Origin of the sequence: Bifidobacterium sp. wkB338 (assembly GCF_003688325.1) — a bacterium.
Classification (GTDB): Bacteria; Actinomycetota; Actinomycetes; order Actinomycetales; family Bifidobacteriaceae; genus Bombiscardovia; species Bombiscardovia polysaccharolytica.
The window spans coordinates 1-57,671 of sequence record NZ_NPOR01000022.1; the positions used below are offsets into that span (position 1 = coordinate 1).

Annotated in this window: 41 protein-coding genes, 2 tRNA genes and 2 pseudogenes (1 of these 45 running past the window's edge); 14 read left to right on the plus strand and 31 right to left on the minus strand. The window is 59.8% G+C overall.

Going from position 1 to position 57,671, the window contains the following annotated elements; all coding sequences use genetic code 11:
• Together CI603_RS04675 and CI603_RS04680 are read left to right on the plus strand one after the other, a co-directional pair.
• Nucleotides 1-551, plus strand: a 551-nt coding sequence (locus CI603_RS04675; protein WP_147438283.1) for a carbohydrate ABC transporter permease, incomplete at its 5' end; no start/stop codon positions are given.
• 53 nt (nt 552-604) lie between these two features.
• Nucleotides 605-2,149 (plus strand): sucrose-6-phosphate hydrolase, encoded by a 1,545-nt coding sequence (locus CI603_RS04680; protein WP_121913238.1) that lies wholly within the window; start codon nt 605-607, stop codon nt 2,147-2,149.
• 357 nt (nt 2,150-2,506) lie between these two features.
• Here CI603_RS04680 and CI603_RS04685 read toward each other — a convergent pair whose 3' ends face one another.
• The 9 genes from CI603_RS04685 to CI603_RS04725 form a co-directional block, all read right to left on the minus strand.
• Nucleotides 2,507-3,703: an MFS transporter gene (locus CI603_RS04685; RefSeq protein WP_121913239.1), complete on the minus strand. Its 1,197-nt coding sequence runs from the start codon at nt 3,701-3,703 to the stop codon at nt 2,507-2,509.
• Nucleotides 3,704-3,791: 88 nt separating this feature from the next.
• Complete coding sequence (locus tag CI603_RS04690) at nt 3,792-5,222, minus strand: amidohydrolase (RefSeq protein ID WP_121913281.1); 1,431 nt, start codon at nt 5,220-5,222, stop codon at nt 3,792-3,794.
• 165 nt (nt 5,223-5,387) lie between these two features.
• Nucleotides 5,388-6,182, minus strand: a complete 795-nt coding sequence (locus CI603_RS04695; RefSeq protein ID WP_110412563.1) for an isoprenyl transferase — start codon at nt 6,180-6,182, stop codon at nt 5,388-5,390.
• Between the two features lie 3 nt (nt 6,183-6,185).
• Nucleotides 6,186-6,908, minus strand: a complete 723-nt coding sequence (gene recO, locus CI603_RS04700) for a DNA repair protein RecO (protein ID WP_121913240.1) — start codon at nt 6,906-6,908, stop codon at nt 6,186-6,188.
• 15 nt (nt 6,909-6,923) lie between these two features.
• Nucleotides 6,924-8,576, minus strand: coding sequence for an alpha/beta hydrolase (locus CI603_RS04705; RefSeq protein ID WP_121913241.1), 1,653 nt, complete (start codon nt 8,574-8,576; stop codon nt 6,924-6,926).
• Between the two features lie 101 nt (nt 8,577-8,677).
• Nucleotides 8,678-9,907 (minus strand): flavodoxin-dependent (E)-4-hydroxy-3-methylbut-2-enyl-diphosphate synthase, encoded by a 1,230-nt coding sequence (gene ispG, locus CI603_RS04710; RefSeq protein WP_176694635.1) that lies wholly within the window; start codon nt 9,905-9,907, stop codon nt 8,678-8,680.
• A complete protein-coding gene (gene dxr, locus CI603_RS04715) occupies nt 9,904-11,178 on the minus strand; it encodes a 1-deoxy-D-xylulose-5-phosphate reductoisomerase (protein WP_259465474.1) in 1,275 nt (424 codons plus the stop codon). The genes ispG and dxr overlap by 4 nt, the downstream gene beginning before the upstream one ends.
• Nucleotides 11,175-12,947 (minus strand): DivIVA domain-containing protein, encoded by a 1,773-nt coding sequence (locus CI603_RS04720; RefSeq protein WP_121913242.1) that lies wholly within the window; start codon nt 12,945-12,947, stop codon nt 11,175-11,177. The genes dxr and CI603_RS04720 overlap by 4 nt, the downstream gene beginning before the upstream one ends.
• Nucleotides 12,948-13,047: 100 nt before the next feature.
• Nucleotides 13,048-13,121, minus strand: a tRNA-Val gene (locus CI603_RS04725).
• A gap of 84 nt (nt 13,122-13,205) precedes the next feature.
• Between CI603_RS04725 and CI603_RS04730 the strand changes: the two genes are divergently transcribed.
• Complete coding sequence (locus CI603_RS04730) at nt 13,206-14,795, plus strand: MDR family MFS transporter (protein ID WP_259465475.1); 1,590 nt, start codon at nt 13,206-13,208, stop codon at nt 14,793-14,795.
• A 148-nt stretch (nt 14,796-14,943) separates the two neighbouring features.
• On the opposite strand, the gene CI603_RS04735 is transcribed toward CI603_RS04730, so the two are convergent.
• Nucleotides 14,944-15,360, minus strand: a complete 417-nt coding sequence (locus tag CI603_RS04735; RefSeq protein WP_024627263.1) for a DUF3052 domain-containing protein — start codon at nt 15,358-15,360, stop codon at nt 14,944-14,946.
• Between the two features lie 51 nt (nt 15,361-15,411).
• The gene (locus tag CI603_RS04740; RefSeq protein WP_121913243.1) at nt 15,412-16,278 is read right to left on the minus strand and encodes a S16 family serine protease; all 867 of its coding nucleotides are present in this window, start codon (nt 16,276-16,278) and stop codon (nt 15,412-15,414) included.
• A 94-nt stretch (nt 16,279-16,372) separates the two neighbouring features.
• Between CI603_RS04740 and CI603_RS04745 the strand changes: the two genes are divergently transcribed.
• Nucleotides 16,373-18,010 (plus strand): zinc-dependent metalloprotease, encoded by a 1,638-nt coding sequence (locus tag CI603_RS04745; protein ID WP_121913244.1) that lies wholly within the window; start codon nt 16,373-16,375, stop codon nt 18,008-18,010.
• A 25-nt stretch (nt 18,011-18,035) separates the two neighbouring features.
• On the opposite strand, the gene CI603_RS04750 is transcribed toward CI603_RS04745, so the two are convergent.
• Nucleotides 18,036-19,526, minus strand: a complete 1,491-nt coding sequence (locus tag CI603_RS04750) for an ATP-dependent helicase (RefSeq protein ID WP_183122246.1) — start codon at nt 19,524-19,526, stop codon at nt 18,036-18,038.
• 104 nt (nt 19,527-19,630) lie between these two features.
• Between CI603_RS04750 and CI603_RS04755 the strand changes: the two genes are divergently transcribed.
• Nucleotides 19,631-21,271, plus strand: coding sequence for a phosphotransferase family protein (locus tag CI603_RS04755; protein ID WP_121913245.1), 1,641 nt, complete (start codon nt 19,631-19,633; stop codon nt 21,269-21,271).
• 89 nt (nt 21,272-21,360) lie between these two features.
• Complete coding sequence (locus CI603_RS04760) at nt 21,361-21,600, plus strand: DUF3107 domain-containing protein (RefSeq protein ID WP_121913246.1); 240 nt, start codon at nt 21,361-21,363, stop codon at nt 21,598-21,600.
• A gap of 64 nt (nt 21,601-21,664) precedes the next feature.
• Here CI603_RS04760 and CI603_RS04765 read toward each other — a convergent pair whose 3' ends face one another.
• Nucleotides 21,665-22,552, minus strand: a complete 888-nt coding sequence (locus CI603_RS04765) for a PHP domain-containing protein (protein WP_121913247.1) — start codon at nt 22,550-22,552, stop codon at nt 21,665-21,667.
• Between the two features lie 71 nt (nt 22,553-22,623).
• On the opposite strand from CI603_RS04765, the gene CI603_RS04770 reads away from it, so the two are divergent.
• Nucleotides 22,624-23,256, plus strand: coding sequence for a vitamin K epoxide reductase family protein (locus CI603_RS04770; RefSeq protein WP_121913285.1), 633 nt, complete (start codon nt 22,624-22,626; stop codon nt 23,254-23,256).
• On the opposite strand, the gene dapF is transcribed toward CI603_RS04770, so the two are convergent.
• Nucleotides 23,257-24,222, minus strand: coding sequence for a diaminopimelate epimerase (gene dapF, locus CI603_RS04775; RefSeq protein ID WP_121913248.1), 966 nt, complete (start codon nt 24,220-24,222; stop codon nt 23,257-23,259).
• A gap of 67 nt (nt 24,223-24,289) precedes the next feature.
• Between dapF and murI the strand changes: the two genes are divergently transcribed.
• Together murI and CI603_RS04785 are read left to right on the plus strand one after the other, a co-directional pair.
• Nucleotides 24,290-25,075 carry a glutamate racemase gene (murI, locus tag CI603_RS04780; RefSeq protein WP_121913249.1) on the plus strand — a complete coding sequence of 262 codons (786 nt, stop codon included), beginning with the start codon at nt 24,290-24,292 and terminating at the stop codon, nt 25,073-25,075.
• 68 nt (nt 25,076-25,143) lie between these two features.
• Nucleotides 25,144-25,995, plus strand: coding sequence for a patatin family protein (locus CI603_RS04785; RefSeq protein ID WP_121913250.1), 852 nt, complete (start codon nt 25,144-25,146; stop codon nt 25,993-25,995).
• A gap of 71 nt (nt 25,996-26,066) precedes the next feature.
• Here the strand turns inward: CI603_RS04785 and CI603_RS04790 are convergent, their stop codons facing one another.
• Complete coding sequence (locus CI603_RS04790) at nt 26,067-27,035, minus strand: SPFH domain-containing protein (RefSeq protein WP_121913251.1); 969 nt, start codon at nt 27,033-27,035, stop codon at nt 26,067-26,069.
• Between the two features lie 167 nt (nt 27,036-27,202).
• On the opposite strand from CI603_RS04790, the gene CI603_RS04795 reads away from it, so the two are divergent.
• Nucleotides 27,203-28,150 (plus strand): aldo/keto reductase, encoded by a 948-nt coding sequence (locus CI603_RS04795; protein WP_121913252.1) that lies wholly within the window; start codon nt 27,203-27,205, stop codon nt 28,148-28,150.
• Nucleotides 28,151-28,272: 122 nt separating this feature from the next.
• On the opposite strand, the gene ileS is transcribed toward CI603_RS04795, so the two are convergent.
• The 9 genes from ileS to CI603_RS04840 form a co-directional block, all read right to left on the minus strand.
• Nucleotides 28,273-31,617 (minus strand): mupirocin-resistant isoleucine--tRNA ligase, encoded by a 3,345-nt coding sequence (gene ileS / locus CI603_RS04800; protein WP_121913253.1) that lies wholly within the window; start codon nt 31,615-31,617, stop codon nt 28,273-28,275.
• Nucleotides 31,618-31,931: 314 nt separating this feature from the next.
• Nucleotides 31,932-32,642: a TetR/AcrR family transcriptional regulator gene (locus CI603_RS04805; protein WP_121913286.1), complete on the minus strand. Its 711-nt coding sequence runs from the start codon at nt 32,640-32,642 to the stop codon at nt 31,932-31,934.
• Between the two features lie 19 nt (nt 32,643-32,661).
• Nucleotides 32,662-33,423 carry a DUF624 domain-containing protein gene (locus CI603_RS04810; RefSeq protein ID WP_121913254.1) on the minus strand — a complete coding sequence of 254 codons (762 nt, stop codon included), beginning with the start codon at nt 33,421-33,423 and terminating at the stop codon, nt 32,662-32,664.
• Nucleotides 33,420-34,460, minus strand: coding sequence for a hypothetical protein (locus CI603_RS04815; RefSeq protein WP_121913255.1), 1,041 nt, complete (start codon nt 34,458-34,460; stop codon nt 33,420-33,422). Before CI603_RS04815 ends, CI603_RS04810 begins: the two co-directional genes overlap by 4 nt.
• Before the next feature lie 4 nt (nt 34,461-34,464).
• A complete protein-coding gene (locus CI603_RS04820) occupies nt 34,465-36,120 on the minus strand; it encodes a sugar ABC transporter substrate-binding protein (RefSeq protein WP_220702259.1) in 1,656 nt (551 codons plus the stop codon).
• Between the two features lie 37 nt (nt 36,121-36,157).
• Nucleotides 36,158-37,069 carry a carbohydrate ABC transporter permease gene (locus CI603_RS04825; RefSeq protein ID WP_121913256.1) on the minus strand — a complete coding sequence of 304 codons (912 nt, stop codon included), beginning with the start codon at nt 37,067-37,069 and terminating at the stop codon, nt 36,158-36,160.
• Nucleotides 37,070-37,078: 9 nt separating this feature from the next.
• Complete coding sequence (locus CI603_RS04830; protein ID WP_110425597.1) at nt 37,079-37,939, minus strand: sugar ABC transporter permease; 861 nt, start codon at nt 37,937-37,939, stop codon at nt 37,079-37,081.
• A 389-nt stretch (nt 37,940-38,328) separates the two neighbouring features.
• The gene (locus CI603_RS04835) at nt 38,329-40,665 is read right to left on the minus strand and encodes a glycoside hydrolase family 3 N-terminal domain-containing protein (protein WP_121913288.1); all 2,337 of its coding nucleotides are present in this window, start codon (nt 40,663-40,665) and stop codon (nt 38,329-38,331) included.
• Nucleotides 40,666-40,813: 148 nt separating this feature from the next.
• Nucleotides 40,814-43,066 carry an exo-alpha-(1->6)-L-arabinopyranosidase gene (locus CI603_RS04840; RefSeq protein WP_121913257.1) on the minus strand — a complete coding sequence of 751 codons (2,253 nt, stop codon included), beginning with the start codon at nt 43,064-43,066 and terminating at the stop codon, nt 40,814-40,816.
• 323 nt (nt 43,067-43,389) lie between these two features.
• On the opposite strand from CI603_RS04840, the gene CI603_RS04850 reads away from it, so the two are divergent.
• On the plus strand, nt 43,390-44,013 hold the full coding sequence (locus CI603_RS04850; protein WP_121913259.1) for a TetR/AcrR family transcriptional regulator: 624 nt from the start codon (nt 43,390-43,392) through the stop codon (nt 44,011-44,013).
• Nucleotides 44,014-44,083: 70 nt separating this feature from the next.
• On the opposite strand, the gene CI603_RS04855 is transcribed toward CI603_RS04850, so the two are convergent.
• From CI603_RS04855 to CI603_RS04875, 5 genes and pseudogenes are all read right to left on the minus strand, one after another.
• Nucleotides 44,084-45,355 carry a glutamate-cysteine ligase family protein gene (locus CI603_RS04855; protein ID WP_121913289.1) on the minus strand — a complete coding sequence of 424 codons (1,272 nt, stop codon included), beginning with the start codon at nt 45,353-45,355 and terminating at the stop codon, nt 44,084-44,086.
• A 102-nt stretch (nt 45,356-45,457) separates the two neighbouring features.
• A pseudogene (locus tag CI603_RS09100) lies at nt 45,458-45,565 on the minus strand (hypothetical protein); the annotation flags it as partial.
• A gap of 252 nt (nt 45,566-45,817) precedes the next feature.
• Nucleotides 45,818-47,173, minus strand: coding sequence for a glycoside hydrolase family 30 beta sandwich domain-containing protein (locus CI603_RS04865; RefSeq protein ID WP_395947970.1), 1,356 nt, complete (start codon nt 47,171-47,173; stop codon nt 45,818-45,820).
• 328 nt (nt 47,174-47,501) lie between these two features.
• The gene (locus CI603_RS04870; protein ID WP_121913261.1) at nt 47,502-48,146 is read right to left on the minus strand and encodes a sugar O-acetyltransferase; all 645 of its coding nucleotides are present in this window, start codon (nt 48,144-48,146) and stop codon (nt 47,502-47,504) included.
• Nucleotides 48,147-50,098: 1,952 nt separating this feature from the next.
• Nucleotides 50,099-53,755, minus strand: a pseudogene (locus CI603_RS04875) (acyl-CoA dehydratase activase-related protein); the annotation flags it as partial.
• Between the two features lie 495 nt (nt 53,756-54,250).
• Here CI603_RS04875 and xseA point away from each other — a divergent pair.
• Nucleotides 54,251-55,537 (plus strand): exodeoxyribonuclease VII large subunit, encoded by a 1,287-nt coding sequence (gene xseA / locus CI603_RS04880; protein WP_395947971.1) that lies wholly within the window; start codon nt 54,251-54,253, stop codon nt 55,535-55,537.
• A 96-nt stretch (nt 55,538-55,633) separates the two neighbouring features.
• Complete coding sequence (locus tag CI603_RS04885; protein ID WP_046322615.1) at nt 55,634-55,957, plus strand: exodeoxyribonuclease VII small subunit; 324 nt, start codon at nt 55,634-55,636, stop codon at nt 55,955-55,957.
• Nucleotides 55,958-55,963: 6 nt separating this feature from the next.
• Here the strand turns inward: CI603_RS04885 and CI603_RS04890 are convergent, their stop codons facing one another.
• Nucleotides 55,964-56,989, minus strand: a complete 1,026-nt coding sequence (locus CI603_RS04890; RefSeq protein WP_183122247.1) for an endonuclease/exonuclease/phosphatase family protein — start codon at nt 56,987-56,989, stop codon at nt 55,964-55,966.
• 195 nt (nt 56,990-57,184) lie between these two features.
• Here CI603_RS04890 and CI603_RS04895 point away from each other — a divergent pair.
• A tRNA-Arg gene (locus tag CI603_RS04895) sits at nt 57,185-57,257 on the plus strand.
• 299 nt (nt 57,258-57,556) lie between these two features.
• Here CI603_RS04895 and CI603_RS04900 read toward each other — a convergent pair.
• A protein-coding gene (locus tag CI603_RS04900; protein WP_259465478.1) for a Fic family protein crosses the window boundary here: on the minus strand, nt 57,557-57,671 show its 3' end. Its footprint extends 605 nt past the window's final position; 115 of the gene's 720 nt are visible here — the last part of the coding sequence; its start codon lies beyond the right edge, outside the window; it ends in the stop codon at nt 57,557-57,559.

A 57,671-nucleotide genomic window follows, 5' to 3' on the forward strand; every position in this document is an offset into this window, starting at 1 on the left:
TTATTTTTACTTTTATACTGGCTACCTTGATGGTCCCCTTCGAGACTTACGCTATTCCCCTACTATGGTGGATCAACCAGTTGCCGAGGCCAGCAATCGACCAGTTTGGGTTGTACTTCACAAGAGGATGGATGGATACACTGACCATTCAAATCATCCCGTTCATTGCCAACGCTTTCTCAGTGTATCTTTACATCCAATACTTCGAGACTATTCCCAAGGATTTGGATGAGGCCGCCAAGGTGGACGGCGCTGGGTGGTTCCGTATCTACTCTCGAATAGTCATGCCCCTATCAGGTCCAGCAACGGCTACTGTCGTCATCCTCAGCTTCCTGCCTATGTGGAACCAGTATCTATGGCCACTTATGGTAGTCCAGTCTGAAAATAACCGTCCAGTTATGATTGGCGTGCAGTATTTTCAACAAATGACCACTTCTTGGGGACAAATAATGGCCTACAGTTCACTGATTACACTCCCAATCATTGCTGTCTTCGTCATATTCCAACGGCAATTTGTCTCCTCGATCGCAGCTACAGGCGTCAAGGGGTGATATTCGCCTAAAACCCGCTCAGTTCAGAAAGAATCAAACTAGGAGAAAGAAATATGAAGACAGACAGCCTCGACCGCACCTGCCCAGATGATTCCGAAAAAGCTATAAACAGAGCAGAGCAACATCTGAGAAGGGGTAGGGTCAGTCGCCGTGACCGATGGTACCCCCTTTTCCACATCGCTTCCCAGAGCGGCTGGATTAACGATCCCAACGGACTGAGCTACTATCATGGTCGCTGGCACGTCTACTATCAGCTCAATCCATACGAACCTGTCTGGGGACCTATGTACTGGGGTCATGTCTCCTCTTCTGACATGGTGACTTGGCGAAGAGAACGTGTGGCCCTTGCCCCAGGTGAGGGTGATGACAGAGATGGAGTCTTTTCCGGTTCGGCTGTTGTGGATGATAACGGTAATCTCTGCGTCTACTACACCGGTCAACGGTGGTTGGATCCAAATAACAGCCGAGCTGGGCAGACTCAAGTGCAAATGATGGCCCGAGCTCTGGATTCAAATGCTGTACACTTTGAAAAACTGGGACGGATTATTGCCCCACCTCAAAACCAACGAATGGATGATTTTCGCGACCCCAAAGTCTGGAAACAAGACGGGATCTGGTATATGATCCACGGTGTCGGAACAGCTCAGCAGAAGGGGCAGATATGGCTCTACTCCTCCAGAGACATGATTTCATGGACTTTCCTCAAAGTCATCTTTGAAGATAAGAATCCTGATGTCTTCATGGTGGAATGTCCAGATCTCTTTCCTCTGAAGAATGCAAAAGGTGATACCGTCTGGGTGCTCTGCTTATCGGAGATGAGGCGTGATCCACAAGACCCCGATGCAGAAACCAATGTGGTCGCTGGCTACATGGTAGGTGACTTCAGTCCTGAAACCGGATTCCAATCCAAGACAAGCCTAAGAAAGTGGGATCACGGACACAATTTTTACGCCCCCCAGTCCTTTATGGCTCCGGATGGACGGCGAATTATGTACGGGTGGATGAAACCTGATTCTTCCTCCATGCCAACGATTGAAGATGGATGGAACGGACAATTAACCATCCCACGGGAGGTCAGACTAGATTCAAAAGGTAATGTATGCACTCTGCCTGTGTCCGAAATGGCAGAACTTCGAGAGAATGAACTCCAAGCAGGCTCACTGTTGGTACAGCCTGAACCGGAAATCACACTCTGCGAAGACTTAAAAGCAGGTGAGATCATCATGGAAATAGATCTCGAAACCTCTAATTTCGAACAAGCAGGCCTGAAGATCCATGCGACTGCCGATGGGTCTTATGTTTTACTGACCTACGATAAAGAAACTCATCAGCTTATCCTTGACAGGTCTAGGGGGGGTAATGGCGACAGGAGTAGCAGGATTGTCGAACTCGATGCAGTGGAAAATGAGCTGAGCCTTCGTGTCTATGTGGACAGAGGCTCCATTGAGGTTTATGCCAATCAAGGCGAGGCAGTCTTGTCCTCTTACAGCTTCCCCAACGAAGGTCCAAGAAGTCTAATTTTGACCAGCTCGGGGGGCAACATGGTTATAAACCAGTGCCAGGTTTTTACACTCCGCGACAATGGTCTAGATGGTTAATGAAAGGTGGTTCAGCCTTACAGAGACGCCGATTTCAATCTCAATGATTCTCCATGGACTGGCAAGGTCTCATACGACGATAGCTGGCAATGATCTAGAAATAGGAATGACAAGGATGGAGTTGGCAGTCCAGGAGTTGTGTAGTTATCTGAAGGGCATCCATCCTGACACTTCATAACCAACTCTTGACACGGCCAATCTGCTGGCTAGCCGCCTGAACTAACAGTGACATGGGTTGGCTCCATTTCACTTTCAACGAGACAGAAATGAAGTCAACCCGTGCACATCTTGTTAAACCAATGCCTTGCAGAAACGGTTTCCTTTTGAATACCGTTTTCAGTCTAGTCGGCTTCGGCTTTATTTGCCGACCTTAACCAGCAGAGCCATCAGCCCCGAGACGATGGCTGCCGCACCCATGAAGAGGAAGGCTCCAACGAAGGAGCCGCCGGCTGCCTTGACCAAGTAGCCGATGATCATGGGAGCCAGGAATCCACCCAAGGTGCCGCCGGTGTTGATGATGCCTATGGCAGAGCCGATGATGTGCGGGTCCATGATCTTGTGGGGCCAAGTGAAGATGCCGGTGAAGGCCACCACAGAAACGCAGGAGACCAGGATCAGCAGCAGGAGGGAGAGCCAGATGTTACGCGAGAAGACAAAGCAGACAACCAGGACGGCACTGATTACCCCGGCGCCCAGGATGGCCACCTTCTCCCTGCCCAGGAAGAGCTTCGAGAGCAACTGACCGGCATAGATGGTGGCGACGGTCGTGAATACCGCATTGACCGCCAGCAGGATGCCCGCCTGACCGATCGAGAGTCCAAAGGTGTTTTTGATGAAGGTGGGCATCCAGGAGATATTGCCGTACAGGAGGATGTTCAGCAGCAGCATGGCCACGAAGAGGACCAGCACGTTCCGATTCTTCAAGACCTCGAGGAACCCTGCCCCCTTGGCTCCCGGCTTCTGGTCGACTTCGGGCTGGCGAGGCTGGGAGGGCACGAAGATCAGGATGCAGACAAAGGCCAGCAGATAGAGGGTGCCCAGCACGGCGTAGGCCAGATGCCAGTTGATCGCAACTAGATTAGCGCCCAGAACGAAGGCCAGAATGCCGCCGATGCCCGAGGTCGACAGGATCAGCGACTGGACGAAGGTGCGCCGTTCCTGGGGGAAGTTCTCCGCAATCGACTTGGAGCAGGAGGGCGGATAGCCACCATGGCCCATGCCAGCGAAGAACCGGACGATGATGAAGAAGACCAGACCATTGGCCAGGCCAAACAGGTAGCTGAACAGGCCGATGATGATCATGGAGGCCATCAGCACACGCTTGGCCCCAAGCCGGTCGGCCAGCCAACCGCTGGGAATCTGCATGAGCGAGTAGCCCAGGAAGAAGGCCGACATGATGATGCCTGTCTGCCCCGAGTCAAGGTGGAACTGCTCGGAGATGGGGATGATGGCGGTCGAGATCATGTTCTTGTCCATGTACACGATCGAGTAACCGGCCATCAGGGAGAAGATCAGCGTTCCGCTCGCCGTTTTTGAGGATTGCTTGATTGCCATTGGTCTGTCATCCTTCAGTCGAAGCCGACAGCCGCCGGGCGATGTAATCCACAGGGATCACAGGGCACGGCGACAGCTGAATAGTAGGTCAGTGGGGCATCACATCGTCAGGGATGACGACCTTGTACTCCTGGCCGGCGAATGTCTTGTCGAAGTCCTCCTTGGCAGCCTTGACCAGGTCCGGGTTGGTAAATGCATCATAAGCAGTCAGAGCCAGGGTCTTACCTGCCGCAAGCAGACCCTTGTGGGCCACCGAGGACTTGCCGTTGGCCGCCCACTGCCAGGAATGAGCTGAGGTACCCTGAGGCTCGAAGCCGCCGCTGAACTGGGCGGTGGGTGTCTGCCAGCTGACATCGCCGACGTCTGTGGACCCCGATGCCGTATCGGTGAAGGCCAGTGGATACTTCTTCAAGGCCATAGTGGACTCGGCCATCTTCCTGACTTCCTCATCCGGAAGATCAGGGAAGGCGGCCTTGGTGCGGCTGAGCACCCGCTGCTTGCCGGCCTCAGGGACCGTGTCGGTGTAGCGGCGCTCATAGTCCAGCTCCTGCTGGTCCAGAGGCAGGGGGCCAACGATGTCCAGGTTCCTGTCTATAGCCTCGGTCAGCGGATGGTTGGGGATGAAGTTGTAGCAGGCCGCGTCGAACTCTTCCTTGACCTGGGTCTCGGTCATCAGGGCTGCACCCTGGGCGATCTTCTCCACACGCTTGAACAGATCCTGAGCCTGATCCATCCTGGGAGCGCGCACGAAATAGTAGAGCCGCGCATGGGACTGCACCACATTGGCTGACTCGCCGCCTGCGTCGATAAAGGCGTAGTGCACACGGGCCTCATCGATCATGTGCTCACGCAGGAACTGCACTCCCACGTTCATCAGCTCCGCGGCATCCAAGGCGCTCCGGCCCAGCTCAGGGGCCGCAGCCGCGTGCGCCGGCACACCGGTGAAGTCGAAGTAGGCCTGCAGGACCGCCAGGCTGGAGGAGCCCCAGGCCTGGGTCACATCCGAGGGGTGCCAGGACAGAGCCAGATCCAGCCCGTCGAAGACCCCGTCCCTGGCCATGAAAGCCTTGCCGTAGCCCGACTCCTCAGCAGGGCAGCCGAAGACCTTGATGGTCCCCTTGAGCCCCTTCTCCTCCATGAAGGTCTTGATCCCGACTCCGGCCGCGACTGCTGCCATACCCAGAATGTTGTGGCCGCAGCCTTGCCCGTTGCCGCCTTCGACCAAGGGCTTGTGCTCGCCCAAATCAGCCACCTGGCTGAGACCCCCCAGGGCGTCGTATTCGCCGGTGATGCCTATCACCGGACGGCCCGAGCCCCAGGTCGCCACGTAGGCATAGTCCATATGGCCCACGCCCTTCTCGATGTCAAAGCCCTCCTGCTCCAAAACCTTGTAGTGCTGCTGGACCGACTCCTTCACGGCAAACCTTGTCTCGGGGGTACCCCAAATATGGTCGGCGGCCTCGATGAACTCCTGTGACTTATCTTCGATGATCTGCATGATGCGTTGCTTGTCGTCCACGCCTGTCACTCCCTTGCTTCGTTTGCTGCCCTGATTTCCACAGCGGATATGGATTGCTCCGCTGCGATAAGACACAGACTACCTTTCAAGGGCATTGCAAGAGTGTTCAGACATGTAAATTTGGACGACTATGGTTAACTTCACAAATTGTGAGGCCTTGTTTTCTCAGGCATTCTCTACGCCACCGAAGCGCCTGTCCCTGTGGATGTAATCGTCAATGGCCCGCCAGAGCACCTCCCGCCCGCAGTCGGGGAAGAGCTCAGGCACGAAATCCAACTCCGCGTATGCAGCCTGCCAGGGCAGGAAGTTGGAGGTGCGCTGCTCCCCCGAGGTGCGCAGAACCAGGTCACAGTCCGGTATGTCGGGGTTGTAGAGGTGCTGGGCGATCATCTTTTCGGTCACCTTGGAACCTTTGATCTGCCCGGCCGCCACCTCCCGGGCGATGTCGGTGGCTGCATCGGCCAGCTCAGCCCTGCCACCGTAGTTGATGCAGAAGATCACATCGATCCTGGTGTTGTGCCGGGTGCGCTCCATGGCCGCCTCCAGCTCGTCAATGACCGACTTCCAGAGCCGGGGCCGACGGCCCGCCCAGCGCACGCGCACTCCCCAATCATCCATCTGGGCCACCCGACGGTGGATGATGTCTCGGGAGAAGCCCATCAGGAAGCGGACTTCGGCCGGCGAGCGCTTCCAGTTTTCTGTAGAGAAGGTGTACAGGCTCAGGTATCGAACCCCAGCCTCAATGGCCCCGGCTATGGTATCAAAGACCACCGGCTCGGCGGCCCGATGACCCTGGGTGCGCTCCATGCCCCTCTGCTTGGCCCAGCGGCCATTCCCGTCCATGATCACACCCAGATGACGCGGGACTGAACCCTCGGGAAATTGTGGGATTCGTCCTGGGTCGGAGAAGGGGGCTGCAGGTACATCCAGGGAGGTGTAGTCGACAGGGTCAAAGCTCATGTTTTAAGAATCTAATAGCCGCAAGGACCTGATGGGCCGCTCCAGGTAATATTCGCCCCATTTCTCGACAAGACCATCGCAGAGGGGGGTTGAGCCCTTGCCGTCCAGCTTGGACCAATCCCCGCTGCTCAGTGCCCGGAAGCGGGCCAGGGTGGCGGGATCCACCGCCACGGCGTCAGTAGGCCTGTCCCGACTGCAGACCACCCCGCCGCCGGGCACAGAAAAGTGGGTCAGCTGGTCTGTCCGTCCGCAGACGATGCAGGAATCCAGCCGGGGACGCCAGCCCGCCAACGCCAGGGAGCGCAGCAGGTAGGAGGCGCCGATGTCACGGGGGTCATGTCGATGACCTGCCAGGCTGGCCAAGGCGGAGACCAGCAGACGGTATTGCTCCGGGGCCGGCTCGTGCTCACCCACCACGATCTTGTCGGCGGTCTCAAGCATGACGCCCCCGTTGGCGTAGAGGTCGTAGTCGGCGCATATGGCATCCGCATAAGGGGCTATGCAGACCGCCTGTGAGACGATGTCCAGGTTGCGGCCACGGGAGATGAGCAGATCGTCACGCATGAAGGGCTCCAGCCGCGCACCAAAGCGGGACTTGGTCCGTCGCACCCCCTTGGCCACGGCCCTGACCTTGCCGTGCCCCCTGGTCAGAATGGTGACGATGCGGTCGGCCTCGCCCAGTTTGACCGTTCTGAGGACCAGGCCCTCGTCACGATAGATGGCCACGACGGTCCCGTCCTTTCATTGGTAGATGAACAGGCCCCAAAAAGCGAAGATCAGCAGGACTCCGAACATGGCCAGGGTGGTGACGATGAAGAGGGCAACGCCGAAGCGGGTGGAAGCCAAAACAGGCCTGGGATCCATGTTGCGCATCTGCTGGCGCAAAGTGGGGCCGCCGGCCTTGCTTGTGCGGACCTGGTCGGGCAGCCGGTTCAGTCCCCTCAGGGAGGCTACTTCAACCATGCGGGCGAAGGTGCGCGACCAGGCCCAGATGACCAGTGCGCAGACCACCTGGATGACCGGCCAGCTCCAGTAGCTGACCCCCGCCTGGTCGGGCACGCCACCCCAGCCCAGGCGTACCACGGCCATGATGACCTGACCCAGACCAGCTCCGAAAAGGACCAGGGTAGCCAGGGTGGTGCCAGTTATAGTGACCAAGGTGCCGCCGAAACCATGGCTGAAGCCCAGCACCGGGTCCTTGCGTCGGCGCAGACGGAACAATTTCATCAGACCTGCCACCGCTGCCATGATCAGGGACGCCAGCAAAAGAACCAGGGTCAGCATATGCAGGACCAGCATATAGATGGTCAGCGAGCGCCGCCCCCGCAGGTCAGTAGGCACGGCAATGGACTGGTGGATGGTGGCCCCACCCACACTGGGACTGGTCTGATGCAGGCCATGGACCTGACCAACCGCCCAGTCAATCATGTCCTGCTGGTAGTGGTCGGCCAGGGGCGTGCCGGTCTGGGCCTCATCCCCCAGCCGCAGCACATGGTTGGAGACGGGGTAGGACCGCACAGTTACGTTCTCATTGCCGGAGGCGTGGGCCTGGGAGAGCACGCGTTGCACCCCTTCCACCTGGGCAGTCATGACATCCTTGGCCCCGTAGGCCAGCAGGGTGGGAATGGCATAGGTGTAGCGGTCGGTAGGGTCAATGTCCAGATTGTTCAGGCCCAAGAGGGTGGCATCAGTGCTGAAGAGCCGACGGACCACCGACTGATAGCCCTGGTTAGCTCCGGCAATGGCGAAGTCCTGGGCCACGAAGAAGCCCATGGCATGCCGTGGTGAATAGACCATGGGACTCAGCAGGATCTGGAAGGCGATCCTGTGGTCCATGGTCAGCAACATGGCGGCAATCCAGGTGCTCTCGCTGGTGGCATAAATGCCTATCTTGGATGCATCCACATCATCCCGGTCGCGCAGCAGATTGGCAACCCGCTCGTAGGCGCTGGCTGAGGCTGGATAATCCCGGTCAGCATCCGTGGTGGACCAGACCGGCTTGTCCAGCACGGCAGTGACGAAGCCAGCAGAGGCCAGGGTCCGGGCTACGTCTCCGAAGGAATTGTCGCAGGTGCCGTAACCGGCGCCGTGCATGAAAACTACAGCCGGCCTATGGCCTGAAGCCCCTTGAGGAGTGCGAATCAGTATTCGGATACGTTGGTGCTCACCTGTGGCGGGCCTCTCCACGCTCAGTTCCTGGTGGCGGGATTCGACCTGGTACTGCCCAACGGTATCCCTGGCAACCCCGGCAGGCCAGTCGAAGGTGACCGCAGTGTCCGGCGTCAGCGTGGGAAAATTCTGATCCACTGGTTCGTATTTCCAGGGGACGGCAGTCAGATGGGAAACAGAGGCCAGCAGACCCATGAGGATGACGAAGACAGGCAGACTGGTCATCAGCCGCCTGACCCTGCTCCACCGGCTCGCGGGGAGGGAACGCTCAACCTCTTGGGACACGACGGCCATTGTAACCGGTGGCGAGGATGGTGCTTACGCGCTCAGCTGGCACGGCCGGTGACCGGAACCACCATGGGACCTACCTCCGGCAGGGTTTCACCCTGGACCGCCGCCTTGGCATCCATCTGGGCAGCGATTTCCTTGGCCCGTTCCAGCAGGGTGGGGACGATCTGATCCTCAGGCACTGTCTGAACCACCTTGCCCTTGATGATGATCTGGCCCTTGCCGTTGCCCGAAGCCACCCCAAGGTCAGCCTCCCTGGCTTCACCTGGGCCGTTGACGATGCAACCCATGACAGCCACCCGGATGGGGGCGGTGATGTCCTTGAGACCCTCGGTCACTTCCTTGGCCAGCTCAATCACATCCACCTGGGCTCTGCCGCATGAGGGGCAGGAAATGATGTCGAAGTGGCGCTGGCGCAGTCCCAGATATTCCAAAATCTTGCAGCCCACCTTGACCTCTTCCACAGGCGGTGCGGACAGGGATACCCTGATGGTGTCGCCGATGCCCTCAGCCAGGAGCGCGCCGAAGGCCAGGCAGGACTTGATGGTCCCCTGCCAGGATGGTCCGGCCTCGGTCACGCCCAGGTGCAGGGGCCAGTCGCCCTTGGATGCCAGGAGCCTGTAGGTCTGGACTGTGGTAACGGGATCGTGGTGCTTGACGGAGATCTTGAAGTCGTGGAAGCCCACGTCCTCGAACATGTGGGCCTCTTTCAAGGCCGAGGCCACCAGGGCCTCAGGGGTGGGGCCGCCGTAGCGGGCGTAGATGTCCTTGTCCAGGCTGCCGGCGTTGACTCCGATGCGCAGGGAGATGCCCGCATCCGTAGCAGCCTTGCAGATATCTGGACCGACCTGGTCGAACTTGCGGATGTTGCCCGGATTGACCCTGACGGCTGCGCAGCCCGCATCGATGGCCTGGAAAACGTACTTGCTCTGGAAGTGGATGTCGGCGATGACCGGGATGGGCGACTTCTTCGCAATGATGGGAAGCGCGTCGGCATCATCCTGACTGGGCACGGCCACTCGTACGATATCGCAGCCGGCGGCGGCCAACTCGGCGATCTGCTGCAAGGTCGCATTGATGTCAGCGGTGACCGTGTTGGTCATGGACTGCACCGAAATTGGGGCACCCCCGCCGACCGGCACAGGCCCCACCATGATCCGACGGGAACGGCGACGAGGATGCAGCGGAGTCTGACTGATGGCCTGCTCGCCTGTCTTGCGGAACCCTTGGGAGGATGTTGACTGTTCGGTCTTGAGAATGCTACTCACGCTGTCATGTCTATCAAAGCATCGGCCCTTTGGCGTGCCTCATGCTCGACTTGCTCCATTACCTCCACGGATGTGAATGTTCCCGGAAGATGCGTTTCCATGGCGTCCATGACAGAACGAATGGTTTTGACGATGTCCAGGTAAGGCAGCTGGTGATTCAGGAAGGCCCGGACCGCCTGCTCGTTGGCGGCATTGAAGACCGCAGTCATGGGCTCGCAGCTTCCCAGAGCCCGCCTGGCCAGGTTTACCGCCGGGAAGGCCTCGTCATCCAGCGGCTCGAAAGTCCAAGTGCTGGCCTTGGACCAGTCGCAGGCCGCAGCCACATTGTCAAGACGGGCGGGCGCCGACAGGCCCAAGGCAATGGGCAGACGCATGTCAGGAGGCGAAGCCTGGCTTATGGTGGCCCCGTCCTGGAACTGGACCATGGAGTGGACCACGGACTGGGGGTGGACCACCACAGTGATCCGCTCGGGCTCGATGCGGAAGAGCCTGCTGGCCTCGATGACCTCCAGACCCTTGTTGACCATGGTGGAGGAGTTGATGGTGACCACCGGACCCATGGACCAGGTCGGATGGTTCAAGGCCTGTTCAGGGGTGACCTCACGCATGGCTTGACGGCTCCAACCCCGGAAGGGACCTCCTGAGGCAGTGACCACCAGACGGGCCACCTCTCCATGCTGCCCCGAACGCAGGGATTGCCAGATGGCTGAATGCTCGGAGTCGACCGGGTTGATCTGGCCCGGCCGTATCTCGGCGTCAAAGAGCAGATGGCCTCCGGCCACTACGGACTCCTTGTTGGCCAGAGCCAGTTGGGATCCGGCCTGCAGGGCCGCAATGGATGGACGCAGACCGACAGATCCAGTGATGCCGTTGAGGACCAGATCACTGCCAGAACCGGCCAGAGCCTGAACCGCCTCCATGCCTCCCTCTACCTGGATGCCAGTCAATCCAATGGCTTCGAGAGCCCGCTGCAGAGCCGGAACCTGGGCCTTGTCGGCCAGAGCCAGACGAGTCACGCCAAAATCGCGGGCCTGGCGGGCCAGAAGCTCGACATGCGCGCCGCCAGCGGCCAATCCAGTCACCTGGAACCGATCCCTATGACGACTGATTAGATCCAGAGCCTGCGTGCCGATGGACCCTGTGGATCCCAGGATGACCAGGCTACGAGGCTCCTGGTCATCATCCCTGGGCGACCAGTCTGCCAAGGTGCGTTCACTACCGGCCAACAAATCGGCCTGCCTACCTTCACTCATCACTGCAAGATGACTCATCGACCGCCTTTATCCTGCTCTCCCGCGTCACCGAAGGCGGGGAAAGAAATATCGGGGATGTCCAGATCCATCTTGGGCAGATCCTGATTGAGCAGGGAGGCCAGATAAGAATCCGGATCTTGGTCCTGTTTATTCCCACGCGTGTTTTGCGAATACCGGGGCTTGGCCCAGTCGGGCGTATCCGTGCTGCTTCCGGCTGTTTCTGCCCAGGGACGTTCACGGGTCTCAGGCGCTGCTGGTGCCGGTTCCTCATAACTGCCCAAGGGTCCGCCCGCGCCCAGATGGCCATCGACGAATGGCGAAGAGATAACCGAGGCGGCACTTGGTGTAGACGAAGCGGCAGCGTCAGCACCTGCCGAGGCAGACGCTGGCGATTCTGGCCTTGCGGAGGGGACGAACGCAGTCCCAGCCGAGGTGGAGGGGGCGGAAGCGACAGGTGCCGATTCGGTCTGGTGGAATACCGTCGGCTCTGGAGTCTGCAGTGCTGGAGAAGAGGAAGAAGGTGCCGCAGAGCTGAACGGCACTGATTGTACAGCCGACGCAGGTGCCGCAGGAGTGGTACGGGCTGGTGCAGATGCCGGGTCTGTAGCCGCTGGCGGCACCGAAGCGGGCATGACCGATTCCTGTTGACCGGAGACTGCGGGATTGGCAGGGGCAACAGCAGATCCACCGCTGAATCCGGACGATGAGGCCGACCTCGCAGAAGAAGAAGCAGGAGCTGCCGCCGCCGCTACCGAAGATGGTGTATCAACACCCCTTGCACCGACAGCTGTGGCGCCAGCACCTACGGCTGCCCCAGCGCCTTCCTGGGCAAGCCGCTGGTTGACCGCCGAAGCCAGAGCACTCAGAGAACTGTTGGGCTGCGCCGTCGGCGTCGTAGGTGTCGTCTTCGTGCTGGCGGCCGGAGCCTCGAAGATGGCCCGCTCTGCCTGGTGCAGTTGAGCGAAATCATCCTGACTGCTCTGGTCACCCGCAAGAGCGGAGGCACTGGGAGTGCTCCATGCCGGTGCCTGGCTCTGTCCGATCAGTGGCTGAACGCCGGAAGCTGAAGAGTCCTGCACCGGAAGCTGCGGCTGCGCAGGAACAGCAGCGGGCGCCGTTGAACTCTCGCTGGCTCTCTTTGCCCTTTCGCTAACCCGCGCAAAGGACTCAAGCTGCTCCAGGAGCTCAACTGCCTTGGCCAGGAAGAAGTCCACCTGACGCTCGTCATAACCCTTGGACCCTCGCCGCTGAGTGAAGATGACATTGGAGACACGGTCAGCTGTGATGTCGGTGTTCTTCGACTTGCCCGAGTCCGTCTTCCGACCCTCCTGCAGGTTGAGCTGGTCAGAAGTCTTGTTGAGAACCTGCTCGATCAGCCGCTCCACCTGCTTGCAGTCGTATGAGGGCATACCAGCGTCCCCGCGCTTGAAGACGCTGCCCGCGGGTCTGCCGGCATGAGCAGTCAGCTCTGATTGCAGACTGACCATCCTGGTCGTCCAACCATCCACGCCCACCCGTGCTATCTCCAGACTGGTCTGCCTGTCGGAAATCACCCTTTCCAGTCGGGAGAGGGCAGCATCTACCTGGGTGATGATATAGCCGTTCTTGCATAGGTCAAAGGAGGCATTGGCTATCTCCTCCTGGGTCAAATCAGGGTCCTGGCTCTCATAAAGTGAGTGCGCCCGCTCCAGGAAGGCATCCACCTGCTTGGTGTCATATCCCCACTTGCGCTTGCCCGAGCGCGCGATGGTCGCCTCGGTTCCACGGGCATCAGGCTTAGCTGACATCAGGCATCGACCTCCTGACCTTTCTTGTCAACGATCGTCGTGCATCGATTCTACGTGAGCGTTAAGACTCGACTTCGGGCACGCCCCCTAATGACCCCTGTGGTCCCGCCCGGACTCGAACCGGGGACATCCACCGTGTAAAGGTGGCGCTCTAACCAACTGAGCCACGGGACCAGCACACCACCTTACCAGACTTACCAGAATACACGGTGACAAGGCCGCACGGTGCGGCTATAATCCACTAGGAATTCGCGGCCATTGTCCGCAAACAAGAGCAACACACCTTACGACAGGGGGTTCGGATTGTCACAGACAGTCGATACAGGCAGTGGCAGGAAGACCAATCGCACCCTGGTGACGGTGGCGGTCTTCATTGCCACCTTTATGACGGCTATTGAGGGGACCATCGTCTCCACCGCCATGCCCACCATCATCGGGGACCTGCATGGGCTGTCCATCATGAACTGGGTCTACTCCATCTATCTGCTCATGACGGCGGTTACCACGCCCATCTACGGCAAGCTTTCAGACCGCTTTGGCCGTAAGCCGTTGCTGACCATCGGTCTGCTGGTCTTCGTGATCGGGTCCACCCTGTGCGCCCTGTCCCAGTCCATGCCCCAGCTGATCGGCGCCCGTTTTCTGCAGGGCCTGGGGGCAGGTGCCATCCAGCCGCTGACCTACACGGTTCTGGCAGACATCTATCCACTGGACAAGCGAGCGGGGATGATCGGCCTGAACGGATCGGCTTGGGGCATCGCCTCCATCATCGCCCCTCTGCTGGGAGGCTTCATCGTCCAGCAAATAAGCTGGCACTGGGTCTTCGCCATCAATGTGCCCATCGGACTGCTGGTCATCATCATGATCCAGCTTTTCCTGAGCGAGCATATCCAAGCGCGTGAAACCCGCGTCGACTACTTGGGCATCGGACTGCTCAGCATCTGCCTGATCTGCCTCATGCTCTGCCTGCAGAGCCTGGGTTCGGCGGGCGATGTGCGTATCACCCTGATCCTGGCTGCCGGCACCGTGGTCACCTTTGCCCTGTTGCTTCATGTGGAGGGCCACCAGGAGGATCCCATCCTGCCCCTGCGACTCTTCCGCATCAGGACCTTCGTCATCCAGAACATCTGCATGCTCCTGGTGGCCGGATTCCTCATGGGCTTCGACACTTACATGCCCATCTGGATGCAATCCGTGCTGGGGATGAACCCCTCCCTGGGCGGCTTTGTGGTCACTCCATCCTCCATTCTCTGGCTCCTGGGCGCCTACCTGGCTGGACCGCTGACCATGCACCATCCGCCACACCGAGCCACCAACATCGGCCTGGCCTTCATCCTGACGGCCTGCATCTGCTATATAGCCGTTCCCCAGGCCACCGCCTACTGGGTCTTTCTGGTCATCTCGGCCGTGGTCGGCTTCGGCTTCGGCCTGACCATCACCACCTCAACCATCACCGCCCAGAGCGTGGTGCCCGCAGGCGACGTGGGCGCCTCGACCAGCTTCAACACCCTGGCCCGTTCCCTAGGACAAACCCTGATGGTCTCCATCTTCGGCATCGTCATGAACACGGTTATCGCCCGCGAGGTGCCTCAGCATAAGGGACTGACTGAGGACATGATGAACAGCATGATCAACCCGGCTACGGCAGGGAGCATCCCCTCCCGCCTACTCGGCCCAGCCCGCACCATCGTCTTCGACGGCCTGCATTGGATCTTCCTAGTGGGCCTGGTCATCCTGCTTATGGCTCTGGTGGCCAACCTCTGCGACATACGCTCGCGCACCCTGCTGGCCGAATATCAGAACAAGGCCACGACAGTGGCTCCTGCCATTGCTAATAAGGGCAAGCAATAAAGTTCATTGGCCTTCCGGATTCCTTCGGAAATTCCTAATGAATGACAACGAGGTGGTGGACATCGGTCAATCCCGTTGCCCACCACCTCGTTCATTGGCGCTTATGCGATATGCCTGGCCGCCGCAAGCGCCGGTACAGCCAGAAGTCTTACTTGCCCTTGCCGAAGGCTCGCAGCTGAGTGGCGTTCCAATCCTTGCTGACGGTGGTGGGCATCAGGGCATTCATGCCCGCGGTCTTGGCCGCATTGGAGACGACCCCTGGCGCCGATGCCCCTGGTCTGCCTGGTTTCGGGGTCAGCACCCAGAAAGGCGCACCCTTGTTGACCATGGCCGAGGCATCCATGATGGTATCCGCCAAATCGTCCTCGGCATCGCCGTCCCGCCACCAGATGATGACCCCATCCACGGCTGCGTCATAGTCCTCGTCCACCAGCTCTTCGCCGGTCAGATCCTCAATCCTGGTCCGGATCCCGTCGTCGACATCATCGTCCCACATCCATTCCTGAACGATATCGCCGGGATGGAAACCGAACTCTTCCGCTGTATAGGTTGTAGTCTCAGCCACGGCTTCAGCATAACAAGACTGCCGGAATTCACCAATTGGACCGGCCTCGTCTTATTTGCCCTTGGTGGCTGTGCAGTGGGGCAACCCCTCCCCCTGGCCATGGCCAATGGCCACCAGGGCCTTGTAGGCCTCGTCCAAGGTGGACACCCGCACATCGCGCAGCCCTCGTGGCACATGGCCTGCTACTTGTGAGCAGTTGGCCGCAGGTGCCAAGAACCAGGTGGCGCCGTCCCGCTTGGCGCCCAGCATCTTCAGTTGGATTCCACCGATGGCACCGACCCGTCCCTTTTGGTCGATGGTGCCGGTTCCGGCGATGGTCAGACCGCCGGTTTCCTGCTCAGGGGTGATCTTGTCGATGGCCCCCAGAGTGTACATGAGCCCGGCAGAAGGACCGCCGATGTCGGCCACCCTCATGCTGAACTGCAGGCCTGAGACGTCATATCCTCGGGCCTTGAGGAAGGCCAGAGCCTGGGCCGAGGCGGCCTTCTGGGAGCCGTGCATGTCGCCCTGCTCCTGGCGCTTGTATTCCTCAACGCTCTGCCCGGGAGGCACCACGGCCTCTTGGGGAAGCACCGTGGCGTGGGGGTCGACCCAGCCCACCAAGGCATCCAGATTGGAGGCCGGATAGCCGGGGATTCCGCGGGCATTGACCGTGGTCATCAGCAAACGGCCCTTGTCATGGTGGACCTGACCGCCTTTCACCTTGATGACCGGTGAGCCTTTTGAACTTCCCAGTACATCCTGGGTAGGGCCCGGTGTCTCGATGGTATAAGGCGAAGGGAGGAAAAGCACCAAGAGGGCCAAAATGATCAAAAGACCGCCGACCAGCATTTTCCGGGTGGGTCCGCCAAACGTCCCGATTCGCCTTTCGGGTGCGCCTGTGGCGCAGTGATCCGATTTCCCATGCGGAAGTGTCATAGCTCCAATATTATGGTTGATGAAGACGATAATCCCGGCAGGCGCCAACCTTGATGGCGGACGACCTGCCTTGGCGAGGACTGGAAACAAAGCAATGGACGAGAATGCAATCCACCAATGGCTCATCGAGTGCTTCGGCCCGGTGCAGGGCGAGCTGGCCTGGAGTCAGTTCTCTCAGCTGCCTGAGTCCATCCGCTCCCAAATGGCGGCCCAGGGAGCCGATCAGCTACCCAAACCCGCCGAGGTCCAGGCCCTGATCCAAGCCTTCACTGCCGGAGGGCTGAATACCCCGGCCGACATGCAGGCCCAGGCCGACCAGGGGCCCATCAATGTTGCACTGGCCAAGAACATCGCCTTGGGACGCACCAGGGCCGACCAGTCTGATACCACTGTCACAGCAGAGGACAGCGACCGGGTGGCCCGAGTCATGAGCGAAGCCAACCTTTGGCTAGACACCGTCTGTGCCTTTGACCCCGCCCCAGGCCAAACCGAAGCACTGACCCGTGCCGGATGGATCGAGGGCAGCATAGACGCCTGGGTTCAGTTCGCCTCGCCAGTGGCCCAGGCGGTCAGCGAGGCCTTGACCTCCGTCATAAGCCAACGCTTCCATGGCTTCGACCAAGGCGAGATTTCAGGAATGTTCGCTGGACCTGTGCCCATCCCCCTTCCCGACAATCTCAAGGATCCGACCACGCTGATGAAGCTACTGGGGAACACCTCATTCGCCATGCAGCTGGGGCAGGCCGCTGGCGAGCTGGCCAAGGAGGTCCGCGGAGGATTCGACCAAGGCATCCCGCTGCTGAAGAACCCAGCTGGAGCCCTCATACCGCAGAACATCAAGGTCTACGCCAAATCCCTGGAGCTGGATCTGGACGAGGTCACCCGCTACATGGCCCTCAAGGAAGCCGCCCATGCCCGGCTCTACGCCGCCGTCCCCTGGCTGATGCCACGCTTCGAGGCCCTGATTGGCAAGTATGCCCGTGGAGTCTCCATCGACTTGGACGCTGTGGAAGACCAGCTGCGCGATGCTGAGCAAATCAACCCCGAATCCATCGCTGGCGCCATCAACCTCAGCAATGTCGGCATCGAGGACACCCCTGAGCAGAAGGAGGCCCTGCACAGCCTGGGCGACCTGCTGGCACTAGTCGACGGCTGGGTAGATTGCGTGGTCTGGAACGCCGGTATGGCCCACCTGCCCCATTTGGAGCAGCTGCGGGAGATGACCCGACGCGAGCGCGCCGTGGGTGGGCCGGCCGAACAGACCTTCGAGTCGCTGCTGGGCCTGCATCTTCACCCCAAGCAGCTACGTGAGGCCGCCGACCTCTGGGAACGCATCACCGCCGAGGAGGGAGTCCAGGGCCGTGACAGCCACTGGTCCCATCCTGATCTACTACCCTCCCTGCCTGTCAAGGACGAAGGCGGCCAAGGTGGGGCGTCGACCTCTGCAGACGGGCAATCCGAGCAGAAAACCGCCACTTCCGCTACCTCGGTGGACTGGGATGCCGAGCTGGACAAGCTATTGAATGCCGAAGAGAAAGATTCCTCTGCCGATTCGACCGCTTCCGCCAACTCCGAAGCTTCTGATTCCGACATTTCAAATAATCAGGAACCTTCGGACCATGAGGCCCCAGGCAACCAAAAGAGTGTCGGCAAGGATTCCAAGGACACCGACAACGGCAGTACCGGCCAGGATGACTCAGACAAAGGCGATTCAGACAGCAACCAGGCCTGAGTTCCGGGGGCCGAATCGGTAGCACTCAGCGGTGAATGAACCGGCTGGGGGCGCGTCGGACGAAGGCGTTGCCGTCCTTGTGCTCCGCGTAGGAAAGGTGGAGGGTGTCCTCGGCCCGGGTCACCCCTACATACATGAGGCGACGCTCCTCCTCCAGGGCATCCCCTTCCGGTGGTGAACCAAAGGGAATCAGCCCCTCGGCACAGCCCACGATGAAGACATGGGCGAACTCCAATCCTTTGGCGGCATGAATGGTGGAGACCGTGACCCTCCCCTGGCTCATGCCACCCTCCAGCTGCTCCAGCACATCCTGCTTGCTCAGATCGACCGACTGGTTCTGCCAGCCTGACTCCGTGCGCACCCGGTAGCCGATTCCACGTTCGTGCAGGGCGCGGCAGATCAGGGTCTGCTGGGCATTGATCCGCGTCAGGATTGCAAACTGGCCGGGCCGGGCCCCCTTCCGAATCATTGAAGATATACGGGAGGCGACGGCTCCAGCCTCATCACCATCGTCCTCATAACGGGTCATCACGACCCTGCTGCCCTCCTGACGGGCTGAGGTCAGCTTCAGATAGTCGCCACGCACCGGCGAGCGCGCCAGAATGCCGTTGGCGTAATGGACCACCCTTCCCGTGGACCGATAGTCGGTGGACAAGTCCAGATCAGCCTTAATGCCCGGGAATTCCTGGGGGAAGTTCAGCAGGTAATAGGAGGTGGCCCCCGCGAATGAGTAGATGGTCTGGGCCGGGTCCCCCACCACGCAGAGGTTCTGCCTGCCGTTGAGCCAGAGTTTAAGCAGCCGGTGCTGCAGGGGCGAGACATCCTGGTACTCGTCCACGGTCAGCCAGCCGATTTGGTTTCGAATATCTGCAGCAGCCTGGCCATCATCTTCCAAAATGTGGCAAACCAGCAGGAGAATATCGTTGAAGTCCATCTGGTTGTGGGCGGCCTTGGAGCTCTCGAAGACCGTGTACAAGTCGGCCATCCGATCAGCCTCCAGACCGGCCGGCGGCAGACGGTGACTGGCCGAGCAGACCCGAACATAGTCCTGGGGGGCAATCAGCCCCACCTTGGCCCAGTTGATTTCAGCAGTCAGGTCCCTGACCTGGCCCGGGTCGGCCTCCTGCCCGCAGACCCGCTGGTAGGCGGAGGACACCAGGAGGCCCACATCTTCAATCAGATCGGGAGGGTAGGTCTCACTGACCTGCGGCCAGACACGCCTGAGCTGGTGCAGGGCCGCCGAATGGAAGGTCGCCGCCTGCAGGGAGGACGACACGCCAAGCTTGGTCAAACGATCACGCATCTCGGCCGCAGCACGGACCGAAAAAGTCACTGCCAAGGTTCTGGATGGCTCCCAGCTACCGCTGGCGCAGGCATAGGCCATCCGCCGGGTTATGGTTCTGGTCTTGCCAGCCCCGGCCCCTGCTACGATCCGCACAGGCCCGTCTAGCACGGTGGCCGCCTGCCGCTGGGCGGGATCCAGACCCTCCAGCAGTCGTTCCTCATCCTCATGCATACCCCCATTGTGTCAAAGGCCAATACCGGAACCAGCGGCGGCGTGCCCATGTGGTCAAGTGGACAACCGCGTCCACAACAGTCCTTTGTATTATCCTTGAGAGTGTGAGTGAACGAACGAAGCTGACCCTGGCCGCCCTGGCGTCGGCCGCCATGCCCGAGGTGCCCATGACCGGCGCGCGGGACTGCGACCAGCTCAGCAGCCTGGACCGTGCACAGGGCGTGGATTGTGCCGTGGTCCAGGACGCGACCGGCAACGTCTACGACGTCTGGGCCACCAGTTCAGAGGCCGGCAAACGCCGGCTGGCCGCTCGCGTCAAGGCGGCTCAGGCCCTGGCCGATGCCAAGGAGATGGCGGCCATGGGCTTCCGGGTCGAACGCATCCTGGCCTACCAGCCCGGCGAGAGGGTCGACAGTCCGACCGGCACCACAGCTGTTGCCGTTATGACCCACTGCCCAGGCCGAATCCGTCCTCTCCACCTGCTGACCATGAACGAATGCACCGCCGCAGGCACAGCCATCGGCGCCATCCATCGGGTGCGCCCTGATTTTCTGAAAACCCACGGCTATCCAGCCTTCTCCACTGCCCAGATCGCAGCCCAACTGCGCGGATGGATCAAACGGCTGCGCATGGACGGCCATGTGCCCAAGGAAATCACTGATTCATGGGCTTCCATTGTGGCAACCGACGGACTCTGGTCCTTTGAAACTTGCACCGTGCACGGAGGCTTCTCCGACGGCGATCTGCTCTATTCAGGCTCCGGACTCAGCGGGGTCTACGGCTGGCAGAACATGCAGGTCAACGATCCAGCTCGTGATTTGGCCTGGATCTTCGCCAAGCTGGACGGGTCCCGTCGCAACGCCGTCATTGCAGCCTACGGCAGGATGATGGGGGCCCGGCTGGATGACCTGATCATGCTCCGAGCCAATCTCTGGCTGCAAATGGAGCAGGTGGGCGAGTTCATCACCGCTCTCGATCATGCAGACAACGAACGTATCATCCAATTCAAGGCCCAAGTTGAGCGCCTGGCTCAGCAGCTTGGCGATCATGAGCAGGACCAGCGCGCCCGTCGCCAGCAGCAGACGCCAAGTCCGTCACCCGCTGGCGCACCCTCCACCATCACTGTTGGCACTCTGTTGGGCGACGATAAGGCTGAAGACCCCTCTGCAACCAAGCCACAGGAGAATCCGACGCCAGAGCCGGCCTCCGCCTCGACAGAAACGTCGGATGAAAGCTCGGCCACCATCGCCATCAACAGGGTGGAAATGGCTGACCTGGCTCTGGCCCAGACCGTCATGGACCACTCCGATGCCAGGAATAAGCCCATCAAGCAGGCCCAGAACACAGACCTTGGCACCGCCGCCCAACCCGAGCCACCAGCTGTTGCTTCCGTCCCCCAGGAAGAGGAATCAGGCCTGAGCGATCACTTCCGCGGCATCGGCAATCCGGTCACCGGCGACGAGGATACAAATGGCGAAGCAAAACCGCAGGCTGCAATGAGCGTTCCGTCCGCAGACCCGTCCGGGAACAATCAGCCTTCGAATGCCACTGAAGCGGGAGAGAACGCTTCCCAACCGCATGATGCATCGTCAGCTCAAACCCTTCCAAGCAATCAGGCCGAGACCATCGTCATTCCCAAAAAGCCCCTGCCCGAACAGATTCCCACGCTCACTGCAGAGGGACAGACATCGGCATCGCCGCCGGAGACCGGCTCTGCCCAGGAGGAGCATCACGGGGACGCTTAGAGCGTAATCACCCGGGTCAGCGAATAATGAGACCGGAAGATCCGTGGACCGGCAGGTCTGGGCGACGGAGAAAAACCTTGGAGGTAGCAATGGATATCGAATTTGGCATCAAGAATGTGGCCCGCACGGTCAACTTCAGCACCAACGCCAAGGCGGACGAGGTGGCGGCCCACATCGCCCGGGCCCTGAACGAGGGCGGACCCATCGATCTGGTGGACGACAAAGGTCGGCACATCATCGTCCCCAAGGAGTCCTTGGGCTATGCAGTGGTCGGTTCCGACACCACCCATCCTGTGGGCTTCGGTGTCCTGGGAGACTCCTCCGACTGAGGCTGTGCTCGCCTGACGGGGGCGACCGTATCCTTCTGGTCCGGCCGCCCCCTATCTGTATCCGCTAACCTTTCCAGGCCACCGGACAGCTTCCTTTGGCCCTGTCCACGATTTGGGCCACCACCTGTTCACTAGTGCTGTTCTCCCCCATGCGATTTGGCTTGCCTTGTCCGTGCCAGTCCGATCCTCCAGTCACCAGAAGCCCCCAGCGCTGGGCCAGAGCCAGCAGTCGTCGACGCTGCTCGGGCGGATTGTCCCGGTGCCAGACCTCGAGGCCTCCCAGCCCCTCCCTAGCCAATGCAGCGATCTGCTGGTCGGAGAGCAGAACAGGATTGCGGCTGACAGCACCGGGGTGAGCAATGACCAAGACACCGCCTGCATGGTTTACAGCTGCCAGCACCTGGTGGGTGGTCGGCGAAGGCGTAGGCAGGTAGTAAGGGCTGCTGGAGGAGCAAACCCCGGCGAAGGCCTGGCTCCGGTCGGAGTAGACACCGGCCTTGACCAGGGCATCGGCGATGTGCGGACGACCCACCGTGGTCTTTGAACCCTCCTTGACCTGGTCCAGCACCTCCTGCCAGGTGATCGGGTAATCCCGTGAAATCCGCTCAACCATAGTCCTGGTTCTGGTCAGCCTGGCATCCCTGGTCTTGGCGAAAAGCCCGGCGATGACCGGATCCTCAGGGTCGTAAAGATAGGCCAGCATATGAACCGATACACGGCCATCCTGCGCGGTGATTTCAGTGCCTGGCAACAGGGGCATCCCCAAGTCCTGGGCCGCCTGACGAGCCTGACCCCAGCCCGCATTGGTGTCATGGTCGGTGATGGCCAGACCTTCCAGACCCAGCTGCTGCGCCTGCTCAACCATCCCCCTGGGCGTCACGGTGCCGTCGGAGAACACGGTGTGGCAGTGCAGATCCCAGCCGGAGGCCATGGCAGTATCCTCATGCGTCATGCCTCCATCCTAAACTCGTGAACAAGTTACTGTCCCAGAGAAACCTCCCGACCATTGAGGTGATGGACCCCATGAGTGAACCGACCTCTTCTGTCACACTGCAGCAGGGCGCCAGATCCTTCTCCAGCTATCTGATTGCCGCCCTGGCCTCGCTCGCAACCCTCTACGCCAGCCTGGTCCTGTCAGCGGAAACCCTGCAATTGGCACGCCACCCTCAGGGCCAGCTCAGCTGTGACATTAACTCGGTGGTCTCCTGCTCAGCCGTGGCCCAGTCCCCCCAGGCCGAACTGATTCGCCTGGGCACCCTGCCGATCCCTAATGCCTTTCTGGGGTTGATAGCCGAGTCCGTCTTCCTGACACTGGCCGTAGTAGGCCTCTGCCGGATCAAGATGCCGGCGCTGCTGGCGGCAGGAACATGGTTCGCCTCGCTTGCCGCCCTGGCCTATGCGCTCTGGCTGTTCACCCAGTCACTCTTCGTCATCCACGCCCTCTGCCCCTGGTGCCTGGTCATGACCTTCGCCACCAGCTTGCAGTTCATGGCCTTCAGTCACGCCACGGTCGTCCAGCAGGGTCTGCCGCGCAAGAGGCCAAAATGGCTGCAGACCTACTACCAGCGGCACTTCGATCTGATGGTCGACCTGATTTGGCTGGTCGCCCTGGCAACCATCGTTCTGGCCGTGGAAGGATCCGCCCTCTTCGGCTGATCAGCAACCGGGAATATTCTCCAACGTCAGACGGGCCACCATTCTGGCCGGTCCTGTCAGCCACACATCCTTCGGATCCACGTCCACTTTCAGACTGCCTCCACCTACCTGAATGGTCCAGTGATCGACCCCGGTCAAAGCTCGAAGCAGCACTCCGCTGGCGCACAAACCGGTCCCGCAGGACAAGGTCTCGCCTACGCCACGCTCATAGACCCTCATGCTGGCCCGACCACTGCCATCATCGGCATCCAAGGCGTCCAGACGCAGGAATTCCACATTCTGTCCCTCAGCCAGCCCGGGTCTGACCCGCGGCGGAGCCGACAGGTCCAGATCGCCCAGGTCAGGCAGATCAGCTCTGGACAGCAGGTCGGTCACGGTCCCAGGCAGTCCCCCGGTCTCCACTTCGGCAGCGGCTGAGGCCAGAACGACTGCATGGGGATTGCCCATATCCACCAAGGTGCCAGGAGCGGAGCCTCTTAGGACCTCGCCTTCGACCAGCTGTTGCCCCACCGGGCCCATCCGCCAAGCTCCGACCTTGACCTTGAAGACATGCTCGCCATCGCACTTCATCGGACTGCGCGAGACAATCCGCTTGACCCCTGCCCGGGTCCCCAGCAGGAAGGACGATCCCTCCATGGTCGGCGTCAGTCCCTGCTTCTGGGCGAAGAGGGTGACGGCCCGCGTCCCGTTGCCGCACATCTGAGCCAGTGACCCGTCCGCGTTGCGGTAGTCCATGAACCACTGACAGCCGAAACGGTCACAGGCATCCACCTGCTCCTGGTTCAGGTCGCTGACATCAGCCGGGTGGGCCAGCCGGATCACCCCGTCGGCTCCGACCCCGAAATGCCGGTCACACAGCCATCGCACCTGGTCGGCCGTAGGTTCCAGTTCCCCCCGGGGATCGGCGTAGACCACGAAATCGTTGCCGGTGGCTTGCATTTTGTAAACAGTCCGGGGAATACTCATGCTTGTAGCGTACGGCCCTTCGGCGACAGGCTAGGCTGGTTCTTCGGCTGCGAAAGGAGCAGATCATATGGCATCAGATGCACCGATCGGGATCTTCGACTCCGGGCTCGGCGGTCTGAGCGTCACCGCAGCCATCCAGAAGCTTCTGCCTCAAGAGAATCTGCTCTATTTCGGTGACTCCGCCTATGCCCCCTACGGCACCAAGGAGCCAGCCCAGATTGCCCATCGCTGCCAAGTCATCGGCGACCGGTTCATGGACCAGGGCGTCAAGGCCATGGTCATCGCCTGCAACACCGCCACCAGCGTCTGTGTGGATGAGATGCGCCAGCGCTACTCGGTTCCTGTCATCGGCATGGAGCCGGCCCTGAAGCTGGCTTGCACCCGAGGCGGAGGCCGACCCCAACGGGTTCTGGTCACGGCAACCCCGCTGACCTTGAGGGAGGCCAAATTCTCACGCCTGATGGCACGATTTTCTGGCAGGCACACCATCCTCACCCAGCCATGCCCAGACCTGGTGACCATTGTGGAGTCTGACAAGTTGAATGACCAGGCCCTGGTCGACGCCACCCTGCACCGTTACTTGGACCCCTACGATCTGCAGACCCTGGATGCCTTGGTCCTTGGCTGCACCCACTTCGTTTTCTTCCGCCAGTCCATCGCCCGCATTTGCCCGCCGAGCCTGGCACTGATCGACGGCAACCCGGGAACGGCCCGCCACCTCAAGGATCTGCTGGCCCAGGACGATGCTCTCAACCAGGGCCCTGGTCCCGGCAGAGTACAGATTGCCAACTCTGATTCCTCACCGGCTATGCTGGATTTGTCCAAACGACTGCTGGCCTCCTGCCGCCCCTGAACAGCTTGTCCAACGTTCACGCATAAGCTGTCAACAAGCTCGGATATCTGTCAGGAATCGAGGTGCTCATGGCACGCAAAAGAACAGCCGTCATTGACGTAGGCGGCGGCTACCGATCCATCTTCGGCGCCGGCGTCTTCGACCGCTGCATGGAGCAGGGCATCACCTTCGATCACTGCTATGGGGTCTCGGCCGGCAGCGCCAATCTGGCTTCATTCCTGTCGGGCCAGCTCAGACGCTGCTACCGCTTCTACACCGTCTACTCCTCCCGCAAGGAGTATGCGAGCGTGAGCAACTTCCTGACCAAGCACACCTTCGTCGACCTGGACTACGTCTACGGCAAACTTTCGGCGCACGATGGGGAATGCCCGCTGGATTACCAGGCTCTGAAGGCCAACCCGGCCCTGTTCACCGTAGTGGCCTGCAAGGCAACTGACGGATCCACCGTCTACTTTGACAAGTCCGACCTGGCTCAGGACGACTATGACATCCTCAAGGCCTCGTCCACTGTGCCGGTGGCCAACAAGCCCTACATGATCAATGGAGTGCCCTATCTGGATGGCGGCATCGCCGACCCGGTCCCGGTCCGCAAGGCCATGGACGAGGGCTATGAACGCATCGTTCTGGTTCTGACCCGCCAGAGGGATATTCTGCGCGAGCAGAAGAAGGATGTCCTGCCGGCCCGGATCCTGTCGAGGACCTATCCAGCGGCCGGCGAGCGCCTGATGGAGCGCTACCGCACATACAATGACGAGGTTGCCCTGGCCAAGCAGGCCGAAAAGGAGGGCCAGGTGCTCATCCTGGCCCCGGACAGCCTGTGCGGGCTGACCACACTGAGCAAGTCGCTCAAGGGACTCAACGCCATGTACGACAAGGGCTATCGGGCCGCCGAGGCCATAGCCGACTTCCTGGAAAGCTAAACCCGGTCCCCGCACGACTCTCCATGCGGGGTTTTTCTTTTCCCTTTTTGGTCGAGCTCTTTTACAAGCCTTTACAGTATCGGCGCCCCGGTCTCGCTCTCTGTGCCTGCGCTCCTGCGACCATGGCGGGGATCCGCACTCCCCTGGCTGCTCTGGGCAGTCATCAGCGCTGCGGTCATCTGGTTGAAGAGCTCGTTGTAGCCGCCGGGGGTCGCCGCAGGCAGAACCAGAGTCTTGGCATTGTCGGACTCGGCCAGCGAACGCATAACATCCAGATATTGGTTGAAAAGCACCACGTTGTTGACGGCATCGATATCCATACCTACGGCCCGAAGACTGTTGATCTGATCCACAATGCCGTTGGCGATCTCCCGCCGGTAGTTGGCCTGGCCCTCGCCCTGCATCCTGGTCTTCTCGGCATCCGCCCTGGCCTGGGTCTCGATCTCGATCCGACGGGCCTCGGCACGCTCCCTGGTGGCCTCCTTCTCACGCTGGGCCGCATTGATGGAGTCCATGGCCTGCTTGACCTGGGTGGAAGGATCGATGGCGGTGACCAAGGTCTTGATGACCGAAAATCCGAAACGCTGCATCTCCTGGCCCACGGTCTGCTGAACGTCGGAGGCGATGTCGTCCTTGCGAGCGAAGGCGTCATCCAGGCTCAGCGCGGGAATGGCCGACCTGAGGGCGTCCTCCATGTAGGAGCGTAGCTGGCCCGCCGGATCGACCAGCTCGTAGTATGCCGTAGCCACATTGGCCGGCTCCACACGGAACTGTGCGGAGACCTCCACGGTGACGAAGACATTGTCTTTAGTCTTGGTCTCCAGCTTGACGTTCAGCTGGTTGACCCGCAGGTTGGTCTTGGCGGCTATCCGGTCCACCAAGGGGATCTTGGCATGGATGCCCGCCAGCACCACACGGTGGTACTTGCCGAAGCGCTCAATGACATCTGCCTGCTGCTGGGGAACCACGAAAATCCCCAGGAGGAAGATGATCAGCGCCAGAACCAGCACGGCGATCACAATGGCGATGCCTAGATGCATGAGTGTTCTCCTTCGAGCTTAAAACCCTTGGATGCCGGACCTGAAAACCGCATCATTCCAGCCTTTCCTCTCATCACCATACATGATGGGCTCGTCTGAATAATAGGTTCGGGCACTAAAGCCGTAATAGACTCGGCTTAACAAGACTTCAACCCGAAAGGATGAATATGGCAAAACTACGCGGCATCGACGCCGAAATCTTCCCCCTGGTCCTGGGCGGCAACACCTTCGGATGGACCAGCGACGAATCTGTGTCTGACCAGGTCCTGGACGCCTACACGGCAGCCGGAGGCAACCTGATTGATACAGCTGACGTCTACTCAGCCTGGGCCCCCGGCCACTCCGGCGGCGAATCCGAGATCGTCCTGGGCCGCTGGCTGGCCAAGAACGGCAACCGCAACAAGGTCCTGGTGGCTACCAAGGTCAGCCAGCACCCCCAGTACTCCGGTCTTTCGGCCAAGAATATCGAGGCCGCTGCCGATGCCTCCCTGCTCAGGCTGGGCCTGGATGTAATCGATCTCTACTACGCCCACTTCGACGACAGCTCCACCCCCTTGGAGGAGACCGCAGCAGCCTTCGACAAGCTGGTCAAGGAGGGCAAGGTCCGGGCCATCGGCCTGTCCAACTACACGCCGGACCGGATCCGCGAGTGGTTCAGCATTGCTCGCAAGGAAGGCCTGACTCTGCCGGTGGCCCTGGAGCCGCAATACAATCTGGTCTACCGCAAGGACTATGAGAATGGCCTTATGCCAGCTGCCAAGGACGAGAATCTGGCGGTCTTCCCTTACTTCTCACTGGCCTCGGGCTTCCTGACGGGCAAGTACCGGACCATGGACGACCTCAAGGGCAAGCAGCGTGAGGGCATGGTCAAGGACTTCTTCACCCAGGAGGGGCTGGATGTGGTCGCCGCCATGGACGGCATCGCCAAGGCCCACGGGGTCGAGCTGGCCACAGTAGCTCTGGCCTGGCTCAACCACAGGCCTGGGATTGCGGCCCCTATCGCCTCTGCACGCACCCCTGAGCAGCTGCCAGCCCTTCTGGCCGCTGCCCATCTGGAACTGGGCGACGAGGATATGCAGACCCTGGACCAGGTCAGCGACAAGGTCAAGGGCTGATCTGCAAACTTCGCTGCCCGCTGGGCGGCCAAGTGTGACACAAGCGGACACCCAGCCAGGCAGGTCGAACGGAAAAGGGCTTCCATCTGATACAGGATGGAAGCCCTTTTGTACAGCTACGATCAGACCTTGACCAAATTGACCTGCGGCTGATCCAGATCGCCGGCATTGACGGTCAGGCTGGTGGCCAGGGTCTCTCGGGCAATCAGGTCGCTGAACTGCTGGGCTTTGGAGGCATCCTCTCCGGGCAGGGTCAGGGTCAGATGAATCCGGTCAGCGATGTCCAGACCTGCGGTCTTCCGGGCATCCTGAACCTGGCGTATCAGATCCCTGGCGTAGCCCTCAGCCAAGAGGTCGTCATCCAGCTGGGTGTCGAGGATGACGAAGCCACCAGTGGGCAGGGCTGCAGAGGCCGACCGGTCGGCCTGGGAGCCGTCCTCCTGCTCGATTCGATTGTCCAGCTCGTATTCGCCTGGCTCCAGGGTCACCGGTCCGTCGGGGGTAGTGACGACCACATGCCCGTCCTGCTCTAACCAGTCGCCCTGCTTGGAGGCACGGATGACGAATTGGACCTGCTTGCCCAGTCGGGGTCCGGCCGCGCGCGCATTGACCTTGAGATCGTGGATGATTCTCAGACCATGCTGGCCGGCCTGATCCAGGGTGCAGAACTCCACATCCTTGATGTTGAGCTCGGACTTGAGCACGTCCACATAGGAGCGGGCCGCATCAGGGTCACGAACCACCACGGTCAACCGGGACAGGGGCTGGCGGACGCGGATCTGCTCGGCCTTGCGCAGGGCCAGGGTGGCCGAAACCACCTCGCGGACCTTCTCCATGGCGGCTACCAGGGCAGGATCGTCGCGCAGGACCTGTCCCAGCTGGGTCTCCTGCCCGGTTGCCTCGTCGGCCAGGAAGGGCCAGTCGGCCAGATGTACCGACTCACCGCCGGTCAGCCCCCGCCAGATCTGCTCGGCTTCCATGGGCGCCAGCGGGGCCAGAACACGGGAGAAAGCCTCCAGGACTGTGTAGAGGGTGTCGAAAGCCTGGTGATCCTCGCTCCAGAAGCGGTCGCGGTTGTTGCGGATGTACCAATTGGTCAGCACATCGATGAAGTCAGTCACCGCATCGCAGGCTTCCGAGATGGCGAAATCGTCCAAGGCCTTCTGCACCGACTGAATCAGCCGACGGGTCCGTGCCAGCAGGAAACGGTCCATCTCCGGCAGGTCGGCCACACGGTCCGGTGTCAGCGCCTGGGCCTGGTAGCCGGCGCCTTTGTTGGCCGCATTGGCATAGAGCGTGTAGAAGTAGTATGAGCTCCAGACCGGCAGCATGACCTGACGGACTGTGTCGCGGATGCCATCGGCGGTGACGACCAGGTTGCCGCCGCGCAGGATGGAAGAGCTCATCAGGAACCAGCGCATGGCATCGGATCCGTACTTGTCGAAGACCTCATTCACATCCGGGTAGTTGCGCAGATGTTTGCTCATCTTCTGACCGTCGGAGCCCAGGACGATGCCGTGGCAGATTACGTTCTTGAAGGCCGGACGGTCGAAGAGGGCCGTGGACATGATGTGCATGGTGTAGAACCAGCCACGGGTCTGGCCGATGTACTCCACCACAAAATCGCAGGGATCCCTGTCTTCGAAGTACTGCTTGTTTTCGAAGGGGTAATGGAACTGCGCGAAGGGCATGGAGCCCGACTCGAACCAGCAGTCCAGCACATCGGTGATCCTGTGCATGGTGGACTTGCCGGTCGGGTCGTCGGGGTTGGGCCTGGTCAGCTGGTCGATCCAGGGCCGATGCATGTTGATCTGCCCCTTGTCATCGGTCGGGTAACGGCCGAAGTCCTGCTTGAGCTCATCCAGGGACCCATAGACATCCACCCGAGGGTACTTGGGGTCGTCCGAGACCCAGACCGGTATGGGCGAGCCCCAGAACCTGTTGCGGGAGATGGACCAGTCGCGGGCGTTGGCCAGCCATTTGCCGAACTGGCCGTCCTTGACATTCTCGGGGATCCAGTTGATCTGCTGGTTGAGCTCCAGCAGGCGGTCCTTGATCTTGGTCACGGAGACGAACCAGCTGGAGACCGGCTTATAAATCAGCGGGGTGCCGCAACGCCAGCAGTGTGGGTAGGAGTGGACATAGCTCTTCTCCTGGAAGAGGATGGCCCTATGCTCGGCTGGGATCTGTGCCAGGGGGCCGTCGCCTGCACGCAGGTTGCGCACGATGGGCATGTTGGCATCGAAGGCCTGCATGCCCTGGTAATCGGGGCACTGCTCGGTGAAGACGGCGCCTGCATCGAGGACGTCAACGCTGCGGATTCCCTTGGCGTTCAGGGTGTTCATATCGTCCTCGCCATAGGGAGCCTGGTGAACCAGGCCAGTGCCCTCCACAGTGTCGACGTAGTCAGCCGTGTAGATCGTATAGGCATTGGGGCCGGGGGTGCCGCCCTCGGATTCGGCCTGCTCTCCAGCGAAGTAGGGGAAGACCGGCCAGTACCGCCAGCCCTCCATCTGGGACCCCTTGAGGGTGCGGACCACCTGGTAGTCCTCCCCCAGCTGCTTGGCGTAGTCACCCAGACGGGCCGTGGCGATATAGAACCGCTTGCCGGCGAAAGGCCCCGACACCGGGCTGACTTCCGAGTACTCGATGTCTGCGCCGACAACGATGGCCAGGTTGGTTGGGACAGTCCAGGGGGTGGTGGTCCAGAAGACCGCATAGGCATCCTCGTCCCTGAGCCTGACGGCCACGGAAACAGTGGTGTCCTGCCGGTCCTGATAGACATCGGCATCCATGCGCAGCTCGTGGTTGGACAGCGGGGTCTGGTCCTTCCAGCAGTAGGGCAGCACCCGGTAGCCCTCGTAGGCCAGCCCCTTCTCGTAGAGGGTCTTGAAGGCCCACATGACCGACTCCATATAAGAGACATTCAGGGTCTTGTAGCCATGGTCGAAGTCCACCCAGCGAGCCTGACGGTGGACGTAGTCCTTCCACTCGCTGGTGTACTTGAGCACGGATGCGCGGCAGGCGTCATTGAACTTCTCGATGCCCATCTGCTCGATCTGATCCACGCTGTCGATGCCGAGCTCGCGCTGGGCCTCCAGCTCGGCGGGCAGACCGTGGGTGTCCCAGCCGAAGACCCTGTTGACTTTGTGGCCCTTCATGGTCTGGTAGCGGGGAATGACATCCTTGACGTAGCCGGTCAGCAGGTGCCCGTAGTGGGGCAGGCCGTTGGCGAATGGCGGGCCGTCGAAGAAGACAAACTCGTTGTCGGCGTGGTCGCCGGACGGACGGCGATCCACCGACTTGTTGAAGGTGTCGTCCTGATCCCAGTAGTCCAGAACGGACTCCTCCATGTGGGGGAAGGAGGGATTGGGCGTCACCTTGGCCAGAGCCGGGTCCACCACCGCCTTGGGATAGACTTCACCATCCCGATTTGTCGCATCTGAGGTATCAGTGGTCTGATTCACCGTTCACGCTCCTCGCTGGTCGTTCATGTCGCCATGCCGAGGACGAGGGACCCATGGGGCCCACCGCGGTACCACCTCGCTTGCCCGGCCAATGACCCGCGCCGGACCGCTTGAACTGGGCTATGCGGGCCCACCCGTCGGTTCTACTGAGGACCGCCGCATGCGATCCCGTTCTTCCGAGGGCTCCCCGCTGATGACGGATCAAGGCCCACTATGAATGGATAGTATCATCGCCTAAGGAAAGAGGGGAATCCGGTTCACCAGGCGGACAATCATCAGGCGGACCCATTTCGTCACACCGCTGACTGGGCCCCTCACCCCCACTCTCCCCCTGTCCCGGCATCCGGCTCGGCATCCCGGCCAGCCATCTGGTTTCCCAGCGCGGCCGCTACGATCACATGCATGGCGAAGGAGAGGGTCCGGACCATGTCAATCTGCCCCTCCTCCCCCTCGTCCATCAACCACTGGAGCTGGAGGCCGTCCATAAGAGCCAGTATGGACGAAGAGGCCATCAGTGCAAGATCCTGGTCCACTACCTTTCCCCGGTCGCGGCCCAGCTCCACCATCCACTCGGCCACCTCTTGACGGAGACTGGCATACCGTTCTCTGAAGAAAGGATGGCCGGGATTCCCCTCGGTGATGGATTCCGAAGAGAGGGTGATGAAGGAGCGGGCGATCTCGGGATTGCGAGCATGGTCGACGATGGTCTGCAAGAGATGATCGAAACCAGCACTACCTCCGGGCATCTTCCTGTCAGGGAGGCCGGCCACTTCGGCCTGATCGTTGTATCTGAGGACCTCGATCAGGAGCTTGCGCTTTGAACCGAAATGGTGGAGGATGCCGGCCCGAGTCATTCCCACCTTGTCGGCAATCTCCTCAAGGGTACCCTTGGCAGCACCCTTCCGGCCGAAGACATCAAGGGCAGCCTTCAATATCTCTTCCCGCTTGTGCAGAGTCTCGGGGCGGTGGCGGGTGTGGTCCCCACCCTCACTCGGCCCATCTGTCTTCTTCACCTTCCGGATCATGCCAGCTTCTCCTTCCCCTTCATCGCCTGCCGGGGCCAGGTCGGTCTCCGCCATCAAGACCATCACCCCCTGTGGACCGTTCACTGCCTCTGCCTTTTGCCTGATCTGGACGGGCTCGGACCGGCAGGACCCCGCAAGCTCGACGAAAAAGCCAGGCCTGGAGGAAGGCCAGGAGGGAGCCGGCAAAAAGGAGCCACAGTGGCCAGAGTCTCGGCAAGAAGATAGGAAGCAGGCAGGTGAGGGCCAGGAGGAGGAACATTCCTCCGCATTCCAGGACATGCCCGACCCCCACACCTAGCGAAGTCCTCAGGAGCTTTCCAAGGGAGGGGTTCTTGAGGCTCTGGTCCGACATAATGGAGGCTCCGGCTCCGCCAAGGTCGGAGGACAGACCTAGGGCCAGGAGTGGGAACAGGGGCATGGCCGCCAGAAGAAGGAAGGCCACCAGGACCATAAAGGTAAGGAGGACCGGTTGAGACCCCCGCGTGAGATTTGCCAAAAGGAAGTAAGCCCCCACTAAGGCAGTTAGCACGGCCACGACCAGGAGCCAGACCTGGGTCGACCTGGCCAGGCGTGCCTTGAAAGCCTTCCAATAGCGGACACCCACCCGGACAGTTCCCTCCTCCTGCAGGGCGAAAACCACAGCGAAAAGGGCAGTCAGTCCGGCCCCCACCGTCACCAGAGGAAGGCAGGAGACGAGAAAAAGAAGGTTCAACTTGAGGAGTTGCCAGCCCTTATCCAGGCAACGGTAAAGGGGACCGTCCAGAGCGAAGATCCTGCTCATAGGCCCTCCCTTGGGCCCGGTCCGCAGACAAGGGTCACAGCCATCACGGTCCAGAGGGTCGGTTCCGCCTCCTGACCCCGGCGACCAAGGACGAAACGGACCCCAATTCTGATCTCCCTCCAGCCACTGTTGCAAAGGACAGCCACCTGGCTTCCGTCGGTGTTCCCAAAGGCAAAGTCAGACAGATAATCGGCCTGTTCCATACTGATCCTTCTGCCGCCTGGCCTATTGAGCCGACTGAAGCGAGCAAGACCGCAGTAGTCCAGATCACTGGTGATCCTTCCTCTTCGGTCCGCCTTGACCAGGTCTCGACAGGTACTGGTACCGAAGCCTGAGATGACCTGCCCGCCCTTCTCGTCCAGTGTGAGATTCCACAGGACCAGGTAGCGGGCCTTTTGGCGCATGAACTCGATACCCATGGACATCAGGTGGGCCAAGGTCTGGTGAAGTCTGGGTATCCACTCTCCTTCCGAACCCTCCGTGACATAGGCCCCGTAAACAGGCCTCGGCGCGCTGACCTTCGTCTGGCTTTCGGGCCTGCTGTCATACCAGTAACAGGCGATTCCGTCCAGGACCCCACCCGCCATGTCGATGAGGTCCAATGGGTGGTCTGTCCGGTCCCGGTTGTGCTCATATCCTAGGATATTCGTTTGCAAACCGGCACGGTCCAAAGCCCGGCAGAGGTCCTTGCGGATACTGAAGGAGAAGTTTGTAAGGAACCTGCCCTCCCGGCCACCGTTGGGGTCGTCATAGGTGTAGGGGTGGTGGGAACAGTCATAGAACCAGATTGGGTTGTGCAAAAGAGACAGGCTGATTACCGGCGTCAGGTCGAAGAGGGTCCTCATGAGGCACAGCCTGGTTCGAGAAGGCAAACGGTGGCAAACCAGGTAGGCAGAAGGATCGGTCGCCAGGATGACGCTCGGACGGTCTTCGCCCATCTGTCGACCGCCCCGCCAATCACCGGCTCCCCTTCCAACTGGCCCAAGTTCTTTTCTCATCTGGCCTGCCCTGCTGTTGCGGAAAATCCTGATCGTCATTCCTTCAGCTCCTGGTCTGTGAACCCTTGAGCCTGTTCAGATTGGCAGCGATCTTTGCATCCCGTACCTTATTGATTTCGTCAATCCTGTTCTCCTTTTGGAACTGGCCGTACTGCTCCACCAGATTTCTGAAGTCCTTTTCGGATCCGCTCCTGATCAGGGAGACCAGGATGGTCGACCATTTGGTCTCGATTGCCGAGTAGGAACGAGCCTGGAGAGTGCCCTGGTCGGGGGCTATGTTCTCTATCTCGTACTGGGTGGTCAGCCAAGGCTGTCCGAAATTCTGGATCTGGCGGACCGCATCCGTAAAGGACTCAGGGTTGAGCGCCTTGTAGCGATCGTGGCCGAAGAGAACGAATTCGGCAATCCGGTATTCATTCTGCCACTTCTTACTGTCGGTCAACCTAACCTTGTTGGCTTCGGGTGTCCACATGACAATCTTGCCCGGCCCCCTGGTGTAGGTCTTCCCCTCGAACCCGTAATTGACCAACATCTGTCCATAGTCGCTCAGGAGGTAAGTAAAGACCTGGATGGCCTTGGAGGGATTCCGGCAACCCTTGCTGATGAAGTTTATGGTCCAGCCGCTCAGGCCGGCATCGGTCAGTGTGGGTTTGCGCCCCTGAGTACTGCGCAGACCATCGATAGCCACATACTGGCTGTCGGGGTGGGCTGAGGCCCACGTCTGGAGCCAGAGGCCGTGGTTGACCACGCTGGCCATGAACATACTGGCATACTTGCCCGACTGTATCTTCTCGTTGAAGGCATCACCGTCGTCGGCGAAGGAATCGTCGGATATCCCACCCGCAGCATGCAGACGGCGGAAGGTGTCCAGCCAAGTCAGATAGTCCTTATCCTCCCTCCGATCGTAAAAGCGGTGGCCGGCCTTGGTGGTCGGGACCCCCAGAGTGTTTTGCAGGGTCACGTCCAGAGAGGAATTGGTCCCGTTGAACTCATTGAAGCCAAAGGGGATCAGGTCGGGGAACTTCTCCTTGATGGCCCTCATCCCAGCCAGAAAACCCTCCGGGGTGGTGAAATCCTGCCTTCCGATGGCAGCCAGTACATCCTTGCGGATGATGAAACCGCTTGAGGCATGCACGGTCCCGTCCCTGTAGTCCATCTCCGTGTTGGAATAAGAGGGGTACGCATAGGTTTTCCCATCGTCCTGACGGTACCAGTCCATGGTCTGTTTGGCTGTCACCTTGTGGAAGTAAGGGTCGTACTTGTCGGCCAGGTCATCAAGGGGGTATGCCCAGTTCTTGGCTGCCTTGACCACCCGGGAGTTGGCATCCAGGACGGTGATCAGGTCCGGCAGATCACCACCGGCAAAATAAGTATTGAGTTTGCTGTCGTCTCCCGTGACGAACTCGATGTCCACATTCAGGTCCTTTTTGATCTGGCGGGTGATCATGTCCTTCCCGAAGGACTTGTTCCACCAATCGGCATTGACATACCACAGGATTTTGTTGTTCTTACGTCCGTCAATCTGCCAGGCCGGCTTGTCGGGCGAAAGCCTGTAGGCCGGGGCTGGCAATTGGGCCACCGTGTGCGATGTGTAGCTGTTGTCGATCCCGCAGGCCGCAAGACCGCCCAAGACAGCCGGGATCATCACCACCGCGCAGAGGGACTTCAACCTTCTGCACACAATCGTTTTCTTACGCATGAATGCTCCTTAGCTCTTCTCGATCCGTGACGACCAGTCAGCCCTTGACCGCACCGGCCATGGAACCGCTGATGAAATACCTCTGAACGAAGGGGTAAAGCACCAGGATGGGCAGAACCGTGATGATGATGGTCGACAGCCTGACCCCGCGCGAGGTCGTGTCCAGAACTAGATGACCCATGTTGGCGTTCTGTGTGGCCGCTTGGGATTGGACGATTATGTCGTACAGGCGCATCTGAAGCGGGTAGAGGGCCTCATTGTTGACATAAAGTTTGGTGGTCATGAAATCGTTCCATTGGGCCACCCCGTGGAAGAGGCCGATAGTGGCGACCCCAGGCATCGACAAGGGAAGAACCACTGACCGGAAGACTCTCCATTCACTCGCACCGTCGATACGGGCCGACTCCATCAGGGAGTCAGGAATCTGGCGGAAGAAGTTCATCAGGATGATGATGTCGTAATAGCTGAAGAGGGCCGGGATTATGTATACCCAGAAAGTGTTGAGCAGCCCCAAGGACTTGATCAGGAGGAAGGTGGGAATCATCCCACCGGAGAAGAACATGGTCACGATCCCCATGGCCGAGTAGAGCTTACGCCCTGCCAGGTAGGCCTTGCTCATCGGGTAGGCGAAGAGGGCGCAAAAGAGGGTGTGACATACCACTCCCACCGCCGTCTTGGCTACAGAAATGAACAGGGCGTTCCACATGGTCTTGTCCTTCAGGACATAGGTGTAGTTGTCCAAGGAAAACTCCTTGGGCCAGAAGGCCACCCCAACCCCCAGGGCCTTGGAGGAGGAGAATGATGAGATGACGATGTTCCATACCGGTACAACGATCAGGAGGGTGAAGACCACCAGAAGGGCGCAGTTGACGATGGTAAAAGTGACCGAACTGTGGCGGATCCTCCGGCTCGGAGCGACAGAAGCCGCATCTTGTTTGACTTTGGACATGGTTCCTCCTCAGAGCACCGACTGGTTGTCGTTGAGTCTCTTGCTCAACAGGTTGGTGGCCACCAGGAGGATGACCGATATGACCGAAACCCCCAGGCCGACGGCTGTGGCATAGGAGAAGTCGCCCTGTGTCAGACCCATTCTGTAGACGTATGAGTTGATAACCTCCGCCTTGGGTTGGTTCTGAGAGTTCATCAGGACCAAAGTCTGGTCCAGGTTGGAATTGAAGAGAGCCGATACGGAGAGAATCAGATTGAGGGTGACCATCCCGCTGATTTCAGGCAAGGTGATGTGCCATATCCGCTGGATCTTGGATGCCCCGTCCATCTCCGCCGCCTCATAAAGGGAAGGGTCGATGTTGGACATGACTGCCAGGTAGAGGATAGTACCCCACCCGGCCTCTTTCCACACGTCTGATAAGGAGGCTATGCCCCAGTACTTGCCCGCATCCAGAAGGTAGTTCGTATTGGCCTGGAAGCCAAAAATCTGGAGTATCTGGTTGAGCAGACCGTTGGATGAGAGCCAACTGATCATCATGCCTCCCAGAATGATCCAGGAGAAGAAGTGGGGCAGGTAGGTCAGGGTCTGCACGATTTTCTTGAAGGGCCCCCAGGGAACCTCGTAAATCATGACCGCCAGGATGATGGGCAGAATGAAGCCCAGTATCAATTTAATTGAACTGATGCCCAGGGTGTTCCAGACGGAATCCCAGAAGTATTTGTCCGACAAAATAATCCGGAAGTTGTCCAGGCCCACCCAGGGGGAGTCACCGATGGTATCGACGACGGTGTAGTTCTTGAAGGCCAGCACCAGACCATATATTGGAATGAAGTTGAAGACCACCATGAAGAGGATGCCTGGAGCGATCATGACCTGCAACTGCCACTGACGCCTGAAGCGGGAAAACCAGTGGCTTATAAGCCCCCCCCCCCGCGATGGGATTGTTGGATGTACGGATTCCACTTGCAACCTTGCTCCTTTCGCCTCGCCCGTCCCTCAACATTGAGCGGCGGTGTAGATAGCGAACCGCTCCTGCGCGGCGGGCCATCCCATACGAATCAGATTGGATTTCCACTTACAGAATTTATCTTACTCATGAGTAAGTAATTAGTCAAAGAGAATCGATTTATAATGCAGCCGCCTCGAGATGGCGTAATGATAGGGACGATCCGGCCCCGAAGGAAGTGCCGGGGAATCACCTCCGGTAAGCCCTTCGGGGCCGGATTGCTGTGATGGGACCAATTGTGCCCCTTGGCTCCTTAGACGGACCGGGTCCCGGTCACACTGAACCGGACCGCTTGGAGGTCGTCCTCATTGGAGGAGTGGCCGATCAGGAGATCGAACTCCCCATCCTCGACGACCCGGTGGGCCGAAGAGTCGACGATGGAACAGGCGGAGACCGGAATGTCCAATTCGACCTGGGCGGTCTGACCGGGTTCCAAGCTGACCCTCTTATAGGCCTTGAGCTCTCGGTCTGCCCAGGTGACCGATGTAACAAGATCCCTCACATAAGCCTGGACCACCTCCACACCGGGTCGGCCGCCGGTGTTCATCAATGGGATACTGGCGTGGATAACTTGGTCGTGGGCAAAGGGGCCGGGACCCCCCTTGATCGAGGGGCGTCCATATTCAAAGGTCGTGTACGACAGGCCTTCGCCGAAAACGAAGGCGGGATCCTGGGTCAAGTCGGCGTACCGGTTGCCATGCTGACCACGGATCTGATTGTAGTAGACCGGTAGCTGGCCCACGTGCCGGGGCATGGAGATGGGCAGGCGACCCGAGGGTTCGGTCAGGCCCAGGATTATCTCAGCTATGGCCCTTCCACCCTCCATACCGGGGCTAGGTGCCCAGATTAGAGCGTTAGCAAGGTCGGCCTCGGCCGGAAGGACCAAGGGCTTGGAACTCATTAGAACCAGGCAAAGGGGCTTGTCCTCCTGGCTGCAGACATCGACAAGGGCTCGGATCAGGTCAGCCTGCCCACCCATAAGTTCGAGGGTAGCCGTCGACCGCCCCTCCCCCGTCAGTTGGACCAAGTCGCCGACGACGGCGATGACCGCATCAGACCGCCTGGCCGTCTGGACGGCTTGATCCAGCTGGTCCTGATCGGTGGGAGCTGACTGGGCGATCTTGGGCCTGGGCTGGCCATCATGGAAGGTCGGGCCGGCAGGATCGTCCACCATGGTAATAATATCCGCCCCTCGGGCATAGTCCACTTGCCAACCTTCAGGAAGGAGGGAGGTCAGACCGTCACGAACAGTAACGATCATCTCCCTGGGTTGACCCTGGCGCATCCAGGGCACCTGGCCTGAAGCCCCGGACCAGTCTCCCAACTGGGACTGGGCATCATCGGCCAGAGGTCCCACCACGGCCAGCCTGTGGACACTCTCCTCCTGTCGCGGTACCATTCCGGCCTTCAGAGGGAGAGAACCGTCGTTGCGCAGAAGAACAACCGACTCACGTGTCAGTTCCAAGTTGGTGCGCTTGTGCTCCTGGGAACCTATGGTCGTCCGGATTCTCTCCCGGTCGGGCAGACGGGGATTCTCAAAGAGTCCCAGCCGGAACTTGACGGCCAGAATCCTGCCCACGGCCTGATCCAGCTGGTCCTCCTCCAGAATGCCGGAACGGACGGCCTCCAAGGCCCCTTCGTAAAACTGGGGGGTAGTCATCATCAGATCGTTGCCGGCCTTGACAGCATCGGCTGCCGCATGAGTGTAGTCGGGCTCTATATGTTGCTCCCACACGGTGCGGCCCACATTGTCCCAGTCCGTCACCAGCATCCCCCGGTAACCCCACTGCCCCCTCAGGACCTCATCAAGGAGCCAGTGGTTCAGAGTGACCGGAGTACCGTCAATGGCTTCATACCCCAGCATGAATGATCCGCAGCCCTCCCTGGCGACCCGCTCGAACGGGGGCAGGAACCACGACATGAGCTTGCGGTGGGAAAGGTCGGCCTCACTGGCATCCCTGCCCCCCTGGGTCTCCGAATAACCCGCGAAATGCTTGGCGCAGGCCATGATAGCGTCCTTGGGAAGGGGCTCTCCGGCCTTGGCTCCCCCCTGGTAACCCTTGACCATGGCCGAGGCCAAGTCTCCGATCAGGAGGGGATCCTCCCCAAAGGTCTCATCCACCCGGCCCCAACGGGTGTCCCTGCTGATGCAGAGGACCGGCGAGAAGGTCCAATGGACCCCGGTCGCTGACACCTCCTCGGCCGTGACCCTGGCCGCCTGACGGACCCGTTCGGGGTCCCATGAGGTCGCCATGCCCAGCTGGCTGGGGAAGATGGTGGCCCCAGGCCAGAAGGAGTACCCATGTATGCAGTCGTCGCCTACTATCAGGGGAATCCCCAGCCGGGTCTCCTGGACGGCCATAGTCAGTGCCCCGGGCAGATCATCAGGGCTGGTGTGGAGGATGGATCCGACGTGTCTGCCCAGTATGAGATCCGGCAACCACTCCTTCCTTCCCTCCAGCTGCATCATCTGACCAACTTTCTCCTCCAATGTCATCCTGGACAGGAGGTCCTGGGTCCTTTCCCCCTCGGGCAGGGTCGAATCCTGGTACGGCATACCCCTGATCGGACGTTGATCTTCGGTTTTCATCTCTGCCATTCTTGTTCCTTCTCGAGCCTCATCTTGATGCATATCTCTGTCTCTGCACTGATCAATCGGTCTGGCATCGAACCATCCGGCCGCCGATCTCCCCGTGTCCATTGACTGGATAACAGCGACCCGAATATGGGTGTCGGACTCACTGGACCCCGGTCTGGCGCGCGTATTCATCTAAGAGGAAGGAGGTCATCCTCGTACCTCCTTCGCCAACCAGGACGGAAAATGAATTAATCGGCATGCCAGCCAGGAAAGAGGCGGGAGAATCATCCGCATCGTCCAACTTAGGCAGATGGCCGGCCTCCCCCTCTGCTTTCATCTTCTGGACGATGGGCCCACCGACCGGATCATCCTCCCATTCGCGCAGGGTGGACCATTCGTTCAGGGGAAGTCGCTTGCCGTCGCCGGGCAGGTCCACGTCCACCTGTGCGCTTATGTCGCGGCTGGAGGAGCCCACCTGGATTCCATAGGTCCCTTTCTCCACATGCCAGTCGCCATATGCCTCCGACCAGTATGCAAAGGCCCGGGAATCCAAGTCGATGACAACTTCAGCGCTCTGACCTGCCTTCAGGAAAACCCTCCTAAACCCTTTGAGTTCGTGGACCGGGCGTGAGACCCGATGCGAGCGCGGAGCCACATAGACCTGAACCACTTGGGCGCCGTCCACGTCTGATAGGTTGCTCACCCGTGCCGTCACACGCACTCCTCCCCTTCCGTCAGGAAGGGCGCGGATATCGTCAATCTTGAATTCGGAGTAACTCAGACCAAAGCCGAAGGGGTAGGCCACCTCCTTGTGGAAGGTGTCATAGTAGCGATAGCCCACATAGATGCCCTCACCGTAGTCCACATGGCCTTCCTCACCAGGCCAGTTGACCATGGAGGGGTCGTCATAGAGGTCCATGGGGATGGTCTGGGCCAGCTTGCCCGACGGAGAGACATCCCCGTATATTACGTCAGCCAGGGCCTGCCCGCCGTTCTGACCCAGGAGCCAGGCCTCGATGATCCCTCTGGCCTGGTCCCTCCAGGGGGTCAGAGAGACCACGGATCCGTTGGAGAGTATGACTGCAACGTTTGGGTTGATACCGGAGATGGCCTCCAGGAGCTCGATTTGTTTGGCGGGGATGTCCAGGGTTTTCCTGTCGAATCCCTCAGACTCGGCCTCCTCGGGGAGCCCCATGAAGAGAAGAACCTTATCGGCCTTGGAGGCGGCCTGGAGTGCCTGGTTCGTCAGGCTCTGGTCCTGTTCAGCCTCATCAAGGGTGAACCCGGGGGCGAAGTCAACGACCTGTCCCCTGTCTGCCGCGGCATCCAGGAAACTGGTGATCCTGGTCGGGGTGATGTGGGAGGATCCGCCACCCTGATAGCGGGGGGTGCGGGCGAACTCGCCGATCACAGCCACGGATTCTCCCTGCTTGACCGGAAGAATACCCCCCTCATTCTTGAGAAGGACCATGGATTCCAGGGCTGCCTGACGCGCTACCTGATTGTGGGCCTCCACGTCGTATTTATAGCCCTGGGTCTGCATGGCCGGACGGGTCTTGTTGACCAGGTCAATCATCCCCTGAGCCATCCGGTTCAGTTGTTTTTCGGACAAGCGGCCATCCTGTACCGCTTTGACGACCTGGTCATCGGTGAAGCTGGGTGGCATCTCCAGGTTCAGACCAGCATTGAGGGATGCCACCCGATCATGGTCGGCCCCCCAGTCGCTCATTACGATCCCCTTGAACCCCCACTCGTCCCGCAGAACCTTGGTGAGGAGCCAGCTGTCCTGGGCGGCATGGACCCCGTTGACACGATTGTAGGCGCACATGACCGTCCAAGGCTGGGCGGCCTTGACGATGTGTTCAAAGGCCGGTAGATATATCTCACGTAGGGCACGCTGACCCACCCTGGCCGACACGTGCATTCGGTTGGTCTCCTGGTTGTTGACGGCGAAGTGCTTCAGCGAGGTTCCCACCCCCTTGGACTGGACGCCGGTGACGATTCCCACTGCCTCGTGGCCAGCCAAATAGGGGTCTTCCGACCAGAATTCGAAGCAACGGCCACCAAGGGGATTGCGTTTGATGTTCACGCCGGGGCCCAGGATAACCGCCACCTTTTCTTGGATACACTCCTCGGCCATGGCCTGACCCACCCGGTCAACAAGGTCCGGGTCCCAAGAGCTGGCCATTCCCGCAGCCGGTGGGAAGCAGGTGGCGGGGACCGATTGGTTCACATCCACATTGCCTGTAGAACTGTCGGCCTTGCGCAAGCCATGGGGGCCGTCGGTGATCATGTACCCGGGGATCCCCTTGCCTTCCACCGACTGCAGGTGCCAGGCATCCTGCCCCGATGTCAGACTGGCCTTCTCCTCAAGGGTCAAATCTTTGACTGTGGGATATTCTGTGTTACTCATACTCTCCGCTCCATGCTTCCTTGCCTGTTACGTTCCTTTTCGCATACACACTCGGTGTATCTCTCAGCCAGTCGTGCAGGTCCGTACTCTGCCCAAGACCCTTCCGGAGCCCATCCCGGAAAGCCAAGCCAGGGTCAAGAGGGCCAATCTGACGAGTCTCGTGGAACTGACCAATTGGTAGGTAGATTAGCATTTTCATAGGGTCGACACACCACCGACGCATGGCTTCACAGGTAACCAGATGGTTGGTAACCTTCCTATAACTGAGTTCCTGACCGGGTGGTTTGGACTGAACTAGCCAGTGGGGGCGGAAAGAGACTGCGATGGCGGACAGGGACAGCGGCAAAAGAGCAGATGATGGGTTGCCCCGCCGACGCGGGCGCGCCAGCAGGCAGGCCATCATCGAGGCTGCAGTCGCATCCTTCGGCATGAGGGGATATTACGGGACCACCCTGCAGGGTATAGCCGACCGGGTTCACATGACCAAGGCCGGTGTCCTCCATCATGTAGGCAGCAAGGACGGCCTCCTGCACCTAGTAATGAACGAGATATACGACTCCGAGACGGACCGGGTGCTGGACCGCCTCATCAGGAGCAAGAACCAACCCCTCCTGGCCGAAATGTGGCGGCAGGTGGTCGCCATCAACGCCGGTCGCCCAGCTCTGGTCCACATGTTCTCGACCCTGAGCGCCGAGGCCCTTGATCCCCACCACCCAGCACATTCCTATTTCGAGGACCGCGAGCGCGGCAGTATTGACACTGCCATGAATATTCGGTGGGCCCTGCCGGAGGGCACAAGTCTGCGTCCATTACTCCAAGCTGGATACAGCATGATGGACGGAATCCAGCTGCGCTGGTTGCGCACCCCCGGTCAGGACCTTAATCAGCTCTGGGCCGCCTGTGAGGAGGTCATCTTCCCCCTGCCCACCTGGAGCGGCTATCGCTGAGGGACAGAATCCCATTCACATCGCCACAGTCGTTCTGGGGCATGAACCCGGCCGAACCAGAACGCCCACCCTAGACCTGGAAGACATCAGGGTGTACCGGGTCGCCGGGCAGATTGTCCAGGCTGTCTTCCACACCAAGCAGGTTTCCCCACTCATCCAGCGATCGTCCGTAGGGCCTGGCCTGGGATCCCCTAGCCTGGAGGTCGGCCTTGGCTGCGAAAACGTCAGCTTCCTCCAGCTGAGAACAGAAAGCCGTCAACCGCTCAAACTGGGCTTGGTCGTAGAAAGTGTCCCCGACCACTCCGGTCAGACGAATCGCTCGGGCTATGGGTAAAGAGTCCCAATGCCTGAGTTCCACAATCTTCTTCAAACGGACGTCATTGAAGTGGGTGGATAGGATGTGACCCACCTCGTAGTCGTTTAGGCGGCGGTCCGGGTAAACATCCGCAGCGTTGTCCTTGAAGGCCACACGACGAAGACCTTCCTGTTCCAACCCGGCCGCTTCGGGCGTATGTGTCAAATCCACGTACATGAGCGGGGTCGACAAGAGATCCACCGCGTAATCCTCCCAGCCAAAGTCAGGATCGAAGAGGCCGGGGGATATGTTGGTTCTCTGGAAGTCGGTGAAATCCCAGATTCTCTGACGTAGGAGGGGATAGGGGTTGGGTCCGCCCTCGAACCAAGGTGAATTCTTGAAGAACCATGAGATCACTGGCCCCAGTGCGGTTCCCACCCTGAGCTTGGCTACGGCATCGGCCTCATCCCGATAGTCGATGCTTACCTGCGTGGATGCCGAACACCTCATCATACAGAGGCCATACTGACCCACTCGACCTAGGTAGTCGGTCATGGCCGCATAGCGGTCCTTGGGGACCACTTTGATATCGGCATAGCCGGACCGTGGCTGATAGCCGTAGTTAACCAGGCGGAATCCCATTCTGGAGGCAATCGGGTCAAGTTCCTGACGGAAGGACTGGTAGAGATCAACCAACTCACCCAGGGTTCCACAGGGCCCTATGGATGATTCGACCTGACTCCCCGGTTCCAGGGAGACCTTCATCAGCGGTCTGCCCAGACCCAGAAGGTGGCCATTCTCCCAGTACTCCTCTTCATGCCTGTAGTAGGGGCGCAAATCCTTCAGAAGGTTTTCCACGCCGTCCCGGCCATAATAACCGGCAGCCTTGTCGTCCCCTCTGCGCACAGGCAGATGCTCTATTTCGACACCATAGCGGAATTCGCTGTCAGGTTTGCACCCGGATTCGAAGTAGTCGACCAGGCTGGCCACATGTTTTGGGTTCACCTTCGCACCCAGGTGAGCGTACGAAACTCTATGCCTCATTATCACCACTCTAGTCTACGCAGAGGGGTCGCGGATCCCGGATTAGGACAGGCCTCAGATTCTGTCATCCGTCTAGCTTATAATTCCCGCTTTCTTATATGGTGGTCAGGGAGTCCTTGCCAGCCAGACGGGGACGGCATGGGTGGGTGTACCCACGATGACCTGGATGCCGAGGCGCCTTTCGGCATCCAGTACTCGGCCCACATGGCTGAAATCGAATACACCGAGCTAAGACTCCAAGGTTCCCGAAGTGGATTCGGGAATACGCATTGTTGTGATACCGACGGACTTCATCATGGACATGTCCTTGTCCACCCGCTCATAAACCATATATTCATCATAGTAGGAGCATCCGAAGATGAGCCTGTCCGGAAGGCGCCTGTTACCTTGGAAAGCTGGGTGGTCCGTGGTCCGAACCACGTGGTCTGACATGATGAACTCCAATCTTAATCCACGAGATTCAATTCATAGGACGAAGGTGTTGAAAGATCGTGGCTCCAGGGTCACTTGGAAACCTTGGCTCCTTTCGCTATCCCCTCCGGGTCCAGAGAAGGAGAAGGGCATAGCGCGGTCCAGGGCGTTCTGGGCCACGACAACGACCGATCCATCCGGATTTTCGAAGGCGGTGGCCATGGAACTGAAATGGCCGCGAGTATCCAGCAGGCGAGCGCCCGGGCGCACATAGTGCGAGTAGTGGCGTATGACGTAGTACTCGGGATTTCGCCTGACCTGGCCGGTTGTGGTGTCGACGGAGAAGAGGGAGTTCTGCCGCCAGCCCCAGGTGGATATGCCCTGGCCCAGGACCATGTTCCAGTAGGTATAGCAGGTGGCTCCAGCACGAAGATACCGGTTGACCAGCGAGAAAACGTATTCGGCGTACTCCCAGGTGTTGCCGCCCATGCCACATTCGGACTCGGTCTGCTCCAGCTCAATCTCAGGCCAGGACTGATGGGTGCGCTCGATAACATGCTGGCCGGCCCACTGGTAACCGATGCCGGCGATATACCTACGGCAGTCCTCATCGAAAAGGATGTTGTCCACATACCGGTTGTAGTTCTCCAGGATCATGCCTTCGGGGCCGAACTCCATATCCTCGGGACCATTGAGCGTCCCCAGGAAGATGGCCGTATCCGATGCCTCTTTGGCGAAGAGGGGGCCCAGATGGTCACGGATGAAGATGCGCATGTCCTCGCTGGACCAGAGGCAGGAGGGGAACTTCTGGTCCGCAAAAACCTCGTTCTGCACATGCAGCTGATCAATGTGGATGCCACGGCGATCATACTCGCGCACATATTCCAGAAGATAGCGGGCATATGCAGTGAGATTGCGCTCGCTCATGTCGATTCGCCCGAAATTATAGACCTTGGGCCGTTTCATCCAGGTGGGCGGACTCCAGGGGCTGGCGAACAGTCCCATGTTCGGCTGATACCTCTGGGCCTGTCGGATGTATGGAATCAGGGTCTGCTCGTCGTGGTCGACGCTGAAATGCTCCAGGTCGTAGTCGCCGTCGGTCTCGTCGTAGCTGTACCAGCTCGCGGCGAAGTCGTTGGCGCCGACCGGGGTCCTGTTGAAGGTCAGATTCAGCTCATCAGGGCTGAAGAGCTCACGGATGACCCCCTCACGTTTCTCCTCCCCCAACTCCTGCAAGGGCAGCCACCCCAGCTCATTGAAGCAGCCGCCAAACCCTCGCAGAGCCTGCAACTTACCGCCGGTGCATTCCAGATCGGGCGATGACTCCAGAGTCGAAAGTGCCAGAGGATGTTCCTGCATGGCTTGCTGGCGAGTGGTTGCTATCCAGATCAGTTTTGCCTTCTTATTCATGAATCTTCTGCTCCTTTGCATAGCGTTCCTATATGCCCATTCACCCAGCCGGAATACCCGGAGAGAACAGGTCACTTGATGTTTCAGTCACCAGGATAAAGACACATCCCGGCAGAGCGAAACAATAGCCATGAGTAAGGCTGCCGTATACCCTCAACGGTACGTGAGCCGAGAATCGGCTACGTCCGAGAATGGGACCGGTTCAAGGAGCTGATCAAACCCAGGCATCGCCGAGGCTAAAACCGTGCCCGCCGGAATTAAACCAGCACACGGATGCCAGACACCAGACTGCAGAGGAATCCAGGGAGCCAGCTCTCAATCAACCCGCCTAATCCATTATGAAGGGCCGGGCATCATAAGGCGGATGAAACCGGCGATCCCTCCAGAAGAATTCATAATCGTGGTCATTGATGGGGCGGACGACCTTGCAGGGATGGCCGTAGGCGACCACGTCGGAAGGGATGTCCTTGGTGACCAGGGATCCTGCCCCGATGACCGTGTTGTCTCCGATGGTCACTCCCGGCATGATGATGGCGCCTGCTCCGATCCACACATTCCTGCCGATGTTGACCGGAACCGTGAACTGGGGCGTTCCATAGGAACGTATATCGGGGCGAATGGTGTGCCCGGTGGTGACGATGGTGACGTTGGGCCCGAACATGGTGTGGTCGCCTATGTCAATGCGTCCATCGTCTACCAGAACCAGGTTGAAGTTGGCATAGCATTTGCTCCCCCAGTAGGTGTTGCAGGCCCAGTTGGCCCGCACTGGCCCCTCAATCCAACTTCCTTCGCCGAATGAACCGAACATCTGCTTGCAGAGATCCTGCTTCTTTTCCACCTGGCTGGGACGACAGGCATTGAATTCGAAGACCAGATCCTGCTGGGCGTCCTGGACCTGCTTCATTTCGGGTGTATCGGCAATGTATATCTGGTCGGTATCCAGCAGAGCCTTGATCTCTTCGCGGCTGGTCATGGGAACCCCCCTATTTCCTTGATCTTCGTGGTTCAGCAGTTCCGAGGCCGACGCGTTGGCTCCAAACACCGGCCTCGGCCTAGCGGCTACAGGCTCTCCAGAACCTTCTCCTCGTCCTGGACGGGTGCTGCCTGCCCCGCATCCAGACCGGTCGCCTCCGTTGCTTGGAAGCCGTCGTCGGCTTTATGGTCCTGGCTGAGCTTTTGCTGGTCGCCCGGCTTCTTGGCAGCGGCGATCATCAGCTTGATCCTGTTGAGCTGGTTGGCCTCCGAGGCGCCGGGATCGTAGTCAATCGAGACAATGTTGGCCTCCGGGTAGGTCCTGCGTATTTTGCCGAACATGCCACGTCCAGTCACATGGTTGGGCAGGCACGCGAAGGGCTGTGCGCAGACGATGTTGGGAGCACCGGACTGAATAAGCTCGATGATCTCTCCAGTCAGGAGCCAGCCCTCTCCGGCTTGAACACCCAAGGAGGTGACCGAGGCGGCCTTCTCCCTCAGATCGCTGATGTGGGCGGGGATGTCGAACTTCCCATGGGAAGCCTTGAAGCCGGCAATCATCGGGGCACGGTAGACATCCGCAGCCTTGAGGACGATCTTCTTGACACCCACCTGGCCGCCTGTCCCCAGCATCTCTTCATTCCATTCGGCGTTGGAGATGCCGTTGACCATGAAGTCGCAGACACCGGGGAGCACGGCCTCGCAGCCCTGGCTCTCAATCAGGTCAACCACGTGGTTGTTGGCATCGGGATGGTACTTGACCAGAATCTCCCCGACTACGCCCACCCGGGGCTTGCGGGGAATATTGCGCAGCGGCAGCTGGTCGAAGGCCCGGATCATCCGCTTCATCAGCGTGCCATAGGGCAGATAGCCGTGGCCGTACACCTTCTTGGCAGTCTTGGAGTACCCGTGGTGCTCGATGGTTTCCTTGCAGATCGTGTCCCAGAGCTTGTAGAGCTTGTTGGCTGATCCGGGCTCCTGCTCGTAGGGGCGAACCCTGAGCAGGCACTCGATCATGGCATCGCCCAGATAGAAGGCCTTGACGGCGCGGTGCAGCAGGGCTGGGGTTACCTGAAGACCAGGGTTGGCCCGGAATCCCTGGACGCTCAGCGTAATGATCGGGACGTAGCCATAGCCCGCATCAGCCATGGCCTTGCGCAGAAGGCCATAGTAGTTGGTGGCCCTGCACATGCCGCCGGTCTGGGTGACGATTACCGCGCACTTGTGCGGGTCGAATCTGCCGGACAGGAAGGCGTTGACCAGCTGCCCCACCACGATGATGGCAGGGAAGCAGGCATCGTTGTTGACGTACTTAACCCCGGTGTTGATGTCTTCTGCCGTGGCATGCTTCAGGAGCTCGAAGTGGTAGTCGGCACTGGAGAAGACCGCCTCCAGGAGGGAGAAGTGCACCGGAGACATCTGCGGCGCTACCACTGTGAATTTATGCCCCATTTCCTTGGTGAAGCGATGCTCAGTGGCGTACTTGGACAGGGTCGGCTTGGCAGCGGCTCCGCTAGCCTGAACATTTTTGCCCTGGTTGTCGGCTTCCTGCTCCTTCTGCTTTGAGGCCATAGTCTCCCGGATGGGCCTGATGCCCATGGGATGGAGGCCTATCAGACCCTGGTCGCTCTTGTCGTGCAGAGCCACAAACCGGGCCATAGCCGCAATGTCGGCCTTGCGCTGGGACAGGTTGATCTTCTGTGCATTGGTAGACCGGAATCCGCCCGATTCCGGCTTGTCAGTCGCATCCGCATCCACTGCTTCAATATGGCTGGCAAGGTCTCGCGAATCTTGAGAGTCGGATGATTTCTTCGCCTGCGCCTCCGCCTGAACCAGGTCAGTCGATGTGTCAACATTCTCGACCATGACATTATCCTTGGCCGCGACCTTGGCAGGCGCCTGCTCCTTGGCTGGGACTTCCTTCTGGTCTTCGCTGTCCTCCTGGTTCAGATCCCGCTGGTGGCGTTCGTCCATGGCGGCCTTCAGCGAGCGCAGACGGATCTTGGCTGCACCCAGGTTGGAGACCTCGTCGATCTTCAGCTGCGTGTAGACATCGCCCTTGTCGGCCAGGATCTCCTGGACCTGGTCGGTGGTGATGGCATCCACGCCGCATCCGAAGCTGACCAGCTGGACCAACTGCAGGTCAGGATACTCGGAGACGAACCTGGCTGCTGAATAGAGCCTGGAGTGGTAGGCCCACTGGTCGGTCACCCTCAGAGGCATCTTCTGATGGTCGTCACCAAAGCCCGGCACGGTCTTGCGGAACTTGGCGGCCGTGGGATTGTTGGAGGCCAGGGCCCGCTCCCCCGCCGCCGGAATGATGTAGTCGCTCAGCTTGGGCAGTTTATGCACGTCCAGCTCGCAGATCGAATCCTCTGAAAGCACGGCCATGCCCAGGGAGCAGATGGTCTCGGGAATGCCGTGGTTGACCTCGGGGTCCACATGGTATGGGCGACCCGACAGGACCACGCCCTTGACCCCGTATTCCTGCATGTAGGCCAGGGCACGAAGCCCCTCCTGGCGGACGTCCTCCTTGAACCGGGCATCCTCACGGTAGGCTTCCTGGACAGCCGTCCGGGCCTCTTCCTCGCTCACCTTGGCCCAGTCGAAGACCTTGACGATCCGCTCGACCATCTTCTCCTTGTTGGACAGGTTGAAGTAGGGCCGCATGAAGCGGACGCCGTTCTCCTTGAGCTCGGCCATGTTGGCCTCGATCACCACCGGGTAGTTGGCCACGATGGGGCAGTTGTAGTGGTTGTCCGTATCGGGAACCAGCTCCTGCTCATAGGTGACGCAGGGATAGAAAATGGTCTTGATGCCCTTGTCGACCAGGGAGTGAATGTGCCCGTGGACCAGCTTGGCCGGGTAGCAGATGTTCTCGGAGGCGATGGACTCCATCCCGCTCTCGAAGAGCTCGTGATTGGACCGCCCAGAGATCATGACCCGGAAGCCCAGTGAGGTCAGCAGGGTGAACCAGAAGGGGTAGTCCTCATACATGTTGAGCACACGGGGGATGCCGATATCGCCCCTGGTGGCCTTGTCCGGGGTCAGCCGACGGTAGGCGAAGGCCCGCTTGTACTTGAAGTCGTAGAGGTTGGGCCTGTCGGAGCGCTTCCTGTTCTTGTCTCCGCCACGTTCGCAGCGATTCCCGGTCACATAGCGGCCGCCATCCTCGAATTCGGTGATGGTCAGCTTGCAGTGGTTCTGGCAGAGCTTGCAGACATCGTGGGTGGTGGTCATGGAGAGGTTATCCAGATCGTCCCCTGCCAGTATGGAGCTGACCACATGGCCGTTCTCCACTTTCAGACCAGGCAGGGTCGTCTTGAAGCTCTTGTCGTTCTTGGAGGCAACGTTGGCCGAGGCGTTTGCGCCAATCTTGTTGGCGGCGGCCGGCGACAACCTTGACGTGGTGGAAGCCGGAGCCATATTAGGGGTAGTGGGCGTGCTGCCCACGGACTTTCCCCCGTCGACCACGTTCACTGAAGGGTGGGCCATCTGGGAGCTGACTGCAGCAAAATCCGCGATTTCTTCATTCTGTGGGCAGTGCATACGGGCCGTCAGCGCAGCGCCATAGGCTCCCATGAGCCCAGCGATATTGGGCCTGGTCACCTTGCGACCGGTCAGGAGCTCAAAGGCCCGCAAAACAGCATCATTGAGGAAGGTCCCTCCCTGGACCACGACCACCGGCCCAAGGGCATTGGCATCACGCAGTTTGATGACCTTGTAGAGGGCGTTCCTGACCACCGAGTAGCAGAGCCCGGCGGCGATGTCCTCCGGGGAAGCGCCCTCCTTCTGAGCCTGCTTGACCGAGGAGTTCATGAAGACTGTGCAGCGGGAGCCCAAATCAGTAGGGGCTTCGGAGGCCAGCGCCTGCTTGGTGAACTCCTGGATACTGATGCCCATGGACTGGGCGAAAGTCTGCAGGAAGGATCCGCAGCCGGCCGAGCAAGCCTCGTTGACGCAAATCGAATCGATGACCCCATCGTTGACGGCGATGTACTTCATATCCTGCCCGCCGATGTCGATGACCGAGGTAACGCCGGGGCTGATCTCCTCAGCTGCACGATAGTGGGCCATGGTTTCGACCACACCCTCGTCAACATGCAGGCCGGCCTTGACCAGGCCCTCACCATATCCGGTTGCGCAGGCACGGGCGATATAGGCACCCTCCGGCAGGGACTTCCTGACCTCCTTGACGATGTTGGCGGCGGCGATCAGCGGACTGTCCTTATGCACTCCGTAGGTGGACCAGACGATGGTCTTGTCGTCGTTGATCAGGACGGCCTTGATGGTGGTGCTGCCCGCATCAATGCCCAGGAAGTGCGGCCCCTTGGCCCCAGACAGATCCCCGGTGGGGATGATCTCGGCACCATGCCGGTCGTTGAACTCCTTGCGCTCGTCTTCGTTCAGGAAGAGCGGGCGTATCGTTCTGGCCGTGGATGGCATGTTCTCCAGGCCCTTCAGGGCTGAGAGGACGCCATCCAGCGATGTCAGATCAAAGTTCATCTCTTGATTTTGGATGGCATTTTTGGCGGTTTCTGTCGCCGGAACCTTATTCTCACCGTCCACCAAGGTAGTGGTGCGGCCGTCCTGCATGGCATCCTGCAGAGCCATCTTGTCCAGGCTCGAAGCCTTTTCGGACCGCGCCTTGTCGACCTCCGCCTGGTCCAGCCCCCAAGCCGGACCGAAGGGGTCGTTCACATCGGTTTCTGGCGAGTAGTCGGTCTTGACCTGCGCTGCATTATCCTGGTCGTCCTGCTCCTGACGACCAGCCATGATGGCAGCGCCATAGGCCACATAGAGGTGCGCGTTTTCAGGGATGATATAGCGGCTGACCCTGTCCTGGAGGATCCGCTTGAAGGCTTCCCTCAGCTCGCTCATAAAGAAGAGGGGCCCACCCAAGAAGATCACGTTGCCGCGGATGGGACGTCCGCAGGCCAGCCCGGATATAGTCTGTGTGGCAACGGCGTTGAAGATTGACGCGGCCAGGTCCTCCTTGGCGGCTCCATCGTTGATCAGGGGCTGCAGGTCGGACTTGGCGAAGACCCCGCAACGCGATGCGATGGGATAAATGGTCTTGTATTTGGAGGCCATATCGTTCAGGCCTGAAGCATCGGTGTTGAGCAGAGTCGCCATCTGATCGATGAAGGCTCCGGTCCCTCCTGCGCAGGATCCGTTCATCCGCTGCTCCGGAGTAGGCTTCAGGTAAGTGATCTTGGCATCCTCGCCGCCCAGCTCGATAATCACATCCCCTTCGGGATAGGTGGCGTTGATGGCCTCGGTCTCGGCGATGACCTCCTGGGCGAACTCGGCCTGAAGCTGGCTGGCCAGTTCCAACCCGCCCGAGCCGGTGATCACCAGGCTGATGGGATTGCCGGCCAGACCAACCCGTGACAGGGAAAGCTTGATATCCGTGACCAGTTCCGCCACGCACTGCCGCACATTGGCGTGGTGGCGGCGATAGTCGCTGAAAAGCGCCTGATCCAGCCTGTCCCCTGTGCCAAGAACCACGGCCTTGACTGTGGTGGAACCGATGTCCAAACCCACACGCAGGAGATCCCGCGGTCCTGTGCCCTTATATCGACCCGCTATGTCGACGCCATCAGACATGAAACAACCTCAATCCGTGAGACCGCCGCATGATGGGGTTGAAAAGCAGACACCACATCATATCCGGCTTGCTTTATTTATGCTACCGCCAGAGCGTGAATAACTTTTGCAATATCGGGGAATCAAGACTGTCACCTTTGACACAGTCGCCAGCAAAACTGCTGCCGGTACAGGCAAACCATAGACTAGTGCAGCTGCATCCAAGCATTGGTTGCAACCTTTGCCCTCCACGCTTTCCCCTCGGTCCCAGCCTCCTTGCAAGTGGGAAAATGCCGCTGTGCCCTCGGCGAAATCGACTCAGGAGCAGCCGGCAGAGGACCTGTAGAGGACTTGCAGAGTATATGGAATTGTCCCCGTATTGAGAGACCCTGAAAGAACATTTCCTTCTCCGACCAACCCGAATACCGCCTTGTACAGGCTATGCCAGATGAGTTGGTCGGGCTGGCGGAATCGAAGGTCAGGAGGCATCAGGTGCGAGCATACATGGGTTCGAGCATGCAGGGATCAATGGGCGCACCTGCTGGACCAGCATCGTCAGGACTGGCCCCCAAGCCCTTGGATCAGCTGCCCCGCCTGGCACGAGATACCACCGAGGAAGACCCCTGGCCCGTCAGTGTGCTCAGTCAGAAGTACCACGACGCAGTGGCCCGCTGGCCCGGAGCCTGGGTGGAGGGCCAGATCGTGGAGATCAATACCCGCCGGACCGGTTCCGCCTATCTGACCCTGCGCGACAACTTCGAGGACATCTCTATCAACGTCATGGGCTTCCGTGCCTTCGCCACCCAAGCCAGGGAATTCCGCCAGGGCGACCGTGTGGTGGTGCACGGGCGGCCCGACCTGTGGATCAAACAGACCCGTTTGAGCTTCATGGCCGACCGGATCAAACGTGTAGGCACCGGGGATTTAAAGGAGCAGATCGATCAGCTCAGGCGCAAGCTCAAGGGCGAGGGACTCTTCGATGCGGAGAACAAGGTTCCTCTGCCCGAATTCCCCCGGCGCATCGGCCTGATCTGCGCACCGAAGGCCAGAGCCGAGGGGGATGTGATCACCAACGCCCGTCTGCGCTGGCCCACTATCGAATTCTCCGTGGTGCACGCCCACGTTCAGGGTCCCCAGTGCCCGCCCGAGGTGGTCGAGGCCATCCAAAAGCTGGATGCTGATCCTGCTGTGGATGTGATCATCGTAGCCAGGGGCGGCGGCAGCTTCGAGGATCTGCTCGGATTTTCGGACGAGTCGGTAGTCCGGGCCACGGCAGCATGCGTCACCCCCATCGTCTCGGCCATCGGCCACGAGGACGACTGGACCCTTATCGATCTGGCGGCGGATCTGCGCGCCTCCACCCCTACTGATGCAGCCAAGCGAGTGGTGCCCGACCTGGTCGAGCAGGAGGGAATCATCCAGGAGGCCCGAATGCGCATAAACGCGCGTATCGAAAATATGGTCCAAGGCGAGACGCGTTTGATTGAGGGATATGCCAACCGCCCCAGCCTGACCAAACCGCAGACCATGCTGGACAAGCCCCAGCGGTTGGTTGACGAATCCTTGGTTCGCCTGGACATTGCCCTGCGGCGGATCGTGGACGATGCCTCCTTGACCGTGGAGAAGCTCCAGTCCTCGCTGACCGCTCTCTCCCCCCAATCCACGCTGGACCGCGGATACGCAGTCGTGCAGGCCCTGGACGGGAAGGTGATCATCAGCCCCCAGCAGGTTCAGGCCGATCAGGATCTGACTTTGACCGTCAAAGAGGGCCGAATCGAGACCAAGGTCGTCAACGGGCAGTGACCGATTCCACGAGGTCAGTCACATATAATCGTCCGCAATAATCATCCACAGTATTGAGGAATTTGATCAACTCACCAGATAAGAAGAGGAGCAGGCATGAGCGACACCGACGAGGCGCAGACCAAGGAGCAGAGCGAGGAACAACCTGTACTGGCTTCGGCCTTGAGCCAGAAGGAACGCGATACCATCGCCAAACTGCCCTATGAGCAGGCCCGAGACCAGCTGATCCAGGCGGTTCAAGCTCTGGAGGCCGGCGGCCTGGACCTGGATGCCTCCATGCGTCAATGGGAAATCGGCGAGGCTTTGGCCAAGCGAGCCCAGGAGCTGCTAGGCCAGGTGCGAGCCAAGCTCGATGCCGCCCAGCAGGAGCAGGCCAGCGCCGGAGCCCAGGCTGGCACACAATCCAACTTGGATGCCTGAAGTTCCCTACTCCACCATCACCGTGGCCAGCAGGGCTGCATGATCCGAACCTGCAATAGGTACGGCCTGCAGCTGATTAGCTCTGATGTCACGGTCCACCACAACATGATCGATGGCCGCCAACCTGGGCAATGGGGCCCTGTCAGCCGGCCAGGTCATGCTCATGCCATGCCCGGCCTGACGTGCCCCATCGCTGAACCGCTCCCCTAACATGTCTCGGAAGACCGCATGGTCATAAGTTGCGTTGAAGTCTCCCATCAGCACGTATCGGGTGTGCTCGTGGTTTCGCAGCTTTCCCAGGTCGGACACGCTGCGTCGCCAGGCATTCCAACTGCCAGGTTGCGGCGAGGTGGTATGGACCGAGACAAATCTGACGCTGGTCTTGCCTCTGCCGAAGTCGATGCTGGCCGCCGGCATCATGGAGGAGCGAGATCCCACGTCGTCCCTTGAGGGCGACTGCATTGGCGCGGCCGTCCAAAGACCGTTGGCGTATTCCTTCGAAGATGTGGAAAGCTGCTCGTGGGGCAGATAGCGGTCGATGCCGGCCTTGTGCAGACGGTCCACAAAATCCTTGCTGACCTCTTGCAGAGCCAGCACCTCGACCCGGTTGTCGCTGACAGTCTTGACTACCTGATCGGCATCGGCCTGTCCTTTGTAGACGTTCAGCGTCATGACCCGGGCCACATCGTCGTATCGGTCGGGATGCTCAAGAGCTACGAGCTGATCAGCTTGGCCATTGAGCTCGGGTCCTTCCTGGTAGAAGGGATACTGCCAGTAGACATTCAAGGCCAAGGCGGCGATAAGAACCAAAGCCGTGAACCATCGTGAAGACATCAGAGCCAGGAGCAGGGCCAACAGACCCAAGAGGATGAACCAGGGCGTCAGAGCGGCCAGATCCGGCAAATATGGGATCGACGACAGCCATGCCGGACAGGCACGCGCCGCCAGAGCCAGCAAGCTGGCCAACGCCAGCAGCCTGGCCACCCACCCAAAGACGTGCCTCACCAGGAAGGACTGTCTGAATCTCGCCATGGTCTCCTCCAGAAAATCATCGCCGACCCGGTCCCCTTCCAAGGAACACACAGTCAGCTCGACCGTTGAGCAATTGTAAACCACGACCATATGGCGGACGGGTATATGAACCTAACTTCTCCAGAAAGGGAACGGTGCTAGCCCGCACACCAGCGACCTGCCCAAGTCCCACTTCGTGGTACAGTAGTTTCCGTTGCCCCGGTAGCTCAGGGGATAGAGCACTTCTCTCCTAAAGAAGGTGTCGTGCGTTCGAATCGCATCCGGGGCACCCTAAAGGTTCAGGCATAAGGAAGTACTTGGCCTTGCTCTCCGCAACCATTTCCCAACCCTAAGGCTTTCCATATTCTGGCGAATCGCCAACGGGTATCCCCCGCTACTAGCTTCCGCACATGTACATTGGAGGAGGTTTCGGTGCCGCTAGTCGAGCTTATACGCGGTCTGGCTGATACAGCTGCCGGGTATGCCACCGAAGTCAGAGCAGTCGACGAGGTCATGCCTGACTAACACCATGTGCTGATCACTGTGCTCGTTTGACCATTACCAGCCCAAAGCGAGGGGCGTTACAGGTCAGGGACGTCCATCTGAGGATGACATATCGTCCCTGTTATCCCAATGCTCAGCCTGCAATACATGCTGCCTGTTCCACTTGGCCAAGTGACGAATGATCGTCTGATCGCTGTTG

Excerpts from the sequence above, each read along its gene's own strand:
- CI603_RS04705 (WP_121913241.1), bottom strand. The coding sequence starts at position 8,576 with ATGACCAGTCTGCCTGTCTTCGTCATCCTCATGGGTCTGCTGGCCTCT.
- CI603_RS04795 (WP_121913252.1), top strand. The coding sequence starts at position 27,203 with ATGGCAAAACTACGCGGCATCGACGCCGAAATCTTCCCCCTGGTCCTG.
- CI603_RS04850 (WP_121913259.1), top strand. The coding sequence starts at position 43,390 with ATGGCGGACAGGGACAGCGGCAAAAGAGCAGATGATGGGTTGCCCCGC.
- CI603_RS04740 (WP_121913243.1), bottom strand. The coding sequence starts at position 16,278 with ATGACACTTCCGCATGGGAAATCGGATCACTGCGCCACAGGCGCACCC.
- CI603_RS04805 (WP_121913286.1), bottom strand. The coding sequence starts at position 32,642 with ATGATCCGGAAGGTGAAGAAGACAGATGGGCCGAGTGAGGGTGGGGAC.
- CI603_RS04890 (WP_183122247.1), bottom strand. The coding sequence starts at position 56,989 with ATGGCGAGATTCAGACAGTCCTTCCTGGTGAGGCACGTCTTTGGGTGG.
- CI603_RS04790 (WP_121913251.1), bottom strand. The coding sequence starts at position 27,035 with ATGCATCTAGGCATCGCCATTGTGATCGCCGTGCTGGTTCTGGCGCTG.
- dapF (WP_121913248.1), bottom strand. The coding sequence starts at position 24,222 with ATGAGTATTCCCCGGACTGTTTACAAAATGCAAGCCACCGGCAACGAT.
- dxr (WP_259465474.1), bottom strand. The coding sequence starts at position 11,178 with ATGAGTCATCTTGCAGTGATGAGTGAAGGTAGGCAGGCCGATTTGTTG.
- murI (WP_121913249.1), top strand. The coding sequence starts at position 24,290 with ATGGCATCAGATGCACCGATCGGGATCTTCGACTCCGGGCTCGGCGGT.
- CI603_RS04750 (WP_183122246.1), bottom strand. The coding sequence starts at position 19,526 with ATGCATGAGGATGAGGAACGACTGCTGGAGGGTCTGGATCCCGCCCAG.
- CI603_RS04815 (WP_121913255.1), bottom strand. The coding sequence starts at position 34,460 with ATGACGATCAGGATTTTCCGCAACAGCAGGGCAGGCCAGATGAGAAAA.
- CI603_RS04870 (WP_121913261.1), bottom strand. The coding sequence starts at position 48,146 with ATGACCAGCCGCGAAGAGATCAAGGCTCTGCTGGATACCGACCAGATA.
- CI603_RS04835 (WP_121913288.1), bottom strand. The coding sequence starts at position 40,665 with ATGAAAACCGAAGATCAACGTCCGATCAGGGGTATGCCGTACCAGGAT.
- CI603_RS04685 (WP_121913239.1), bottom strand. The coding sequence starts at position 3,703 with ATGGCAATCAAGCAATCCTCAAAAACGGCGAGCGGAACGCTGATCTTC.
- xseA (WP_395947971.1), top strand. The coding sequence starts at position 54,251 with ATGCAGGGATCAATGGGCGCACCTGCTGGACCAGCATCGTCAGGACTG.
- CI603_RS04820 (WP_220702259.1), bottom strand. The coding sequence starts at position 36,120 with ATGCGTAAGAAAACGATTGTGTGCAGAAGGTTGAAGTCCCTCTGCGCG.
- CI603_RS04865 (WP_395947970.1), bottom strand. The coding sequence starts at position 47,173 with ATGAATAAGAAGGCAAAACTGATCTGGATAGCAACCACTCGCCAGCAA.
- CI603_RS04770 (WP_121913285.1), top strand. The coding sequence starts at position 22,624 with ATGAGTGAACCGACCTCTTCTGTCACACTGCAGCAGGGCGCCAGATCC.
- CI603_RS04885 (WP_046322615.1), top strand. The coding sequence starts at position 55,634 with ATGAGCGACACCGACGAGGCGCAGACCAAGGAGCAGAGCGAGGAACAA.
- CI603_RS04810 (WP_121913254.1), bottom strand. The coding sequence starts at position 33,423 with ATGAGCAGGATCTTCGCTCTGGACGGTCCCCTTTACCGTTGCCTGGAT.
- CI603_RS04785 (WP_121913250.1), top strand. The coding sequence starts at position 25,144 with ATGGCACGCAAAAGAACAGCCGTCATTGACGTAGGCGGCGGCTACCGA.
- CI603_RS04680 (WP_121913238.1), top strand. The coding sequence starts at position 605 with ATGAAGACAGACAGCCTCGACCGCACCTGCCCAGATGATTCCGAAAAA.
- CI603_RS04840 (WP_121913257.1), bottom strand. The coding sequence starts at position 43,066 with ATGAGTAACACAGAATATCCCACAGTCAAAGATTTGACCCTTGAGGAG.
- CI603_RS04825 (WP_121913256.1), bottom strand. The coding sequence starts at position 37,069 with ATGTCCAAAGTCAAACAAGATGCGGCTTCTGTCGCTCCGAGCCGGAGG.
- CI603_RS04830 (WP_110425597.1), bottom strand. The coding sequence starts at position 37,939 with ATGATCGCTCCAGGCATCCTCTTCATGGTGGTCTTCAACTTCATTCCA.
- CI603_RS04695 (WP_110412563.1), bottom strand. The coding sequence starts at position 6,182 with ATGAGCTTTGACCCTGTCGACTACACCTCCCTGGATGTACCTGCAGCC.
- CI603_RS04765 (WP_121913247.1), bottom strand. The coding sequence starts at position 22,552 with ATGACGCATGAGGATACTGCCATGGCCTCCGGCTGGGATCTGCACTGC.
- CI603_RS04720 (WP_121913242.1), bottom strand. The coding sequence starts at position 12,947 with ATGTCAGCTAAGCCTGATGCCCGTGGAACCGAGGCGACCATCGCGCGC.
- CI603_RS04760 (WP_121913246.1), top strand. The coding sequence starts at position 21,361 with ATGGATATCGAATTTGGCATCAAGAATGTGGCCCGCACGGTCAACTTC.
- CI603_RS04745 (WP_121913244.1), top strand. The coding sequence starts at position 16,373 with ATGGACGAGAATGCAATCCACCAATGGCTCATCGAGTGCTTCGGCCCG.